The sequence below is a fragment of the Synechococcus sp. WH 7805 genome (assembly GCF_000153285.1).
Lineage (GTDB): Bacteria > Cyanobacteriota > Cyanobacteriia > PCC-6307 > Cyanobiaceae > Synechococcus_C.
The window spans coordinates 755,752-810,958 of sequence record NZ_CH724168.1 but is presented as its reverse complement, the minus strand read 5'-3'; the positions used below and the strand labels follow the sequence as shown (position 1 = coordinate 810,958).

The following is a 55,207-nucleotide window of genomic DNA, read 5'->3' as shown; positions in this document are numbered from 1 at the left end:
GATGCTCTCCTGCAAACGCAGGGCGATGCCGGGCCACGAAAATGTCACTTCAATCAGCAGCGCACCGCCGATCAACGAAGCCACGGTGATGCCGGCGATGGTCAAAACTGGGAGCAGCGCATTGGGTAGTGCATGCCTGAGCACCACTTGCGTTTCATTCAGCCCGCGACTGCGTGCGGCTTCTACGTAATCGGAGCGAAGGGTTCGATTGAGATTCAGGCGAAGTGCATTCGTAAACACTCCACTCAGGAGCAGCCCCAATGTGCAGGCTGGGAGTACAAGGTGTCGCAGGCTGCCCTGAAGGGCTTGCCAATTTCCGCTGAACAAGCTGTCGGCAATCAGAAAGCCGCTTCCCTCTGGAGGGAGCATTCCAGGGGGAAAACGACCCCCTACGGGTAACCAGCCGAGCATCACCGCGAAGAGAAGCTGGGCCAGCATGGCCACCCAGAATGGCGGCAGTGCGTAGGTGCCGATTCCATAAAAACGTCCGGCAAGATCCAGGCGTCCTTCGGATCGGGCGATGGCTGTAAATCCCACGGAGAGTCCGACCACTGCAGCCACCACCAGAGCGGTGACACTCAGCTCCAGACTGGCGGGAAGGGCCCTGCTGATGATCTCGGTCACAGGCTTTTCATCGATCAACGCCATGCCCAGATCGCCATGCACAAGGCCCCAGAGAAAATCGAAATACTGCTTGCCCAGGGACTGATCAAGGCCGAGCTGGGCGCGTAGCTCAGCCTTGACGGCCTCAGGTGCGCGGCTTCCCAGAACGGCATCCACCGGATCGCCAGGAGCGACCCTCAGAAGCAGGAACACCAAGGAGGAAATCAACCAAAGCATGACCGGCGCCAGGGCAAGGCGCGTGCTGACGTAGCGCAGCAGTTCGCGTCCGCGACTCATCAACGCACCTCCTTGAGTTGGGCCAACCTGACCTGTCCGTTGCCGTCGAATTCCGGCGTGGCGAGTGTGGTCTGGCTCCAGGCTCGGGCTGTGACCAGCCAGACGGGGATGTAGGCAGCTCCTTCTGCAGCGACAGCTTCGATGGCTTCGAGATCATCCAGACGCTTGCGGCCGCGGCTGCGATCGGATCGCTTCAAGGCTTCATCAAGGCCTGGAGCGGTCCAGAAACTTCCACTGATGGCCGCTTCACCGCGTTCACAGATGAACCCCTTGGAGACCTTGCAGCTCAACAGCGGAGCTAGGTAAGCCTCTGGATCCGGATAGGGCCCCCGCCAATCGAGCATCACGGCAGGAAATGTTCCATCTCCGAGCTGGCGGTACACGGTGGTCGATTCCATGCCATTCAGGTTCAGGGCCAGGCAGTCGGGGAGGTCGCGCTGCAGCTGCGTTTGCCAGGTCAGGGCCATCAGGCGATCGGCTGGCACATTCGACCGATAAGTGAAGGGCACAGTGAGCACCCGCCCATTGCAATATCCCGCGTCCAGCAGCAGGGTTCGCGCCTTCGCGATGTTGAAGCTGGGCCAGGAAACACCATCAGCCCCCGGCAAGGCCGGCGGAACGAGGGAGCGAAGCGGGGGGCGCAGCCCGTGGCTGACCCTCCGGCTGATCAGTTCCCGGTTGAGGCTAAGGGCCATGGCCCTGCGCACCCGTGGGTCTTGGAACGGTGGGGTATTGCTCAGCAAGGTGACGTAGCCGATCACGAGGGCCGGACCTTGGGCCTCCCGCAGCTGATCGTTCTCGGCCATGCGATTGAGGGCCAGGCGCTGATCTTCGTCGATGGCATCAGAGAGCAGCACATCAACTTCGCCGCTGCGCATGGCGCCAAAGAGAGCCGTTGAATTGCTCAGGTAGATCAGGTCCAGCCCTGCATTGCGTGGTGGTTCTCCCCAGTACTCCTCGAAGGGCTCCAGTCGCTGCTGAACGGCTCTGAAATTGGTCAGTCGGTAAGGACCAGTGCCGACAAAGCGGTCGTTGAGAGCACGATTCTCATAATCGCTGTAGGCGGTGGGTGAGACCGGCGTGAGATTCGTGGCTGTAAGCAGATTCACCAAAGAGGTTGACGGTCGGCTGAGCCGTAGTCGCAGCAGAAACGGCTTCGGGGTCTCCACGGCGGTGATGCGACCGCCCACGATGTAATTCAGACGTCCGATGCGCAGAAACCGGCGCAGACTGAAGGCCATCGCTTCGGCATCGAAGCGTGTGCCGTCATGGAAAACAACGTCGTCTCGCAACGGAATTGTGACGGTGCGTCCGTCTTCGCTGATCTCAGGCAGGGCTGAGGCCAGGGACGGTTGCAGTTCCCCGTTGGCTGAACGCCTGTAGAGCGTGTCCCCGATGGCACTCAGGAGCTGCAGGGCCCCGAAGGTATTGGCGCGGGCCGGATCGAGGGAACTAATGCGTCCTGCGCTGGCCACGATGAGGCGGTCGCTGGTGCGGCTGGGCTGACAGGCCATCTGGCCAACACAAAGAGCCAGGGTCCCGACCAGGCTCAGGGAACCCCTGAGCCAAGGAAACGCGGATTGGCCGCGGCCTGTCGTGCTGGATTCGCTCACGCCTGGGGGTTCAGACCTGGCTATTCAAAAGCCCTGAGGCCTTAATCGGCACGTGCTTCGCTGTGAATCTGATGGAGAGGCACTTCAAACACGGGCGATCCTTTGGGTTCCAAAGGCCACTGACGCACCCAGCAACGATCGTGATCACCATCGATTCCAATCACTTGGAACAACCCGTTATTGCTGCGAAGCCGGATGCAGTCGCCTTGATGCAGGCTCATGACGGATGGTGATTCGAGCTGCATGCAGCGTTGCCCGATCAGGACGGAGGTTTCGTTCGGCATGAACGGTATTCAGCACAGATCTGCGAATGCAGACCTGCTCTGTGATGGTTCTTACGACTCTGCCCCATGGCTGGGGGTGTCCGCCAGGGGTCAGAGGCAGCCGAGGTGTGAGGCCAGGAGGCGAACCTCCGGAAGAGACGTGATCGCACGCAAGGCTTTCTGCATGGCCCCATCACTCACTTCGTGCGTGATCACAACGATCTCAGCGCCTTCGTCGCAGGCGTCAAACTGCACGATCGACTGGATGGAGACCCCCTGGTCTCCAAAACAACTGCCGATTCGGCCGATCACCCCGGGCGCGTCATCCGTGTTGAAACGCACATAATTGCGCTGGCGGATTTCACCTCCCTGAACGAGGCGGCACGCGCGCCAGCTGCTTGCCGCCAGCAGTGGGTCGAGGCCGCCAGCGGCGGCGTTGAGTTGGCGGATTCCAGCGATATTGAGGATGTCGGCCACCACCGCCGAGGCGGTGGGCCCTGACCCGGCACCGGGCCCATAGAACATCACCCGGCCCACCGGGTCTCCCTCGACGAGAATGGCGTTGTTGACCCCATGAACCCCGGCTAGGGGGTGGTCTTTCGGGACCATGGTGGGTTGCACGCGTACGGCCAGGGGCAGAGCCGGTGAAGCGTCGCTGGTGCTTTCAATCCGCTCGGCGATGGCCAGCAGTTTGACGCCATATCCGAGCTGCGTGGCGTAGTCCACATCCTTGCTCTGCAGATTGCTGATCCCACTGGTTGGAATGGCGTCGCGATCGATCGGTCCGCCAAAGGCCAGGCCGGAGAGAATGGCGATCTTGTCTGCGGCGTCGTGACCTTCGACGTCTGCGGCGGGATCGGCTTCGGCGTAACCGAGATCCTGTGCGTCCTTGAGAACGGCGTAGTAGTCAGCCCCCTCATCAGCCATGCGGCTGAGGATGTAGTTGGTTGTGCCGTTAATAATCCCGCTCACCCGGTTGATCCTGTTGCTGCCCAGGGACTGCTTCAGCGGTTCGATGATCGGTATGCCACCGCCAACAGCGGCTTCGATCAGCACATACACCCCTGCTGCAGCGGCGGCGGATGCGATCTCCTCGCCATGGCGGGCGATCACGGCTTTATTCGCAGTCACCACCGACTTGCCCGCAGCGATCGCGCGCATGATCAGGGTGCGGGCAGGCTCAATGCCGCCCATCACCTCCACCACCACCTGAACCTCGGGGTCGTCCACCACGGATTCAGGATTGGTGGTCAGCCTCTCTTGGGGGATGGCGACTGGGCGGGAACGATTGAGGTCGCGTACGGCGACCCGCACGAGGTCCAGCTCGGCAATGAGTGGGTGACGACCTTCAGGACTCGAGAGAATAGAGGCCACACCGGCGCCGACGGTTCCGAGGCCAAGCAGGCCGATGCCGATCCTTGTCGCCATGGGGCGGGTCCATTGATTGCAATGAACCTCAAACTTTAGGCAGCGGTCGACCCTGACCCAGTCGTCAGGGCTTCGGCCTGGGCCTGCATCGTGCGCAGGATGTTGAGAAAACCGTTGGCGCGTGAGGGGGTCAGGCTGGCCTGCAGTCCGGTGGCGGCGATCACTCCTGGGTCCACCGCCATCACCTCTGCTGGGGTCAGATCCGTCAACCCCTTGATCAGAAGCGCCAGAAGTCCCTTGGTGATCAGGGCATCCGAATCACCCTGCCAGCGCAGGCGTCCGTCAATCAGGTCGGAGGCGATGAACACCTGAGAGACGCATCCCTTCACCTTGCGCTCCTCCGTCTGAAGCTCGGCGGGCATGGTCGGAAGTTTTTTGGCCAACCAAAGCACGTATTCGTAACGTTTGCGTGGATCTGGCGTGCCACTAAGGCGTTCGGTGAGCTGATCTAAGGCTGCGCTGCCATAGCGGGTCGACGCGTTGCCTTGGTCTGCCATGGCCGAGTCAGTGATCGCGATCGTGGCCTCGAACCTTAGCCATCGTGCGTACCAGGCCAAGCAAAGCCGGTGCGGACAGCCAGGCGATCCAGGGAAGAGGCTTTGGGGTCTCAACCACTTCGTCGAGATTCACGACGCCCTGTTGAAGCGGAAGGGTGAGGTAATCGCGGTGACCGGGTCCCCCGTCCACCTGAAGGTCCACCAATCCATCCTCCAGCGCCGAGAGTTGAAGCTGTAGGCGTCCGTCGGCGTCGATCGTGCCCAGTTCTTCGCCAGCGCTGCCGTCAGCCTGAAGCAATCTCACAACAGCCCCTTCCACGGGCTCTCCCGTCGAGAAACTGCTCGTTAACTCGAGCTGTCCATCGAGGTAGCGCAAGCTGCTTTCCACGCCGTGGGCATCAGCTGATGGCTGGTGGAGCACTCCGGAGATCACGGCGACGGCAGAGAGTGCAAAAAGGCGTGGCCACAGGGGCATGGGCTTCCAGGACTCGGGACCCCATCCTGCAGCTGATACGGGCCTGAGGCCAGAGGGGGGCTCAGGATTGGTGCGCAACAGCGCGGAACATGTGCCCCATGGAATCCAGCATCAACCCCACCGCCTGATGCTGATCGGTGCCTCGCTCGCTGAGTTCACGGGCAATCACCCTCTGGGCCAGTGTCAGATGTTGCGGGTCTGATGAATCCTGCTGGCGCCGCGCCGGGCTGATGGGAGTGTTTGGATTCACCAGCTTGCCTTGGGATCTCAACCTCCGACCCTACAAACGCCCTGTTCACTCGCCCATCCATCGAAGGGGCGATCCCAGGGATCCCGGGGCAAAGCGTCTCGGCTGATGCAGGCTCCTGGAAGCACCACCATGGCCGGCACCTCGCACCAAAGTGGCTGGGCCCTGAGGCGGTCGTAGTAGCCCCCGCCGTAGCCAAGGCGAATGCCGTCTCGGTCAACGGCCAGGGCTGGAACCAGCAGCAGATCCAGCTGATCAGCCGTGAGTGGGGGGTGGTTGAGAGGGGCAGGAATACCGCAGCCGTCAGGGATTAAGGGTTGAGGGCCCCAGAGGTGATAGTTGAGATGACCCTGGCCATCGGCAGCCGGCAGGGCCAGCTTCAACGTCAGTTCCTCCTCAAGACGGGGCCGAAGCACCGTGAGGTTCACTTCCCCCGGGAGGGGCCAGTACAGACCGAGATGTCCCTGGAACGGGCTTTGGGCATGCCGCTCGCGGATCTCGTCGAGAACCTGTTGGGCGATCACGGCTTGAAGATTCCGGTGATCAACCAGAGCTTGTAGCCGCCGCTGCCGATACACGCGGCGCAGCTCCCGCTTGCGGTTGTTCATCGGGATTAAACCTGTCAGCGTTGAAACCAACCCGTCAGAGCCACGGCAAGGGCGTCAGCCGCATCATCTGGTCTTGGTGGCTTGTCGAGAGACAGCTCGCGCATCACGGCTTCGAGTACTTCATCTTTGTCCGCATGCCCATGGCCTGTGAGGGCTTGTTTGATCTGCATCGGCGGAAATTCCACGATCGGCAGTCCGAATCGGGCGAGGGTCATGATCACCACTCCACGCGCCTGCACGACGGCGATCGTGTTGCTGGATCGGTAGAAAAAGAATTTCTCGACGGCCGCAAGCTCCGGATTCCAGGCTCGGATGAGCTGGCGCAGATCCCGGGCAATCTCGACCATGCGTTCACCCTCAGGACGCCCTGAATCGGTTTGGATGATGCCGCAATCGAGCATGGTCTGCTCTCCTCCCGCGGTCTCGATCACGCCGTAGCCCACCCGAGCGAGGCCGGGGTCGATGCCGAGAATGCGCACTGGGAAGGAGGGCGGTGTTCAGGCTGCCAGAGCCAACTCGAACTCGGTTCGATCGCCGCTGTCGTTGCGTTCGAACACCTTGCAGAACACCTTCACCACCCGATCGCCGGAATCGATCTGCTCGAGCGGATCTTTGCGCAGACGGTGACGCAGACAACAGGAGGCCACGCGGGCCACATCATCCTCGGTCACTTCCGTACGACCCTCAAAGGCTGCGAGGGCTCGAGCGGCTCGGTTGGTGACGATGTCTCCTCGCAATCCGTCCACATCCAGCTCTCCGCACACGGCAGAGATGCGCAGACGCAGGTCATCGTCGATCTCAACCTGATCCAGACGCTGTTGCGCCTCAACGACCCGCTGCTGCAGGGCTTGCTGTCCCTCTTCCATGGCGCTGGAAAAGCCGTCAGGGTCCGTATCGAAGGCTGTCCGTTGGTCCACTACCTGAACACGCAGCTCAGGATCGCGAACGGTGCGAACCTCCACGCTCATGCCGAAACGGTCGAGCAGCTGTGGTCGCAGTTCGCCTTCCTCGGGGTTGCCGGATCCGATCAGAACAAAGCGTGCCGGGTGACGCACCGAAACCCCTTCCCGTTCCACCGTGTTCCAGCCCGAGGCTGCTGAATCGAGAAGTACGTCCACCAGGTGATCATCGAGGAGATTCACCTCATCCACATACAGAAGCCCTCGGTTGGCTTTGGCCAGCAGGCCAGGTTCAAAGGCGCGCACTCCCTCGCTGAGGGCTTTTTCAATGTCGATCGTGCCGCAGAGCCTGTCTTCGGTGGCACCGAGAGGGAGATCCACCATGGGGACCTGACGCTCTTCGGTGGCCAGAGTTTCGCCATGGTCAAGGCGCTGGCGTACATCGCTGCTCTGAAGGTCGGGATCGCTGGGAGAGCTGTTGTAAGGATCGCCGGCGACCACCTCGATTCCGGGCAAAAGATCGGCCAGCGCACGGATCGTGGTGGATTTTCCCGTGCCTCGGTCACCCATGATCATCACGCCGCCAATGCGGGGATCAATCACATTCAGAAGCAGGGCAAGCTTCATCTCCTCCTGGCCGATCACGGCGGTGAAAGGGAAGACTCTGCGCTTGCGCGGTGAACTCACGGACGACGGTTTGATGCTGTTGTGGATTGTTTCACAGGCAGGATTGACAAAACTTGTGGTGGGGTCGCATCCGCTGGGTAGATCAGCCGGATTCGCACCTGGCGACGCTCGCCCGGCGCCAGGGTCACCCGACCGAGTTGTGGCCCCTGCTGGCCGCGGCGCAACACCAGGTGAAATCGCCTCCGGCCTTGCGCCTGCCCCTGTTCATCATCCAGGCCTCGGACTTCAATGGGTCCGCGGAACATCACTGGGCTGCTGTCCCCACCGCTGAATCGCAGTCGCTTTGCGTTGCTTCCGTTCTTATCGGGTGATTCCAAGGCAAGCGCCACTGTGCGATGTGTGGGGCCGGGGTTTCTGAGGGGAAGGGAGAGGTCATATTCCACGCCGTAGTTGCCGTGGGCGGCCCAGGCGGTGCCCTTCTCGAACACTTTGAGTTCGGCTGTCTGCACCTGGCCCGTCTGCAGGTCTCCGCGTTCGAGGCTGCTGATCGGCCAGGACACCGCCTGACCGGTCAGGGCCAAATCACGGGAGCCTGGGTCGGTCAGAGTGGCTGTCCAGGTGGAGCCGATTTGAACACCGCTCACCCTGGAATAAATGATCTTTCCTTGGCTGCCGCGCGGTGTGGGGGTGTGTTCTTTCGGGCTCTGCTGGCCTGATGCCAGCAGGCTCTGCAAACGACTGAGCGATGGTGCCCTGTCGCCTTCGCCGTAGGCGGCCACCGTGGCCAGATGCACAGGCCCTGAACTGTGCAGACGCATCTGCAGATTGCGCCCGTTCAGGAGGGGATCGAGACCTTCGACCGGAATGGGTAAGACCACAAGGGCACTGGCGGATCCTGGGGCGATCCGCCAGCTGTCTGGCAGTTCCGGTGCGCTCTCGTCCCGCAGGATGTCTCCGGCAACACGGCTTCCGGGACCGGCGGCGATGGGGGTGCCGGACTCGCTCATCAGCGCGGGCAGGGGCAGGAAGGGGGCTGCTGTTTGCCCCTTTCGGGTGGCCTGAGACAGGGAGGTGCTGCCTCCCAGCAGCTTCATGGTCACCGCCGCATCTCCGGTCGGTTGCGCCAGCACCGCAAGCCAAAGGGTGGATTTTGATTCGTCTTCTTTGCCTGCAAACACGTGATGGCTGAAGAGGTCGAAGCGACCGCTCAGAGCCAGATCGAGGCCAGGTGGTTGGCGGAACGTGGACACCAGGATGCCTTCACCGGTGATCAGCTCAGGATTGTTGTCGTTCACGACCAGCACCTCATCCAGCTGTCCCGGAAGGACGCGCACCTGCTGACTGCGAATCACTGCCTGTGGCGCCTTGGCCACCTCCATCGGGAGATGGTCTCCCCGGGCCATGGAGGGTGAGACGATCCAAGGAGACACCAGCAGGGCGAAGGCCGTCAGAGGGTGCCAGGAGCGAGAACAGGTCATGGGTTGATGCTGGCGGCGTCGGGTGTTTTGCGGGCCACGGCGGGTTTGGGTTTGAGAACCGGCGCCATCGCGGCAGCCAGCTTGCGGATCAGTTCCGTTGAACGGGGATCATTGAAAGGGCCTTTCACCAAGAAAGCGGCAACGGCTCTGCTGCCATCTGGAAGTTCAATCAGCCCCGCGTCGGCGTAGGCAATCCCGATATCTCCAGTTTTGTTAAGCACCCTGTAGCCCTTGATCATCAGGCTGTCGTCAGGTTCACCCTGCTGACCGCCAAGCCCTCTTAACAGCCCTCTGGGGAGCAACGTGTTGGTCACTGAAGTGCCCATCACCTCTCGGAACAGATCCCGGCTGCGAATCGACAGGGCTTTGCCGGTGTCGACAAGGGCGATGGAACGGGCGAGGTCCCTTGCGCTCGTGGTGTTCGTTCCTTCGAGGTCTGGCAACCAGTTGTTGACCACAGTCGCACTCATGCCAAGGGCGATGAAGCGGGCGTTGAGCGCGTCTTTTCCGCCAAGCCGATCAATCAGCAGGTTGGTGGCTGTGTTGTCGCTCACCCGGATCATTTCGGTGGCGACTTCATGGGTGGGGAAGCGTGAGCCCAGGGGCTTGGAGGCCATCCATCCCGCACCGCCGCCCACCACTTCTTTGGTGAGTGTGAGCGGTTCATTCCAGCTGAGCTTGTCGTCGTCAATCTCCTCAAGGGTGACCAGCAGAATCGGTGTCTTGATCGAGCTGGCAGCGGGAAGAGCGGTGTCGGGTGCGAGTTGCGCATAACGTCCGTCGTCCAGCACAAGCATGAAGGCACTGACCGTGAGATCAGGCTCGCTAGCAGCCAGCTGATTCCAGCGATCACTCAGCGCGGTGAGTTCGTTCTTCGTTTGGAAAAGTCCAAGCGATGGATCACGTCTCGTGGGCTTGGGCGTTGTTGTGGGCTTCGCGGCCTCCGCTTCAGTCGCGCGAGTCGTTCCTGGCAACGTCAGCCATGGAGGCAGGGTGAGGCTCTCTCTCTGGAAAGCCGGGCCCGCCAGTTTGAGTAGGGATCCAGTGATCACGCCGAGCCCTACACCCATCAGGATGAGTCTCAGGAGCAACCGCATCGGGCGACCCCAGCCTGAGGACTGGCGACTGGATCGACTGGAGGACAAGGGGCTGTTTTGGAAAACCAGAGATTACGGGCGGTGGCAACGGATCGCCCAGCGCAGTTGACGCACCATGCCGCGCAGCATGGCCAACTCCTGTGGGCGGATGCGGGCCCTTTGCAGCAGGCTGCGAATCTTTGCCATGCGGGCTTTTGCCGTGTGAGGCAGCAGAAATCCTGCTTCCAACAGAAGCTCCTGTGCATCCTGCATGCAGTCATCAAGCTGCGGCTGTGCGGCCGCCTCGGGTTCCAGTTGCGGGCAAGGATGATCTGATCGAATCAGAAGCTTGCAGCGCTGGAGATCATGCAGCACGACCGCCACTGCATGGGACAGGTTCAGTGATGGATATTGATCGTCTGTCTGAAGCCGCACCACGCGTTGGCTGAGCAGCAACTCCTCATTACTCAGTCCTCGATCTTCGCGGCCAAACACCAATGCCACCTGAGCGCCAGACCTCAGGCCTTCTTCGACCCAAGGCATGGCCTGGTCAGATGTCTGCAAGGGAATGTGACCATGGTCGATGCGTCCGCAGCTGGCCACGACGCGCTGGCAGTCGCCAATGGCCTCGAGAAGAGTCTCGAAGGTCTTTGCTTTTCGAAGCACCGTTTGACCGTGCACGGCCATACGCACGGCTTCTTCATCTGAAATCCTGCAGCGCGGGGCGACAAGCCGTAGATCGTCGATTCCGAAATTGGCGCATAACCGGGCCACACTGCCCACGTTGAGAGGGCCAGCGGGCTCAACCAAGACAACGGCAAGACCCAAGATCTCTAAGTGACTGTCTTGAGGTAGCTGAGCAGATCGGCCATGCCCTGGGGTTCGATCTCGAAGCGAGGCATCGGTGGGGTCTCTCCACTGACAATCTGATGAATGATCGAACGATCCGATCGCTTCCCGGCGACCCCTTGAAGACTGGGTCCCACTAAGCCCTGGCCTGCGATGCCATGACAGCCAGCGCAGTTGATGCGGAACAGTTGGCCTCCATGTTGAACATCTCCGCTTAGTGACAGTGTCGCTCTGCTGTAAGGGTCAAGTCGATTCACCCCGAACAGCCAGATCAGCATGACGAGAGCAGTGGCGCCTGCAACAGCGATGAGTGCTGAAACAAGACCACGTTTGCGGTCAGGTGATGCAGCAGTTGATGACGGAGCCGTCACAGAGGCAAGAGTTGCATGGAACAATTGTGCTTAATCAATCAACCGGGCGCGACCAGATGATCGAACCCCTTCTCTGCGGCATTGTTTTGGGGCTGATTCCGGTCACCCTTCTGGGTCTGTTTGTGGCGGCTTGGAACCAGTACCGCCGCGGCAGTGCTCTCGGGGGCTGAGAAACAGAAGCGAACTCGTTCCATAGCGTCGACGGTCCATTTCGGCCCAATTCGATGGCGATTCGAGTCCGAGTTCACTGGCGTACTCGCAGATCACCAGCCCATCGGCTGTTATCCAGTTCCTCTTCAACAAACGTTCGAGGGTCTTTTTGTAGTGGTCTCCTGATGCATAGGGTGGATCGACATAAACGAGGGTGAACGGTTTCACAGCTTCGGGACGACCAGCGTCGAGCCATGCAATCAGATCTTTTCGAATAACACGGATCTCGACTGGTTCATCCGTTGACGCAGCTACGAGTTCGAGGTTCTGTCGGCATATGGCTGCTACCCGAGCATTATTTTCGACGGCCCATACCCTTGCTGCTCCCCGCTGAATCGCCTCGCAGCCCATGACTCCGCTGCCGCTGAAGAGATCCAGCCAGTGCGCATCATCCATCACGCCGGCGAGAACATTCATAAGTGCTTCTCTCACCCTCGCGGTGGTTGGTCGAGTTCCTTGTCCTTGTGGACTGCGAAGACGACGGCCGCCGATCATTCGTAACTGGGCGCTGCTCACGCGGGCAATGGTGCCCCTGCATGGAGCCATGAGAGCCAGTGCGTCAACAGAACAGCTCCTGCTTGTCCTGATTTCTCAGGGTGAAACTGACAGGCTCCGACGCGTCCATGCCAGACCATGGCCGTGGCAACGTCGTTGCCGAAACCGACATTGGCAGCGAGGTCTGTCTCATCGACTGGATGGGCTGCGAATGAATGCACGAAGTACACCCAGGGCGATTGTTCGCCTGCAGGCAAAAGGGGGTTGGGATTGCAGCGTTCTAATTTCGCCCAGCCCATGTGGGGGATGCGTTCACCCTGACCGCTTGGTAAGCGTCTGACGCTGCCCTTGAACAGACCAAGACCTCGAGAGTCTCCCTCTTCACTGCTTTCGAAAAGAAGCTGAAGGCCGAGGCAAATACCAAGGAGTGGACGATCAAGACGGCCCCACTCGGCTAAGTGGGGAACCAATCCTGTGTGGCGGAGTCGTTCCATCGCCGGATCAAACGCGCCGACTCCTGGAAGGATCAAGGCATCGCAACGCTGAAGATCCTTCGGTGAACTAACGGGGGTGATCGCTTGTCCCAGGCGCGCGAAGCAAGTTTTCACGGAATGGAGGTTCCCCATCCCGTAATCGATCAAACCGACTGTTGTTAAAGCCAGTGGGGGACTCAGAGATATTTTGCAATCGTGCCAGACAGGGTTGCCTTGGGAACGGCTCCCACAACCGTGTCCACTTTTTGGCCCCCTTTGAACACCATCAGGGTTGGAATGCTTCGAATCCCGAATTGACTGGCCACGTTGGGATTTTCGTCGGTGTTCAGCTTGAACACCTTGATCTTGCCTTCGAATTCTTTGGAGATTTCGTCAACGATGGGAGCCACCATCCGGCAAGGGCCACACCAGGGAGCCCAGAAATCCACCAGCACGGGAACGTCGCTTTGCAGGACGTCCTGTTCAAATGAGGCGTCGGTAACAGCGGCAGCGCTGGACATTCCGTGGCAATCGAGATGGGCGAAATTTAGCAACCGTTTTCTTGGTTGCCGTTCATTGTCATCACTCAGCTCTTGAACTGTGATGGATGACTGAACAAGACAGAAAGCCCGAACGCGTCGGGCCGGGGGGTGTGAGGAGTGTGTGGGCATACGCCCGCACACCATGAGAGTACCGCGTGTCTCGCGTGCTCGTCTTGCGACTCGTTTGGAGACTTGTGACTATTTGCCCATGCCGAGTTGCTGGGCTTTTTGGTAAACCTTGCCTTCCGTCAGGAGGGAGGGGGCAATGACCACCTCCACTTGTTGCATGTCGCGGATGGTTTGAGCTCCGAGCGTTCCCATCGAGGTTTTGAGGCACCCCAGCAAGTTGTGAGTGCCATCGTCAAGTTTTGCAGGACCCCGCAGGATCCGCTCCAGGCTGCCGGTACTGCCCACGTTGATGCGGGTACCGCGGGGAAGGACTGGGCTCGGAGTCGCCATGCCCCAGTGGAAACCTCTCCCGGGTGCTTCCTCAGCACGAGCGATCGGTGAGCCAATCATCACGGCATCGGCGCCACAGGCGATGCATTTGCAGATGTCGCCGCCGGTGACGATGCCGCCATCGGCAATGATCGGAACGTACCGACCACTTTCCCGTTCGTAGTCGGCTCGGGCGGCGGCGCAGTCGGCCACAGCGGTCGCCTGGGGGATGCCGACACCAAGAACCCCGCGCGATGTGCAGGCTGCGCCAGGGCCAATTCCCACCATCACGCCGGCGGCGCCTGCGCGCATCAGTTGCAGGGCCACGTCATAAGTGACGCAGTTGCCGATCACGACGGGGACTCCCATGTCCCGGCAGAGGACCTCAAGGTCGAGGGTGTCTTGTCCTTGTGGGCCGATGTGCTGGGTCGATACGACGGTGGCTTGAACAAAAAACAGGTCGGCCCCTGCTTCAGCGATGGCCTTGCCGAAGCGCATGGCGGCAACAGGAGTGCCGCTGACGGCGGCGATGCCACCGTTGGCCTTGATGTCTTGGATGCGTTTGCGGATTAGATGCTCTTGTACAGGTTTGCTGTACAGCTCCTGCATGAGAGGCACGAAGGACTCTTTCCCAACGGACGCGATGCGGTCGAGCGCATCGTTGGGATCCTCATAACGGGTCTGAACACCCTCGAGATTGAGGACGCCGAGGGCACCCAATTTGGATAACTGGACAGCCATCTCCACATCAACCACGCCGTCCATTGCGCTGGCGATGATCGGGATCTCCCGTTCGATGCCGCCAAGGATCCATCGGGTATCGGTCACCTCGGGATCTACGGTCCGACCGCCCGGAACCAGGGCGATTTCGTCGATGCCATAGGCCCGACGTACAGCCTTGGAGCGTCCGAGCTGAATGTCCACCACGGTCATCACAGAGTGTGAACAAGCTACCAATCGACCGTGCAAGCGCTAAGAGCTTTGTTCGGGCTTGCCGCCGCGGACGGTCCTCCACAGATCGCCGAGCCCTGCGCTGATTTTGCGCCTCTCCTCGCTGAGGACTAAGCGTGTTGTCGCGAACCAAGTGGCGTAAATGACGCCGATCAGTTCGAAAATCCTGGGCGCAAGTGGCACGGTGGCAATGGCTGCCAAGATCCCACCATAAATTCTTAAAACGAGAATGAATAGAACCAGTCCAGCCGCAATCAGTAGTGGCTGACGCAGGCGCTGTAGTTGATCAGCAAGGTCGCGATCTTCGATCCATTCCTTGACTTTGGTGCTGAGGACTTCCCATTCACCACCTTCATCGTCGGCGTCGCTGAGGGAAGGCGTTTCAGGAACGCTCACTCTCTCGACGATCGAGGGAGTGAGCGGCTCCGGTGCTCGCTTTGTTTCTTCAGGCTGCTCCGTCACCGCAGCTTCTGATGCTGCAGTTTGCACGGGCTCAGAGGCTTGTGGTGCAGTCTCGTTCTGCACCTCGCTCTCTGCTGCGGTGATGTCGATCTGAGGGGTCTTCGATTCGGAGGATGAGTCAGACGACATCGACTGCAAAACCTGAAGGCGCATCATTTTACGGCCGGATCTCAGATCGATTCCCACCCTCGAAGAAACGAAAACAGGCTTTGTTGTTGTAAGCCTCGTGCGCGATAAGCTGGTTAACGGCGTTTAGGTCTTCTATGGCGGATCCATTGGGGCCCAGTGGTGGTGGTCCCGGAGATTCGGACGATCGGATCATCCAGACGGATCTGCGCAACGAGATGTCGCGCTCGTACCTCGAGTACGCGATGAGCGTGATCGTGGGCAGGGCTTTGCCCGATGCTCGCGATGGTCTCAAACCCGTGCATCGGCGCATTCTCTATGCGATGTACGAGCTTGGCCTCACCAGTGATCGGCCCTATCGAAAGTGTGCGCGTGTGGTGGGTGAGGTGCTCGGTAAGTACCACCCCCACGGCGACACCGCCGTCTACGACGCCCTGGTGCGGATGGCCCAGGACTTCTCCATGTCGATGCCCCTGATCGACGGCCATGGCAATTTCGGGTCGGTGGACAACGATCCGCCGGCGGCCATGCGTTACACGGAATCGCGGCTGAAGGCACTCACCACCGACAGCCTGCTGGAAGACATCGAGGCGGAGACGGTCGATTACGTCGACAACTTCGATGGCTCTCAGCAAGAGCCCACGGTGTTGCCGTCGCGGATACCTCAGCTGTTGCTGAATGGGTCTGCCGGCATCGCTGTGGGGATGGCCACCAACATCCCTCCTCACAACCTGGGGGAGTTAATCGCCGGCTTGCTCGCACTGATCGAGAACCCCGAACTCAGTGATCAGGAGTTGATGGCTCTGATCCCCGGGCCGGACTTTCCGACGGGGGGGCAGATCCTTGGACGTACAGGCATCAAGGAGACCTATCTGAGCGGGCGGGGGTCCGTGACGATGCGCGGTGTGGCAGCGATCGAGACCCTTGAGGTTCCTGGTCGCCCCGACCGTGATGCTGTGATCATCACAGCGCTGCCTTACCAGACCAACAAGGCGGCGATGATTGAGCGCATCGCCGAGATGGTGAACGATAAAAAGCTTGAGGGAATCTCGGATATCCGCGATGAGAGCGACCGCGATGGCATGCGCATCGTTGTGGAGCTGCGCAGGGATGCCTATCCCCAGGTGGTGCTGAACAACCTCTACAAACTCACCCCACTGCAGAGCAATTTCAGCGCGCACATGCTGGCGCTGGTGAACGGCGAACCAATCCTGCTCACCTTGCGCAAGATGCTCGAGGTGTTCCTCGACTTCCGGGTCGAGACCATCGAACGGCGCACCCGTTATCTCCTGCGCAAGGCCGAGGAGCGCGACCACATCCTGCTGGGCTTGCTGCTGGCCCTTGATCAGCTCGACCCGATCATTGCCTTGATCCGGGCTGCTCCCGATACGGCCACGGCACGCGTTCAATTACAGGAGCGCCATGGCTTGTCTGAGGTGCAGGCGGACGCGATTCTGCAGATGCAGCTGCGGCGCCTTACCGCCTTGGAGGCGGACAAGATCCGGCTGGAGCATGAGGACCTAGTTACCAAGATTGCTGATTACAAGGACATCCTTGGCCGGCGCGAGCGGGTGTTCGGAATCATTCAGGACGAGCTGGCTCAGTTGCGCGACCGCCATGCCATTCCCCGGCGTACTGAAATTCTCGATCTCGGGGGCGGTCTGGATGACATCGACCTGATCGCCAATGAGCGCTCCGTGGTGCTGCTCACCGAAACCGGTTACCTCAAGCGCATGCCGGTGAGCGAGTTCGAAGCCACCAGTCGTGGCACCCGCGGCAAGGCCGGCACGCGTAGCCAGGGAGAGGAGGCCGTGAAGTTGTTCATCGGCTGCAACGACCACGACACCCTGCTGCTGTTCAGTGATCGGGGAGTGTCCTACGCCCTGCCGGCGTATCGGGTGCCTCAATGCAGCCGCACCGCCAAGGGGACGCCGGTTGTGCAGTTGCTGCCCATTCCGCGCGAGGAGATGATCACCTCGCTGCTGGCGGTGTCTGAGTTCAACGACGACACGGATCTGCTGATGCTCACCCAGGGAGGCTTCATCAAGCGCACGCGCCTGTCGGCCTTCAGCAATATCCGCTCCAACGGTTTGATCGCGATCGGACTGGAGGAGGGAGATGCCCTCACTTGGGTGCGTCTTGCGGTGTCAGGCGACAGCGTGCTGATCGGTTCGCGGGCCGGCATGACCATTCACTTCCGCCTCAGTGATGATGAGCTCCGGCCTCTCGGACGCACGGCTCGTGGTGTGCGGTCCATGAATCTGCGCGACGGTGATGCCTTGGTGAGCATGGATGTGTTGCCCGTGGAGCTGGCCGATCGGGTGGCCCAGAGCGGCGATGACGACTCAGACGATGACGAGGCCGGCGCGGCTAGCGATGGCCCCTGGGTGCTGGTGGCCTCAGCCTCCGGTCTGGGTAAGCGCGTGCCGGTCACCCAGTTCCGTCTGCAGAAGCGGGCGGGCATGGGCCTGCGGGCGATGAAGTTCCGCACCGACGCTGATGCCCTAGTGGGTCTGCGCGTGCTCGGCGCCGGCGAAGAAGTGTTGCTGGTCAGCGAAAAGGGCGTGATTGTGCGCACCAGCGCAGATGCCATTCCTCAGCAGTCACGGGCGGCCACGGGTGTGCGCCTGCAGCGTTTGGATAAGGGCGATCGCCTTTCAGAGGTGGTGATGGTGCCGCCTGAAGCTGAGTCAGATGATGCGACTGAAGGTGAAGGCGAGGAGGTGACTGCTGAGACGGCCGTCAGCGCAGAACCCCAGGACAGCTGACCTTGGCCGATCGGGTGGATGTTTTGGTGTTGGGGGGCGGTCCTGCCGCTCTCTGCATCTCCTCGGAACTGAACCAACGGGGCGTGACTGTTGCTGGTGTCGCCCCTGATCCCGTCGATGCGCCCTGGCCGAATACCTACGGCATCTGGGCTAATGAATTGAAAGCGGTCGGGCTCGATCACCTGCTGGAGCATCGCTGGAGCGACACGGTCAGCTACTTCGGTGCAGGCGGATCAACGGCGCAAGATCACAGCCAAGTCCATGGAATCGACTACGGCCTGTTTGATCGGGCCGCTTTGCAGCGCTACTGGTTGGGTCGGGCTGAGGGGGTGCGCTGGCATCAGGGCCGCGCGGAAAGGGTGCAGGCTGGGTCTGCGATCACCACAGTGACCTGTGCATCCGGCGAAACCTTGCGGGCGCGCCTGGTGATCGATGCCTCTGGCTCGCGCACACCGCACATCCGGCGGCCCGATCAGGGGCCAGTGGCCGGACAAGCCGCCTACGGCGTGGTGGGCCGTTTCTCCAAGGCACCGATCGAGGCGGGCCGGTTTGTGCTGATGGATTACCGCTGCGATCACCTCAGCGCGGCGCAGCGCCAGGAACCGCCAACCTTTCTCTATGCCATGGATCTCGGCGATGGGCTGTTCTTCGTGGAGGAGACCTCGCTGGCGTTCGCACCGGGGGTTCCCTACGACGTGCTCAAGCAACGGCTGCAGCAACGGCTTGCTCTGCGCGGCGTTCAGATCACCGAGGTGATCCATGAAGAGTTCTGCTTGTTTCCGATGAACCTGCCCCTGCCCGATCGAAGCCAGTCGGTGTTGGCTTTCGGTGGTGCGGCGAGCATGGTGCATCCTGCTTCGGGCTACATGGTGGGGGCGTTGCTGCGGCGTGGGCCGGATCTGGCCCAGGCGCTGGCGGTGGCGCTGGCGAATCCAGCCCTGGGATCAGAGGCATTGGCCCGGCGTGGCTGGCAAGCGCTTTGGCCCACCGAACTGGTGTTGCGCCATCAGCTCTATCAGTTCGGGCTTGGGCGGTTGATGGGGTTCAACGAAGCCTTGCTGCGCACCCATTTCGCCACCTTCTTTTCGCTTCCTCAGGAGGAGTGGTTTGGCTTCCTCACCAACACCCTGCCCTTGCCGAGGCTGATGGCGGTGATGCTCCGCTTGTTTGCCCTTTCCCCGTGGGAGCTGCGGCGAGGCTTGGTGTTGGGCTTCCCTTCTGCTCAGTCGCCGATGTTCACCCAGTCGGCCGGCTGAATCAGAGGGAAGAGGGCATCTTCAGCTTCAACATCATCCAGCCATTGCTCAGGCAGGTCCTCACGTCGGTCAATCGCGGCCATCAACCGCCAGAAGCGCTCGAGGTGGCGCTCGATCCTTTCTTTGGCGAGTTCGGTGGTGGTGCCGGCCCGCAGGATGAAGCTCCAGTCGGATGACTGCGCCAGCAGCAGCTCGCGGCCCGCCTGGTGGAGCAGGCGCAGATCGGCCTCACTGCCCACGCCGCGGCTGCAACGCTCAACCATGGCCCGCCCGGCACGGCTCCACTCAGGGATGATCCAGGCATTGGTTTCATTGAGCCAGTAGTCGTGAAACCCTCCTCGGCCCCAGCTGGATGGGCACGGTGCACACAGCTGTAGGTTCGGGCTGGTCGCCAGGATCCCGCGCAGGCTTGTGAAGCGCACACCCTCTGCAGGCCCCTGGCGGAAGAGCTCCTGCAGAAAGTCAGGACCTTCAAACCACCAGTGTCCGAATAGCTCGGCATCAAAAGGTGCCACCAGGAGAGGCTCGGTGGTCATGCCCGCCTGCAACCGGTCGAGCTGTTCGCGCCGACCCTGCAGAAAGTGCTTGGCATGCTCACGCGTTCGGTTGCGTGCTTTCTCCGGCTCATAGGGGCATTTGCCGTCGAGCCCTCTGCTTTGACTGCTGACCCGATGCAACTTGAGCCCCAGTGGACGTCCTGAAGGAAGGCCATGAGCCTCGATCTGTTCTGCCGGCAGATCCCATCCCAGATCCCGGTGGAATTCCCGATACAGGGGATCTCCGGGGTAGCCGTCCCTGGCGGACCACACCGGCAGGGTGGCATCGCTGTCGCGTCCGAAAAATGCCACGCCCCGTTGACTCACAATCGGGGCATAGACCCCGTAGCGCGGACGGGGCTCAGCATGGAGCAATCCATGGCCATCAAGTACCGCGTAGCGCAGGCCGGCATCCCGCATCCACCGATCCAGGCCTTCGTAGTACGCGCATTCCGGCAGCCAGATTCCCAGCGGTCGCTCGCCGATCAGGCGGTGGTGTTCGCGTACAGCCGTGCGCAGCTGGGCCCGTACGGTTTCCGGGTGTTCCCGCAGCAGCGGCAGATAGCCGTGGGTGGCCCCGCAGGTGAGGAGATCGAGAACGCCCTGCCGCTGCAGAGCCGCGAAGCGTCCGATCAGATCGCCTTCGCAGCCTTTCCAGGACTTCAGGTGTTTCTCAAACGAAAGGCGGAGGTCTTCAGCAGCCTCCTGACGATCGTCGGGTGCCTCCTTCAGAAGATTCAGCCTTGCTTCAACCCAGGCAGGAAAGCGGTTCCGCAACGTGCTGTCGGCCAGAAGCGACAGCAAGGTGGGTGAGAGCCCCATGGTGAGCTGGGCCTGTTGCTGCGGATCCGCAGCAGCCGATTCCAGGGTGCTGAGAAGCGGCAGATAGCACTCGATCAGTGCCTGAAAGAACCAGTCCTCTTCCAGGGACTGCGGTGCAGCTCCGCGCACGTAAGGCAGGTGGGCGTGGAGAACGAGCGCGAGAGCTCCGTTGGCCACCATCCCCCTGTGCAGTGGAATGAATGTACCCGGCATCAGTGCCATTTCCATGGGTTTTCCCAGGACCACTCCCCTAAAGTGGTCTAACTCATAGTCACTCCGACTACATCGCGTCGAGGCTGTTGCCATGGCCCATGATCCAGGCCGCGTTCTGATCTTCGACACCACCCTCAGGGATGGTGAGCAGTCGCCGGGAGCCAGCCTCAACCTCGAGGAAAAGCTGGCCATTGCCCAACAACTGGCACGTCTCGGCGTTGATGTCATCGAAGCGGGCTTCCCATTTGCCAGCCCCGGGGATTTCGCCGCCGTGCAGCGGATTGCCCAGCAGGTGGGTGGTGAGCAGGGCCCGATTATCTGCGGTCTTGCCCGGGCGTCCCGCGGGGACATTAAGGCTTGCGCTGATGCGGTGGCCCCAGCCCCCCGCCGCCGCATTCACACGTTCATCGCCACAAGCGACATTCACCTTGAGCACAAATTGCGCAAGAGCCGCCAGGAGGTGTTGGCGATCGTGCCCGAGATGGTGGCCTATGCCCGCTCGCTCGTCGACGACGTGGAATTCTCCTGTGAGGATGCTGGCCGAAGTGATCCCGAATTCCTCTACGAGGTGATCGAAGCTGCCATCGCTGCCGGCGCTAGCACTATCAACATCCCTGACACCGTTGGCTACACGACGCCGGCCGAGTTCGGCGCCTTGATCGCGGGCATCGACCAGCACGTGCCCAACATCGCTGATGCCGTGCTCTCCGTCCATGGCCACAACGATCTCGGTTTGGCTGTGGCCAACTTTCTTGAGGCCGTGAAAAACGGTGCCCGCCAGTTGGAGTGCACCATCAATGGCATCGGCGAGAGAGCTGGTAACGCGGCCCTTGAAGAGCTGGTGATGGCGTTGCACGTACGCCGCCGGTACTTCAATCCCTTCTTTGGCCGAGAGGACGATTCACCCACTCCCCTGACTGGTGTGAGGACCGAGGAGATCACGAAAACGTCGCGTTTGGTCTCCAATCTCACCGGCATGGTGGTGCAGCCCAACAAGGCGATCGTGGGTGCCAATGCCTTTGCCCATGAATCGGGCATTCACCAAGACGGTGTTCTCAAAAACCGTCTCACCTACGAGATCGTCGATGCCCGCACGGTCGGTCTCACGGACAACAGGATTTCCCTCGGCAAGCTGAGCGGCCGCAGTGCGGTGCGTGCCCGTCTCGAGGAGCTCGGCTACGACCTCAGCCGTGAAGACCTTGACGATGCGTTCGCCCGGTTCAAGGAGTTGGCGGATCGCAAGCGCGATATCACCGATCGCGATCTCGAAGCCATCGTGAGCGAGCAGGTTCAGCAACCCGACGCCCGCTATCAGCTCACGTCTGTGCAGGTGAGCTGCGGCAGCAACCTGCAGCCCACGGCCACCGTGACCCTGCTGGATGAAGAGGGTCAAGAACAGAGTGAGGCGGCGATTGGTACAGGCCCTGTGGATGCCGTGTGCCGTGCCCTCAATGCACTGGCCGGGGAACCGAACGAGCTGGTGGAGTTTTCGGTGAAGTCCGTCACAGAGGGCATTGATGCCATGGGTGAGGTCACGATCCGGTTGCGACGCGACGGGCAGCTCTTTTCCGGCCATGCTGCCGACACTGATGTGGTGGTGGCTGCCGCTCAGGCCTTCGTGAATGCCCTGAATCGCTTGGTGGCCGGTTCCTTGAACCCGGCCCTTCATCCCCAGCGGGATGCCACGCCTTTGGATGCCAGCCCCACCCTCTGAACCGATGGCCCGTCACCAGATCCGAGCGGCACCGGCGAAGGACCGCATCACGCTTCGCTCACTGCTTCAGCTTCTGATGCTGATCCTGCTGGCTTTGGTTGTGCTGGTTCCGCTGCTTTGGCTCGTGAGCACGTCGCTGAAAGGACCCGCAGAGGACATCTTCACCAGCCCCCCGGCGTTGCTTCCGGCACAACCGAGCCTCGACGCCTATGGCCGATTGTTCCAGGACAATCCTTTGGGGCAATACCTGCTGAATAGCACCATCGTGAGCCTGGTGGCCGTCGTGGCCAATCTTCTGTTTTGTTCGCTGGCGGCCTATCCCCTGGCGCGCATGCAATTTGCAGGACGAGGTCTGGTTCTGGCTCTGGTTGTTGCCACCATCCTCATTCCTTTTCAGGTGGTGATGATTCCTCTTTATCTCCTGATGGTGCAGCTGGGCCTTAGAAACACCCTTCTTGCTCTGGTGATTCCCCAGGCTGCAACGGCTTTTGGCCTTTATCTATTGCGCCAAAGTTTTCTCGGCGTGCCGGTGGAGTTGGAGGAGGCTGCTCGCATCGATGGCTGCAGCAAGTTGGGGGAATGGTGGAACGTGATGATTCCAGCGGCCCGGGCCGACCTCATCACATTGGCCATGTTTGTGTTCATCGGAACATGGAGTGACTTCCTCTGGCCCCTGGTCATCCTTGATGATCCCAAGCTATTCACTCTGCCCCTCGGACTCCAGCAGCTCGCCAGCAGCTTTTCCCTTGACTGGCGGATCGTCGCTGCTGGTTCGGTGGTGTCAATCCTTCCTGTCCTGATCCTATTTGTGTTGCTTCAGCGTTTCATTTTGCCCACCGCCAGTGGGGATGCGGTCAAGGGCTAAGGGCTGATGGATCTGTTGTGAGGGGATTGGGAATCGCTTGTTCATCAGGCGAAATCTCCTCGGGTATCGATTCCAGCGGAATGCGTTGCTTGAGGGACTCAAGCAGGCGTGCTTCTCGCTTTGCGTTTTCGCTTTGAAAGGTCTGCAGGCTTTGGATATCTGTTTGCAGCTTCTGTTGACGGGTCTTCAAGACACCAAGCTGTTGCTCCAAGAGCTGCCGGCTGTTCACTTCCTCGCGTTGTTCGAGTTCTTTCAAGCGATTTGTGAGGCTTTGCAAGCTGTTGTTTTGGTGTTGCAAGGCTTGCCAAAGCACTATGAACAACACCAGCAAACAGGTGAAGCCAGCAACTGGAATCAGCAGCAGGAGTCGCTCACGCATCCTTGTTGAGGAGTCTCTAGTTGCAGCCTTGAACGGAAATCCTGTAACTGAACCCTGTGGAGTTCGGGTCGCTGCCCGCGCCGATCTTGAAATTCACCTGCTTCAGTTGTTTGCCTTGGGGAACAGTGAACGGTCCAAACATGCGACCTTCGCCGATCGGAGGAGTCAGTGATTCCTTCACCACGCGGAGATTGCTCCCGTCCGTGAACTTCAGAAAGGCTTCAACCGGATAGGTCCCCGTCGCTGTCGAATCGGCAGTGAAGAAGAGCTTGTAACTCCCGTAAGGCCTGTTCACGGCGAAATCGGTGTTCCAGTTTGTTTTTCCGAGAAGTTTTCCCTTGCCAACGCGCTTCTTGACGATGTTGCTACTCCCGTCGCCTCCTACTGGAGGCAGAAACGCGCAGGAAGCCTTCGCCATCGAGCCTGAATCCAGAATCAACAGAGAGCCAGCCGCTCCGAGAAGAACCGAGGGCAGGCGTTTGATCGACATGCTTCTGAACCGCATTGACGGAGTCTTAGCAAGGTGCAGTGATGGAATGGTGAACTTCGACATCAGGACCGAATGTCGCTTCAGGATCTCGATGCCTTCCTACGTCAACGCCAAACCGATGCGGCTTTGGCGGCAAGCCTGGCCGAACCCCTGTCGGTCGAGGCACTCATTGAGCTCGCTCGTGGGCACGGATTCAAGATCACTGCCGAGGATGTTCTTTCAGCACAGGCCCGGGAAGAAGCTGACGCCCCTTCGGCTGAGCTGCAACGCAGAATGGCAGAAGACTCAAGGCGACTCCGGCATTTCATCCAGGGTTGACACTGTGCCCCCGTGCACCTTCTGAGGTAGCCCTGGACACTGATGTTTTGCTACAAAGACTCAATGCTGGTCTCAAGATCAAAGCTTGAGATGTCGTTCTGGAAAGAGTGGTCAGGTGTCTATCGCCCGGATCAGAGTGTTGAGTGCTTCGACGAGGACGTGTTGACTTCAAACGATCAGCAGAGTTCATCCAACGATCAAGTGGATCGTTGTCAGTTCCTCACCTGGGAAGATCTTGTCGGTCAGCGTTGAGCGTTGATTCGTCAGGGATCACGCACGCAGTGATGCTGCCTCTGCCATTGATCACTACGAAGGAGCTGATCGAATGAAATCCCATGGCATCCTTCACCATCACCCTTGAAGGGGGGAAAAGTTTCTCTTGCGCAGACGATCAGTACATCCTTGATGCTGCTGAAGAGCAGGGTGTGGACCTTCCATACTCTTGCCGTGCTGGTGCCTGCAGCACCTGCGCCGGCAAAGTACTGAGCGGAAGCGTTGATCAGTCGGACCAAAGCTTCCTGGATGATGAGCAGATGGGTAATGGCTATGCCCTGCTCTGCGTGAGCTATCCCATGGCTGACTGCACGATCAAGGCTGAGGTCGAAGACGAGCTCTGAGTCTGTCGGCTCTTCAGCGCATCTTCACCACATCAGGGGTCTGTCCATGCACTTCGCCAATCCAGAGGGCGTGGGTGATGGCTCCTTCATGACTGTGGAAATTCCAAGCGGATTCGGGGCTTTCGATCGCCTCGATCTGCTGGTTTTGGTCATTGACACGCAGGTACTGGCCGCTGCCCCTGTGGCGCAGGACGTAGCGTTCTGGGAGATGTGTTCTCATCTTTGATCCACTGAGACTTGATTCCGGCATAGCTAGGAGCCCATGGTCATTCCTGGGCTTTCAGCTTTTTATGGGTTTTCATTGTTCAAAGATTGTTCGACGTCCTGGTAACGCGCTTCCCGGATCCAGATGAGAGCTTTGGGAAGTGTCAGCCGTTGCTGGTGACCGCTATCTCGGAACCAAGGGGCTTCGCAGGGAGCAAGTGGGCTATCGCTTAGGTCCCAGGTGTCGCGCAGGTAGCGCTCCACAGCGTTGTGCTCAGCGGGTTCAGGGCGTTGCCAGTGGACCAAAGCCAGTTCATCGGTCATGGCTTCGAGGCGGGCAATGCGTCCATGGGGTGGTGCATCTGGATCTGGGGTGATGGTCTCGTTCAGGCTTTCGCTGGCCACAAACAGGCGTAAGGGGCTATCACTTTTTCGGCCATCAAGGGCGTATTTCTTGAGGTAAAGGTCTCTGGCCTTGCGGAAGAGGGGGGCTGGGGCACAGCTCAGTAGGGCCTCGTAGGCATTGGTGAGGCGGTGGCTCGTCATGGCGATGGGTTAAATGGATTCGGCTTCCGGGATGGCGCACCCTTACGAAGCATGGAACACTGGTGACAGTTGCGGAAGTGGAATAGTGTCAAATGCCAAGCACACCCTCTATCGATTGGTGTCACTGGATGGGAGCCCCCATCCAGTGCTTGATGCGCCTTATGAATCGATTGCAGCTGCGGAGGCGGCCGCCAGTCGTTGGTGTGAAGGGCAAGGACGCTCCCGTTCAGCTTTCGAGCAGGGAATTGGCCTCGAAGTTCAGACAGGCTGTGGCGAGTGGCGAACTCTTGGCTACCCCAGTGCCTGTCTTCTCGGGCATGGTGATCTGAAGAAAAAAACAGGAGCCCCCTAAGGAGCTCCTCGGTACTGGGGTTCTCGCCGGCCATGCCGCCCCAGCTTGTTCAAGTTTCGCTGGATGGATGGACTTGCGTCTGTCTGAGCTCCTGACTAACCATGACAGGACATGACTGGACCGATGGATGCGCGTCAGTGTTGACCTCTGCCTCGTGCCGCTGGGCGTAGGCGTATCCCTTGCGCCCTATGTCTGGGCTTGCCAGGAGGTGATTAAGGCCTCGGGGCTTGAGCATCAGCTTGGGCCCGATGGAACAGCGATTGAGGGCGAATGGGACGCTGTCTTTGCCTGTGTCAAGGCTTGTCATGAGCGGTTGCACGAGGACGGGGTTCCAAGGATTCATGCCACGTTGCGGGTGAATACGCGTATTGATCGCGAGCAGTCCTTTCGGGACAAGGTTGACAGCGTTCAGCGGCTGAATCAGTAGAAGAACCGCACCTTCGGCTGGTCAGCGTCTCTTCTGTCTCTAATGAGAGGAGGTGTGGGACTGGGGAATGGCGTTCGGGTTTGTTCGGTCTGTTGTGGTGATGCTGGCGGTGTCGTCACTGTCTTCTCTGGTGTCCGGGCCAGTGCGCGCTGAGAGCTGGGATCGCATCGGTCGCTATGCCTCTTTGATCCGGCGTTCCGGCACCGACACAATGGTGGCCAAAGATTGTCCGCCTTCTCTCCTGGGAGCGTTTCACGCTGAGCGCAACGCCCTTCTTCTCTGTTCCAACAATCTCGAAAACGACCCCAAGCAGATCTGGGTGGTGCTCGCCCATGAGTCAGCGCACGTGATGCAGCACTGCCAAGGCGGTGCCCTTTTGGCTGACCATCAGATCAACGACGCGCTGGAGGCCATCGAGGCCCGTTCCAGAACAACGTTTCAGGAACTTCGTCTCTATCACCAGTCGCAGCAGCGTGAAGAGATCGAGGCGCGTTTGGTGCAAGTCCTACCTCCACAGGAGGTTGAAGCACTGTTTCGCAATTTCTGCGCCGATCGTCTGCCCCGGGGCTCCGTGTCGGCTCCCCCAGCGATTTCCCCTGAAACTCCTTGAGGCTGAAGCAACCATGGACGATTCCTCAGTCACTCCCATCACCGCACCAAAACTGGATGAAGCGGGTCACCTGACTTATCTCGGAGAGGACGGTCAGTGTTATCGGGTGCTGGACCATCTAGAGATTGATCATGAGGCGTCCCAGCGCGTGAGTGCTGCGTTGCAGGCCACAGGGCCTTTGTTTGATCAGATCGAAGCGCTCTGTCACGACTGGATCAAACGTGTTGCCATGGAGGCCATGGATCGTGATGAAGCCGTTGCGATGCTGCTCAGCAACCTGGAATCCGTCTTGCACGCCGACGATGAAGAGAGCGGCGGCCCCGGCCCCTTACGGTGAGCAAGTTTGCACGCTGACTCCATGGGGCCAAGGCTGCGCGGGTACTGGTTGATGACCTGGATTGGGTTGCTGGCCAATCTCCTGGCCTTACCCGTGATCGGTTGGGGGGCCTTTCAGCCTGATCAATCCACAGGCCTTGAAATCACCAACATCACCATGGCCTTTTCGCTGGCGTGGCCTGCGGCGATCGTGGGCATCGTGGCATCGGCCGGACTGCTGGCACAGCGGCGCTGGGGAGTGATCCTCACCATCGTTGCTCTGTCGCTGGCCCTTGGTGGTGCCTTGCCTTACGGGATCGTGCGAGTGGTGCTTGGCCCTGGGGCCCGACCCCTTGGTCTCGCGTCGGTGTTGCTTGGGCTTGTGAACGTGTTGGCCCTTATCTACTGGTGTCGTCCAGCCCATCGGCGCGGTGGTCGCTTGTAGGCCAGTGCTCGCGGCAGACCGCCAGGTGGCTGGGCTGCCCCTCGTTCTTGATCATCCACGTTTGATGGTGGTGGACAAACCGGCAGGACTGCTTTGCCAGCCTGGTTTGGGTAGTCATCAGCAGGATTCCCTGATCAGCCGCCTTCAGCTTGCGTGTCCCGCGCTACGCCTGGTTCATCGCCTTGATCGCGACACTTCAGGACTTGTGCTTCTGGCGAAGGATCCGGACATGCTTCGGTTGTTGGGGATGTTCTTTGCATCTCGAAGGGTCAGAAAGCTATACGTCGCTGATGTTCAGGGCCAGATGAAAAATGTCAGCGGACTGATTGGTCTCCCTCTGGCGCGTCTGAAGCGTCAGCCGCCCACTTACGGCGTTCATCCAGGTGGAAAAGCGTGCGTCACGCTCTGGCGTCGTTTGAAGTTGATGGAGAGCAGCACACGACTCTGGCTCTGCCCGAGGACGGGCCGTTCCCATCAGCTGCGCGCCCATCTGGCAGCCCTGCACCATCCCATCATTGGGGACCCGATTTACAACCCAGGATGCGCCGTGGGGCTGCGGCTCAGGGCGATGGCCTTGCGTTTCCCTGATCCTGATGATCCCAGTGGCCAGGTGCGAGTGCGCGCTCCTTGGCCTGCATGGTTCAACGCTTAAGCACTGAATCTGCGCTTGGCCGGGATGGGATAAGGGATACGCCGATGGCGCATTCGCCGCCACACTTTTACAAAGGCCTTCATCACGAGCTCAAGCTCTGCGCGGCTGAGGCTGCTCTGATTCAACTGTCCATCGCTGAGGCGAGCTTCAACGATGCGTTTCACCGTGGCTCGGGCTTCCTTCTCACTTGTGTCGGGGGGCAAGGAGCGAAGCGCTGCCTCACAGCCATCGGCGACCATCATGATTCCCGTTTCCTTGGAGCGAGGGGTAGGGCCGTGATAGCGGAAGCGATCTTCTGAAATCAGGGGATCTTTCAGCCGTGCCTGGTGCAGGAAATACCCCATCCGCAAGGTTCCTTGATGCTCTGGAATGAAGTCGGCAATCGGTCTGGGCAAGCGGTGGCGTCTGGCCAGTTTCAGGCCCTCATCCACATGGGCCTGCAATACGCCAGCGCTCGCAAGCGGATCATTCAATTCAGTGTGAGGGTTGTGATCGGTGGTTTGGTTCTCGATAAACCAATTCGGAGCATGGAGTTTGCCAACGTCGTGATACAGCGACCCTGTTCTGATCAGATCCACATCGGCACCGATCGCACGCGCTCCCTCTTCGGCCAGGCTGCAGATCATCAGGGTGTGCTCGAAAGTGCCCGGGGCCTCTGAGGAGAGCCTGCGAAGCAGTGGACGTTCCTGGTCTGCCAGCTCCATCAGCCTCGCTCGGGTCAGAAGACCAAAGGAACTTTCGAGCAGGGGGATGACCAGGATTGCCAGCATCATCAGGAGTCCCAGCAACAAGGCTTCGGATGTCAGATCTCCCGAGTTGGGAAGCAATCGGGTCCAGTCCTGATCCACCGAGGATTCGGCACTCCTGTTGAGGAGAAGCAGCTCAAGAACCAGCGCCCCGAGCGGCAAGAGCACCGCTAGTTGCAGAAGCTGGGCACGACTTCTGAGCCTGCCCGCTTGAAGGGCGACCACGGTGGCTGTGGCCGCAGCGATCAGCAGGCGCCCCTCACCAAGGCCTGTCACCGGTGTTGGCCAGAGCAGGCTGGCGACTGCCATCCATGCCAGGGCGCTGCTGGTTCCGAGGCCCTGCGCTAGCAGCAGTGTGGGTGGAACGATCACAGCCAGAGGGCTCACGGCTGCACCAAACCAAACTTTGCAGGCCTGGGAGATCAGCAGCAACCCCAGGGCCAGCAGTCCATGGGGTGCTTCAAGGCAAGGCCTCTCTCGGCGCATCACAAGGAGGAGAATTCCACATCCGGCCAAAGATTCTGTAAACCGGATCACCCAGATTCCGAGTTTGGGTCTCCGGTTCACAAGGCCGAAGAAATCGAGAACGTCGTAAGCCTGGGAACTAATGGGTTCTCCCTTCTGTGTGATCAGGTCACCTCGGCTCACCTCGATGACTGGGATGCCCTGCTGAGTGATCAGTTTCTCGATCAGTCTTTGGCTGCGCTGCGGGTCGGTTTTGAGATTGCTGGCACCCTGCAAGGTGGTGGTGAGGACCTTGGCGCCGAGGGTTCTTGATGGAGTATTGGCGGTCCCCAGTTCATACAGCTGCAGGGATGAGGCCTGACGCAGCTGCTCTTCGGCCAGGTTGTTGACCAATCCTTGGCTGAGCATGCGTTCCAGCGCCCGGCGCAGATCCATGTCCCAGCTCAGGCGTTCCTCTGGTGAACGCTCCTCGAGCCAGTCCTGTTCTTCGCCGCTGAGATTCACTGGACCGATTCGATCTGCATCGTCACTACTGGCGACCCGTTCCAGCTCTCCAAGATGGCGCTCGAGGCGCATCCGCAGCTGCTGATCCTGCTGAACGTCGATGACCTGAACCAGGGTGCTGGGCACCAGGCTGGATCTCCGTTGCTTCAGCGCTTCACTGTCGACCACCCGTGCATCCTTCGGTGCCACCGCGTCGAATGGCGCTGTCAGACCTGGTCGAATGTCCGGCTCTACCAGCCATGGCCAGCTCGATGCAAGGGCTACGAGCAGGCATAGCGCCAGAAGCACACTGCGTTGCAGCCGATTCCAACGCAGCACCGGCCGCCTTGGAGATTCACTCCTAAGCCAGGATCTCCAGAACCTTGCTAGGGGATGCGAACGCAAGATGGCTGGATGCTTTCAATGGAAACGCTAGCTCTGATAGAGCGGCATGCTGGTTTCACGTGCATCGGTCGGCGATGGCCCTCAGACTGGATGGAAAAGCTCTGGCCAAGGAGCTAGAAGAGCGACTGGCCAATCAGATTCGTCGCGGTAGCGCTCAGGCAGGACGCCCGCCGGGTCTCGCGGTCCTGCGGGTGGGTGATGATCCGGCTAGCGCGGTGTATGTCGCCAACAAGGAGAAAGCCTGCGCCAGGGTGGGGGTTGAGAGCTTTGGAGCCCACCTGCCTGCATCTTCAGAACCGGATACCGTTCTGGATGCCATCAGCGAGCTCAATGCTGATGAGCGGGTGGATGGAATTTTGTTGCAGCTGCCCCTTCCGGCAGGGCTTGATGAAACTCCTCTCCTGGCAGCGATCGATCCTGAAAAGGATGCTGACGGCCTGCACACACTCAACCTTGGACGGCTGTTGAAAGGGGAACCAGGCCCCCGCAGTTGCACGCCAGCAGGCGTGATGGCCATGTTGCGCAGCCAGGGAATTGATCCCTCCGGTAAACGGGCTGTTGTGGTGGGACGCAGCATCCTTGTAGGCCAGCCGATGGCCCTGATGCTTCAGGCTGCCAACGCAACGGTCACGGTGGCGCACTCCCGCACCAGCGATCTTCCTGCTCTGACCCGTCAGGCCGACATTCTGGTCGTCGCAGCGGGACGTCCGGAAATGATCGGGGCTGAGCATGTCGCTCCCGGTGCCGTGGTTGTGGATGTGGGCATTCACCGAAGGCCCGAGGGTGGGTTGTGCGGTGATGTGAACGCTGCCGCGCTGGAGCCCTTGGTCGCAGCCCTTTCCCCCGTGCCAGGCGGCGTCGGTCCGATGACCGTCACCATGCTTCTTGTGAATACAGTGCTGGCCTGGAGCCGGCGTCACCAGATCGGTCATGATCTCGACGACCTGATTCCGTGATCGTGCTCAGGGGCCTGCGGCCTGACAGAATCTCGCCAGCATCATGTTTTTCATGACCGCCACGGCGAGAAGTCCTGAAGGTCTCATGCCGTCGGGTGAAAATCAGGCTGATTTTGACTTCAGTGCCTATTTGGCCAAGACGCGCAACCTCGTGGAGGGAGCCCTTGATGCAGCTTTAGGTCCTGAGCGACCTGAGTCCCTTCGCGAGTCGATGCGCTACTCCCTCCTGGCCGGAGGCAAGCGGCTCAGACCGATTCTTTGCCTCGCAGCCTGTGAGCTTGTGGGCGGTGATGCCTCCCTGGCAATGCCGACGGCAGTGGCCTTGGAAATGATCCACACCATGTCGCTGATCCATGACGATCTACCGGCAATGGACAACGATGATTTGCGTCGTGGCCGCCCCACCAATCACAAGGTCTATGGCGATGCCATGGCCATTCTCGCCGGTGATGCTTTGCTCAGCAGAGCCTTCGAAATGGTGTCACTTCGTAGTCCAGGGGTTCCCCCCGAGAGGTTGCTGAAAGTGGTGGCTGAGCTCGCACTCGTGTCTGGAGCTCCGGGGTTGGTGGGAGGCCAGGTGGTCGATCTGGAAAGTGAGGGTCGCGAGGTTGATCTGGAAACACTTGAATACATTCATCTCCACAAGACCGCAGCTCTGCTCCGGGCCTGTGTCGTTACAGGCGCTCTGATCGGAGGTGCCGATGCGAATCAGGTCGAAGCGATGCGTACTTACGCCAACGGCATCGGTCTCGCTTTCCAGATCGTGGACGACATCCTTGATGTCACGGCCAGCAGTGAAGTCCTCGGTAAAACAGCAGGAAAAGATCTGATTGCCGATAAAACCACTTATCCGAAACTTCTTGGTCTGGAGCCTTCGCGGGCTCGCGCTCTTGAGTTGGTTGCTCAGGCCAAGTCGGCTCTCGAGCCGTGGACATCCAAAGCTCAGCCGCTTCTGGCTCTCGCTGACTACGTCGCGAGCCGAGACCGTTGACCATGCTGTTTGCCTCGTTGAGCGCGCCGCTTCAGCTTCTTGACAACGGCCCCCTGGCCTGGGGCCTCGCTGCCTGCGGATTGGCACAGCTTTCCAAGTTATTCATCGAATTGGTCATCCAACGCCGCTGGCGGCCTGAGGTGCTGATTGAAACGGGCGGCATGCCTTCGAGCCATTCGGCTCTGGTGACCGGTACGGCGGCTGCGGTCGGTTGGCTCAATGGATTTGACTCCCCCGTTTTTGCTTTGGCGTCCACGGTGGCCTTTGTGGTGATGTATGACGCCAGTGGTGTCCGTCGGGCAGCGGGGTTCACTGCCGAGAGAGTGAATGCTTTGCCAAACGGTCTTTGGGATCCAGAACCTGAGCAAGCGCTCAAGGAAAGCCTGGGTCATTCCAGGCTTGAAGTGCTGGTCGGAAGCCTTCTTGGCCCAGCGATCGCCCTGCCAGGTCTGGTGTTTGTGGGCTCGCCACTTCATCTCATCCAGGTTCTCTCCCACGCATTCGGGTGAGCACGTCCGCCCATTCCGCTCTGGTTCTCACCAGTGATCAGCAGCAGGCCGCTGATGCCTTCGCTGACTGGATGCATCAAGCCGATGCAACGGTGCCTTTCGTGTTGAGCGGCTTTGCCGGCAGCGGCAAGACGTTTCTTTCGATGCGCCTCCTCCAGCAGGTGGAGGCCAGTGGGCTTTGCTGGACCGTCGTGGCTCCAACCCATAAGGCCGTGGGCGTTCTAAGGCAAGCTCTGGCGCTTGAGGGTCTGCACCCCACTTGGTATCCATCCACAATCCACCGCCTGTTGCGTCTCAAGCTCAAGCGACAGGGAGACCGCGAGTTGTGTGAATCCACAGAGCAGACGGCAGCAGCTCTTGAGCATCTCGGTCTGGTGCTGATTGATGAAGCCTCCATGGTGGATAGCTCGTTGTTGTCCATCGCGCTGCAGTGCGCGCACACCTTCAGCACCAGGCTGGTGTTCGTTGGGGATCCGGCACAGCTGCCGCCGGTGGGAGAGCGCGAAAGCCCTGTGTTTGCGATGACGCGGGCCGTGAATGCCTGCCTACGGCAAGTGGTTCGTCATCAGGGACCTGTGCTGCAGTTGGCCAGTTGTCTGCGTGATGGCCGACTGCCCTGTGAAGTGCCACCGCTTTTGGCTCCGGTGTGCACGGATCTGGGGCAGGTGGGGGTGATGAACCGCTCCGATTGGCTAAGTCGCGCTCAGGAGTCTTTACGACAGGCCGCAGCCTGCGATAACCCCGACGCGGCAAGAATTCTTTGCTACACCAACCGCAGGCTTGAGGTGCTGGTCCCCCACGCCCGCCGGGCGATTCATGGCGACATGGCCGATCAGATGGCTGTTTTGCCTGGCGAGGTGCTGATCACGCGCACGGCGGTGATGGCCCCGGCTTCACGCGATGGTGGCGAGACCGGTGAAGAGCCCGATCTGGTGCTGGGCTCTAATCGTGAACTCGTGGTGGAGGATGTCGCTCCTGAACGCTGTGACCTGGCGGAGTTCGGCCTGTCCGACGACGCTCAGCTTTCGCTTGCTGGCCTTGGTGCACCTGTGATTGAGACCCTTACTGCACGGGTGCGTAGCGGGGAGCTCGAGCTCAACCTGCGCTTGCAACCGCCTGTCGGCACTCCGGCAAGGCAGCAGTTGGATGCCCTTCTTCAGCACTTGCGAATACAGGCCCGAGAGGCTGGAAAACAGGGGGGACGTCCGCTCTGGCGCCGGTACTTCCTGGTGCGTGATGCGTTCGCATCGCTTGGACCTGCGGCTGTGCTCACTGTCCATCGCAGCCAGGGCAGCAGTTTCGGGGAGGTGTTCGTCGCCGACGATGTGTTCTGGCCCCAGGATCTTGATCTGCGCAGGCAGCTTGTCTACGTGGCAGTCAGCCGTGCCCGACAGGGCGTCTGGCTGGCAGGCCGGAATGGCTCGCCAGCGTCAACGCAACATTGGACCCGAGCCCTGGCGAATTCATGAGTTAAAAATAGACGTCTCAGAAAGCTAGTGATTTCAATGCTTTCGGTTGACTGTACTGATCAACCTTGGATTCAAGGTCGAGTATTGGTGAAAAGTCCTTTCAGAGCATCTTTTGATCATACGGTTGATACCAACACCAGATGTCAATGGCAAGGGCAAGCATCCCTAGCCGGTTCCATCGATCTAAGCGATGTATGATTGGCTCGTGAAAATAATTCTTCTGGTTGAGGAGAACACTCTTTCTTGACTATTTGGATTAATGGCTAGATTGTCATTGGAAATAGATAGATTCAGGCCCATAAATCATCTAGGCCAGAACCAGGTCCGTAAGCACCAAAATCTGCACCATTGACTGATAAGTCTTCTTTGATTGAGAAGTTTCCATCGTGATTGACTCTGATGACTCCTAAAACATCAAAGTCATGTGCTCCATTCCCACGTTCGCCGTCGGCGCCTTGATCACTGTAAACACCAATCAAAGCAGAATTGTCACTGCTTGAGAGTAGGAGTGCTTGTACCGTGTGTCCCTGGATGAGGATGTGATCATTCTCACCACCATTTCCGCTGAAGTCGGTGATTGTGTCAATTCCAATGCCGTCAACCCAATGGTCGTGATACTTATCGTTTTCGCCTGCGACCCCATTCATTCCCCAATTGATCACACCCGTCGAAGTATTTGTGTTTCTGTCGACGATCTCTTTCGATGCATTGATTAATAAACGCCATTCAAAAGTATCTGCTCCCTCTCCACCTGTCAGAACATCATTAGCAGAAATCCCCACAGGATTTAAATATTCATTTGCGAAAACTAACTTATCGATGTCGCTGCCGTCATTCACACCTGCTGGTAGCGACTTGTTGTCATTAGGAACACTGCTATCACTTAAACTGACAAGTCGATCATTTCCAGCGTCTCCGCTGTAGCGATCCGCCCCATACTGGTCGACAAGCAAGTCATCTTCTGAGCCTCCAATGAGTTTGTCGTCATAAGACATTTGCTTGTCAGCAATAAAGTAACCTTTTTCATGAAAATCACTTTGCCTGGATTCTCTATCGCCAAGGAGGTGATCCGCTCCGGAGCTTCCAAAAAGTTTGTCGTTTCCGTCGTATCCAACAATCTTGTCGTCGCCGGAAAGACCGTCGATGCGATTCTCACCCGAATCGCCTGCTAAATCATTGTCACTAGCGTTTCCGGTAATTCTTGCAGTTGTGCTCGCCAGCAAGACGTCGTCATTGGATTCAATTTCTGCAGCGATGTTGCTATCAACGCCATAGGCTCCATAGTCTTTTTGCTGGATGTCGACGTCGGAATCAAAATTAAAACTTCCTTTGTAAAAGACTTTAATGGTTCCAAGTACATCCAAATCATGAGCGCCATTCCCGCGCCTACCGTCTGCACCTTGGTCGCTATAAACCCCGACTAAAGCTTCGTTGAGGGTTTCGTTGTTTTCCAGCAAAATTGCCTGGACTGTATGGCCGGATACAAGAATTTTGTCCCCTTCTTTTGAATTGAAATCTAGGATTATGTCATTTCCGATTCCTTCGACCCAATGGTCATGGTAGTTGTCGTTCTCACCCGCAACCCCGTTCATTCCCCAGTTGATAATTCCTGTCTCAACATCAGTGTATTTGTCGACAATTTCTTTGCGTGCATTAATGAGTAGATGAAATTCAAAGCGATCAGCGTCCTTTCCTCCGATGAGGGTGTCATCTGCTGCCAGGCCATTGGGATTGATATTATTGGTTGAGAAATCTAGTTGTGAAAGTTGATTCTCTGTTGAATCATTGTCTAGAATTGGAATATTGTTTCCTGTTGGAATGCCTGAGTCGCTCAGGCTGATGATCCGATCGTTTCCTTTGTCTCCCGAGAAGTAGTCAGATCCAAACTGATTGATCAGAATATCTTCGCCCTTTCCTGCGATCAAGATATCTGATTCATCCTTGTTGAATGAGAGTGATGCGAAGATTGATCCATCTGCGTTGTAATCATTTTGATTGGGTAGTCTGTCCCCCACGAGGACATCGTCTCCTCCACGTCCGTCGACAAAATCTATTCCTTTGCCTGCGATCAGCTGGTCATTTCTTCCTCCGCCACGAATATAATTGTCTGAATCATCGGCAAGGATGCTATTTCCCCTCGATTTTATGCCAAAGAATGAAATTTTTTGATCCATCCAGTGTTCAAATTCGCTGGGATTGAAAGCTGCTTGCCAGTACTTGAGCAAGTTCATTCGTTTAATCATGCTGATTTTGTTATGGCATCAATTTGGGGTTGGATCAATGGCAAATTCCTTTGTTTTTGCTTAGAGTTGGATGAAATAAGAATTCTTAAGTTATTTTAGTTTTGCGGTGACTTTTGGTTATTGATGTGTTTTGTTCACTACTGTTTTTTCTCGGCGGCAAGATGTCGGTTGGTGGTTGTCTCGAAGCGTCCTTGCTGATCTCCTGATCGGTTTCGCCCTTTGAATGAACTCTTCGGTCAGATTGTCTTTGTAGTGAGCACTTGTCTCAAGGGTTATGGCCCTTCTTTTTTGATTCGTGGCATCAAGAGCCGCCTGCTGTCATTAACGACTCGGTTGGCAAGGTTTGACTGGGTTTCCGCAGCGATCAGACTGTTGTCTTGTGAAATGGCGGACACCTTCATGAGACCCTCAGAATTTAAAAAACCAAGGAGTCAATCAAGAATTCAGTGACTCCTTTCAACTGAACTTGAAGTTCCGCGCCTAGATCATCATCAGTGTTCACGCTAAGGATTCCATTGATAAATTTGGCTTGCCCGGCAGCTGAGGATTTGCCTCAACCGATGAAGGTGAAGGCTTGATCACCTAATACATCCACATTGGCATCAATCTGTGACAGGTCAATTGTGTCGCCGGTCTGGAAATCAGTGATCTTGTCGCGGGTTCTTTTGTCTGCTCCAGAGTCGTTGGTGGATCGATAGATGAAGGTGTCATCTCCAGTGCCATCAGATAGGATGTCGCGACCGAGATTGCCGATCAGGGTGTCGTTGCCGGCCTTGCCTTTAAGTTGATTGTTGCCGGAATTACCTTCAAGAATGTTGTTTTGGTCATTTCCAGAACCCATTAGTGCAGCGCTGCCTGTCAGCAGGAGAGTCTCGATGTTGGCTCTGATTTTTGTGCTAACACTGGATTCAATGGTGTCATTGCCCTGTCCAAAGCGCTCGATAACTTTGTCTTTTTTGTTGTCAACCATAGAGATAGTGATTGCTGAAGCCGTCTTGTGAGAGCACTTCTGCTCCATTGGACATGGATGACAGGAGGTCTGTAGGCCACTCGCTGCAATGTGCTGGGCTAATTAAGGTATCGAAAGCGTTTGTAGGCACATGGTTCTGACCATTGTGGGCAGCGGCTACGTCGGCACTGCGTTGGCCCGACAGCTGCAGTTACAACGCCAAGCTGTCCCCCTTGTGTTGACAACGACGAGCGAGCTTCGACTCTGCGAACTGAATCAACTCGCCGATCGCGTTCAGATCTGCGATGCGACGAACCCCGATCATCTGAGGAAAGCCCTGAACAAGAGCAGAGTCGCGGTGTTCACCCTTGGTCCGAAAGGAAATCGACAGGGTGATGTTGATCTCTACCGAAGCACGTTTGAGGAGTGCTTCCACTGCCTGAGTTCTGTCATTGCGGAGTTGCCGGCGTTGCAACACATTGTTTACACGAGTAGCTGTTCGGTGTATGGCCATGCTTCAGATGCTTGGGTGAACGAAAACACACCAGCCAGGCCACGCACAGCTCGTGGAGAGGTGCTCCTAGAGAGCGAACGACTTGTCATGCAGTTGATGGGGGAGAACCGCAAGGTTTGCGTGTTGCGTTTGGCTGCCCTCTATGGACCGGGGCGCGAGATCAAGGATCGTCTACGAGGTCTTGCTGGGAAGCAACTCCCTGGAGATGGTGGATCGTTCAGCAACTGGGTCCATGTGGATGATGCTGCGGGAGCAGCGCTTGCGGCGATCAACGGTTGCTGGACCGGCTTGGTGAATGTGGTCAACGATGAACCCCTACGGGATAGAGATCTTGTGGATCGCACCTTGATCCAAGAAGGTCTTGAAAGGGTTCAATGGACAGGTGCTCCCGGACCTGCCCCTCCATTCAGCCGCTGTATTAGCAATCATCGACTCAAGGAACTCGGCTATCGATTGCAGCATCCAACGCTGTTCTCCTAAATCAGTCTGTTTCGTTGATTATGTTCAGTGGTTTGCTGAAAGCCTTGCGGTCAACGTCACCAATTCAATAGGGACCACGATCAACATTGCCGCACCGACAGGAATGATCAGGAACGACGCCCTGACATGCACTAATGCCATCGATACCATCACGGCTAGCGACCGGATTGATTTAATTGAAGTGCCTGATGGCTTTCGACATTCTGAAAGCCGGAAGCGGCTTTAGATCACATCGCTTTTGATTGAGAGAATGTGCTGCATCAAAACCGTGGCTTCCAGAGGAGGAGCTTCGTGGAAGGCTTTTGTTTCGATGATCAGTTGATCTGCACTGTCCATCACCACGACCACTCTCTCTCTGTCACCACGTGCCTATCCGTCGATTGAGCCCGATGCAGCAACCCGGAAAGCTTTAGCGCATGGGCTGTTGCTTGTCCCATCCTGATTAACCATCAGACTTGGGTGGGAGCAATCAGAAATCAGGCTCCAATCTTTTGGATCCGATTTGCATTTGTCGACTGATTGCTGTCAGAGAATTCCACGCGCTGGCTGACCCTTGTCTCCCTTAGTGAACGTTGAAACCGAAACCAACATTCACGCGTGTTCCCTGCACGTAGGGATTCAAGATCAGGGGCCGTGGCGCTCTCCACGGTGCCGGTGCGACCACAACCGGCCGTTGATAGTAGGTGCGCTGAGGAACGTAATAGGGCCGGTAAGCATCTTTCACGACTCGTCTGAAGTTCCGGTTGTAAACCCTCTGGGGAACGTAATAAGGCTGGCGAACCTGTTTGATGGCCTTGTTGTAACCCTTTTGGAACCCACGGTTGTAGACCTTCTGCTTCTCATTGCCATGGCGCTGCTTCTGTGGATGAGCACTGGCCGGTGATGACAGGAGAGACGCCGCTGCGACGACAGTGAGTGCAGAAAGACTGAACTGATGCAGTGAAAGCATGACCAGAAGGTGGCTGCTGCAAGCGTATGCAGTGCTCTACCACAAAACGTTTCTGAACCAGTTGTTAAGTGCAACTGAATGTGTGGCTGATCCCCTAAAGCAAGCTGAGACCATTGATTCCTTGCCAACCCAGATAGCCACCCAGGCCCAGGCTGACACCTCCCACCACCAGTCCACCTCGTGCAAACAACACCTGCTTGCCTTTCTCGAGGATTGGAATCACTTTGTCCCGTCCGATGATCACGGCCACAAGCGGGGTCAACAGAAAAATGCTTGCACCGATTGTGAAGGCAACCAATCCGATCCACTCCTGCCAGGTGGGCAACTGGGCTGCGAGAACAACGCCTGCCGACTTTGCAAAGAGCACGAGATCATCAGGACTGATGACCTCACCGGCTGCGCCAAGGAGAAGCAGCAGCGGCAATGGCATCGCCACAAAGCGATCGATGCTGGTGGTCCATGCCGGTGGTTCGGCTCCATCGGCGAAGGAACGCAGGAGCTCCCTGCCGCCGATGGCTATGAGCGCGCCTCCTGCCAGTAGATCGAGTCCTGTGCGGTGATGAGAGCCGTGGCTCATGTCGAGAACAAGGGTGTGGCCAACAGTCACCAGCAGCGTTGCGGTGAGCAGTGTGGTGACCACCCAGCCCGCAACAAACCAGCCGCCGCGGCGTAGGGGCTGGGGGCCCAGCAACAGGAGCAGCAACACCGCAATGTGAATCGGCGAGAGACCGATGCCCGTGCCGTAGGCCAGAAGTTCCGCCCAAAGGGTGGTGTCGCTCATCAGAACCGTCCGTCGGCCGGAGCATTCCAGCGAACGATCGCACGCTGTTCTCGCTCAAATCCCAGCACGCAGATGCTTCCTGTACCGAGCTTCAACAAGTTGCCACCTACAGCACCCAGACCAAGCCAGGTTCCCGCCAGCGCTCGCAGAAGGTGTCCGTGAGCGAACAGAGCCACATCTCCTGCTTCGGAGACTTCCAGAGCGCGAAGGATGGCGATTTCGCAGCGCTTCTGCACGGCATCGGCATCCTCCCCGTTGGGGCACCCATGGCTCCAGACCGTCCAACCAGGAACCGTTTTACGGATTTCCACTGTGGTGATCCCTTCGTAGTCGCCGTAATTCCACTCCATCAGTTCCGGCATCACCGTCAGTCGGTCTCCAAGGCCACCGAGCTCGCAGGTTCGACGGGCTCGCTGCAGAGGGGAGCTGAAGACGGCGGCGAAGGTCTGGCTTGTCAGCGTGGGAGCCAGACGTCGGGCTTCATCTTCGCCTTCCGGCAACAGGGGAAGGTCGGTGCTGCCTGTGTGGCGTCCGTTTTTGGCCCATTCCGTTGCTCCGTGGCGCAAGAGCCAGAGCTGACGATTGTCGGCCATATCTTGATCGTGTCCTTCTCAAAGGATTTTGACCAGCTGAGCAACCAATGGTGGTGTCGCCGGTGTCATCCCAGCGCCTGATCAGCTGCGGATTTCGAACCAGTCAGCTCCTGTAATGGGTAGCTGTGAAGGTCTCACCAGGCTCACCCGGGCGCCTGTGGGACCGCGTTCGCACCACAGGCGCAATTCACTGAGAGCCAATGGAGATCCTTCTGCTTGCACCTCCACGACACCATCGGGGAGGTTCCGAACCCAACCGCTCAGGTTGAGGTCCATGGCTCTGCGGCAACACCCCTGTCTGAATCCCACGCCTTGAACCTTGCCCTCCACGAGAAATCGCCAGCGTTCCTTCTGGATTGTGGGCTTGTGTTTGCCTCGATTCAGGAACCGTCCGCGTTCCGCGTCGCCGCGGTTTCGAGAGCGGCGCGCCATCGGCATGAGATCGTCGAGGAGCCGGCCCAGTGGAGGTGCACCCAGCTGGCGTGCAGGGTCGGAAGGCTCCATCCCTCGTGTCTCCGCGAGATTTTCCATCCTTCAACCTGCCATAGGGGTCTCGCTTTTCCCAAGAAATCTCCGGATTCTTTGCTCAATTGCCACCGGTGGAATTCATGGCCTCTCAAGCTTTCCCCTGCGCGCAGCAGCATCCCGTTGTGGGTTGTAGAGAGCGACCTGTAGCCCACCTGCAACGCTCCTCGTTCTGCGCGGAAGGGCAGCAAGCCAGCCATGGGGTGATGCTTTCCCTCCCCGTCACTGAGTGACTCACCCAGCAACAGCATGCCGCCGCATTCGGCATAGAGGGGTTTCTGGGCGATCCACTGCTGCAAGGCCGAGAGGCTGCGGCCGCATTGGCTGAGCGCCTCTGCATGCAGTTCTGGGAATCCACCCGGCAGCACCAGCCCCTGGGCCTGGGGTGGTGGCGGCTCATCCGCCAGTGGGCTCCAAGGGATCACAGGCATGGCCATGGTTTCGAGGCATTCCTGCATTTCCGGGTAGCGAAAGTGAAAAGCCTCGTCCTGGGCGACGGCCACTGGTATGGGAGTGCGAACGGGCTGCTGGTCCAGCACCGGCGCCAGAATGGTTCGTATTGGATTGGCGCCTGCTGCAGGTGCCTTCAGTAACGGGCCGAATCTCTGCAGATCCAGATGGGAGGACGCCAGCGCCGCCCAGCGACTGATCCGGTCCTGTATTGGTCCGAGCTCATGGGCTGGGGCTAGGCCGAGGTGTCGACTGGGAAGACACAGACTCACGTCCTTCGGCAGGCTTCCCAGGCAGGGAACGTTGATCTCGTCCAGCACGCTCTGCAGAAGCTCACGATGGCGCTGACTGGATACCCGGTTGAGGACGACCCCCGCCAAGTGCACGCGTGGCTCCAGACTCTGGAATCCGAGCACCACTGCCGCCAGGGATCGGGCCTGCCGGCCGGCATCCACGACCAGCACCACGGGCAGGTTCAGATGCCGTGCCACAGCAGCCGTGCTCCCCTCGGAGCTGGCCCCGATGCCGTCGTACAGGCCCATGACCCCTTCGACGACGGCCATGTCGCACAATCCGCCAAACCCCCGGAAACTGAGATCCACCCACTCCTGGCCGCAGAGTGAAAGGTCGAGATTTCGGCAAACTCTGCCTGCGCTGAGGCTGAGGAGCTGGGGATCGAGATAGTCCGGCCCCACTTTGAAGGGCTGGATGCTCCTCCCCTGACGACGCGCCCAGGCAATCAGGCAGAGAGTGAGCAGGGTTTTGCCACTGCCGCTGGCCGGAGCAGCGATCACACAGGCCATGAACTGAGCGGAACAGTGGAACGTTGGCCCCGCTCAGCGGGACATCATTTGATCAGCTTGGCAGCCAGGGGGGCAGCGGCTTCCAGCAGTGGATTGGTGGAGTCATGACCACCTTCAAGCAGCTTGGCCACATCGGCCTCGACAGGCATGGACTGAACTGACACCACTTCCTCGATCAGTTCCATGCTGGCCATTCCACCGGCTTCAAGGCGCATGCAGCCACCCGATTCTGCACAGAGGATCACGCAGATCGCAGGCTTGTCGTCGGGTTTGCAGATCAGGCGCAGTCCCACGATCTGGCCTGGATGAATACTGGGCTGTCCCATGGGAACAGGTGAGACGCGCATTTGTACTCCCACGCCATCAGCTCTCACAAATTCAGCACTGATGCTGTGGTCGTCGTGATGCTGGGTGCGCTGCAGGTGCCATCCCAGACGATCAGCGATCCATGCAGCCAGCAGAAGACCCTGAACCGGATGGTCTCCTTCCACGTCGATGTCCAGCTGCACCACGTGGCTGAGGGCATTTCTGCGAGTCGGAGGATCAAACACCATGGCCAGCGTTTGATGCCAGCTCCCGAGCCTCAGCCAATTGAGGTCGTTGACGGCCTGTCCGCTTTCGATCCTTGTGGCCAGAAGATTCAGGCAGAACCCAGGCTCGCCGAGTGCCGAGTCAATGATCAGGCGCCGCGGAGAGCAAGTGAGCTGCATCAGCAGTTCGGGCGCCTCATCAAGGGATCCGTTCCACCACACCCATGAGGGCAGATCCTCAGGCATCAGCGGCTGCAGGATGGAGAGGCCGTCCTGCAAGGCTGTGTTCCCCCCACGCAGAACGACGACATCACCGCAAGCAACCGTTCCACCCCCTTCTTCAGGGAGAGGGCAGTAAGCGGCGACGAGGGTTTCCAACGCCTGCTGGTCATCCAGGCTTGGGGCCAGAGTGATCAGTCGCCGCGGTCTCAAGGCGCTGAGGGCCGCATCAATGTGCTGCCCACGCAAATCATCGGCCTTCTGGGATCCATCCAGACTGCTCAGGCATGCGGCCACCGGATCGGTGAGCGGGGATGTACTTAACGGCAGATCTCCATCCACGATGGCCTGGCGACCGGCCTGAATCAATGCAGCGCGCTGCACCCCAGTGATCGGTCCCTCGAGGCGACCGGTTCGGACCAGTTGCTGTTCCACCCAGGAGGGTTGCCAGATCAGGAGACAGAACGTGTGGGATCCGACGCCTGCCGGTTGGTCGCGCGACCAGAGCTGTTCCAGGTAGCTGGGGACCTCTGCGGGGGGGAGTTCCAGGGGGGTCTGAAGCGTGAGCTGGGGTGACATGGTTCAGCTGATTAGCAAGGTTTCAGTGTTTGTCAAAAACAATCAGGGACGGCGCCAGAGCAAGCCATCACGGGCCATGAGCGCGTCCGAAGCAGCGGGTCCCCAGGTTCGTGACTCGTAGGGATGAATCGGCAGCTGCCAGGGGCTGTCTTCGATGAGCTCAAGCAGGGGCGTGTAGAGGCGCCAGGCCGCTTCCACTTCATCGCTGCGTGTAAAGAGGGTCGGGTCGCCGAGCATCGCATCAGCCAGAAGACGGACGTAACCCTCGTCTGATGGTTCACCGAAGGATTCGTCGTAAGAGAATTCCATCTCAACAGGGCGGCTGCGCATCCCGGATCCGGGGGACTTGACCTCGAAACGGAATTCAGCGCCCTCGTCGGGTTGGATGCGCAAAATCAGCTGGTTCGCGGTGGGACCGCCGCCTGCTGCATCGAATAAGTGAACCGGGGCCTCTCGGAAGGTGAGGACCACTTCACTGAGACGTTTCGGCAGCCGCTTGCCCGTGCGGACATAAAAGGGCACCCCTTGCCAGCGCCAGTTGTCGATGAACAACTTCATGGCCACGTAGGTCTCCGTGGTGCTGTTGGGATCCACCCCGGGTTCCTGTCGGTATCCGGCAAGGGGGTTGTCCAGGGTTCCACCGGGGCCGTACTGACCGCGGATACAGCAGTTCCAGGGCTCCTTTTCATCTGCAAGACGGGCTGCCTGAAGCACCTTGGCTTTTTCGCTGCGAATGGCCTCGGGGTCGAACCGCCCGGGTGTCTCCATGGCGGTGATCGCCAGCATTTGCGTCAGGTGGTTCTGCACCATGTCGCGCAGTGCACCGGAGGTTTCGTAATAACCGGCTCGCTCTTCAACACCAACGGTTTCAGCGGCGGTGATCTGAACGCTGGAAATGTAATTCCGGTTCCAGATCGGTTCGAAAATGGTGTTGGCGAAACGCAGAACCATGATGTTCTGGACTGTTTCCTTGCCCAGATAGTGGTCGATGCGGAAGATCTGGTTCTCCTGACCACAGCTTTGAACGATGCGGTTCAGAGCCTGGGCGCTGCCGTAGTCCCGTCCAAAGGGCTTTTCAATCACCACCCGGCTGCGCTGGGGATCCTTCAGCAGGCCGGCATCGGACAGCGCACGGCATCCACTGCCGTAGAACTTCGGTGAGACCGATAAATAGAACGTGCGGTTGCTGCGTGTTGCCCTGAGGCGGTCGATGCTGTCGAGTCGGTGCCCCAGCTTCACGAGATCCTCAGGCTGCTGCAGATCCACCGGCTCGTAGAACATTCCAGCTGAGAATTGGTCCCATGCCACGCGGTTCTCGTTCACCGTCTTCTCCATGGCCTCGGCCATCTTTTGACGGAACTCTTCATCGCTCCAGGGCCGACGGGCGCATCCCAGAAGAGCGAATTCGCTTGGCAATCGTCTCTGCAGGAACAGTTCGAATAAGGCTGGGACAAGCTTCCGGTGCGTGAGGTCACCGCTTGCTCCGAAGATCACAAGGCACTGAGGCGCGATCACTCGCTCTTGACGCAGGCCAACCCTCAGTGGGTTCGTCATCGTTGCGCTCATGGCACAGGTCGCTCTGACGCAGGTTTAACCAGGAATTTCCGTCCTGACAGTGCTTTAGAACAACCTGCCCTGTTTTGGTGCTGGCTGTCCCGGCGTCATTTCATGAAAAAAGCCCGCTGTGAAGCGGGCTCCCAACATTTCGAGTCCCAGTGGATGGACTCAGTAAGTTTCCACATGCCAACGTTCGGCTTTCTTGAGTTGGGGACGCAGCTCGGACCAGTCCAGCCCCTTCGCCGCCGCCGCCGCGCTCATCGCCTCATCGATGCCCGGTTCCATCCCCCGCAGACCGCACATGTAAACGTGTGTTTTGGGGTTTTCGATCATTGCGAAGATTTCATCGGCGTATTCGAGGACACGGTCCTGGATATACATTCGTCCACCCTTGCTGTTCTGCTGTTCGCGGCTGATGGCCTTCGTGTAGCGGAAATTGTCGGGATACTCGCGCTCGTAATGCTCGAAGTCCTCGTCGTAGAGAAGGTTCGGGGTCTTCGGAGCACCCATGAACAGCCAGGCCTTACCTCGGAAGGTCCAACCGTTCTTTTCCCGTTCTGAAGGCTCGAACATGCGGCGGAGATAGGTACGCATCGGTGCAATGCCAGTACCTGTGGCGAGCATGATCACATTGGCTTCCTCATCGTCGGGAAGGAGCATTTCCTTGCCCACTGGACCCGTGATCTTCACTTTGGTTCCAGGTTCGATATCGCAGAGGTAGGTCGAGCAGACCCCCTTGATCTCTTCACCGGCATCGTTCTTGTATTCCAGCTGGCGGACACAGAGGGACACTGTGTTGTCAGCCAAGTTGTCCCCATGGCGGGTGCTGGCGATGGAATACAGACGCAGCTTGTGGGGTTTTCCCTTGGCATCCTCACCTTCAGGAATGATGCCGATGGACTGACCCTCGACATACGCGAGATGGGGATCTCCACCGCTGAGATCAAAGGTGATGTGCTGCACCCGGCCGATGGCCCCCTCTTTCAGCAGGCTGTAGTTCTCCGTGACGGTGCCAATGAAGGGTGACTTGGGCTTGTAAAGGTTCACAGGCACAGCCTTGTGTGCCGGCTTGCTTGGGGTTTCGGTCACGGTGGAGGTGGCGGAGGCTGTTGAGACAGAAGTGTGAGCAGTGGTCCTGGAGGAGCCAGCTGTCACTGAAAGAATTCTTCCACCACAAGAGTTAATGCGCTGAACGGTGGACTGCAGTTGGTCATAAGACACTTTGAAGGTTTGTTCAGACCGCCGCTGCTTTGAAGCCTGCAGGCCGACAACAACCAACGTGAACACCCGTTCGTTGTAGGTGTTGCTGGCTGCAGAGCTGACGCGCATGAGATCTCGCTTCTCTTGAAGAAGGCGTGATCATAGGCGTGACCTTGAATTTTCATGCGCTTTGTCATGGGTCGGCTCAATGCACTGGTCGGTTGGCTGACTTTCATTAAGATTCTGCTGTTATCTTTCTCAGGTTGACCATCGAAGTCTCCTTGAAGACTCTCCAGCGAGCATCCCGGGGTGTGCACCACCCAATCGAACAGACCATGGAGCGCTTGCCTCAGGGAGTGCGCAGGCTTGCTGTTCAATTGCGGTCATCTCTTTCGGTGGATGAGGTCTGGCCGGTCCTGACCGATTACGAGGGTCTGAGTGATTTCATTCCCAATCTCTCAAGCAGCACCCTGCTTTCCAGGAAGGGCAACTTGGTGACTCTGTCCCAAGTGGGAAGTCAACAGTTTTTAGGACTCAAATTTTCTGCTGAAGTCCAGCTGGAGTTAATTGAACATCGACCGGAAGGTTTGCTTCGGTTTCGAATGCTGAGAGGAGATTTCCGCCGTTTTGAGGGCTGTTGGAGGCTTCAAGCTGTACCAGATGCCACTCTGATTCTGTACGACTTGACCGTTCAAGGATGTATGGGTATGCCGGTGGCTCTGATCGAACAGCGCTTGAAGCAAGACCTGAGTGACAACCTTCTAGCTGTTGAAAAAGAAGCTTTACGCCGCAAATAACAAGCGAATACTTCTTTTTTGATTGATAATTTAGATTTTTATTAATACCCCCAAGGGGATTCGAACCCCTGTCGCCTCCGTGAAAGGGAGGTGTCCTAGGCCTCTAGACGATGGGGGCGAGGCCGTGATTGCGGGTGTGCTCCCGATCACCAAAAGAAATTACGGGGCCGACAGACCCTCCGTCAAGACAGTTGAATCTTTTTCCTGACCCTGTCCTTGCCAGACCGGAACGTTGAAGGTGAAGCAAGCTCCCTTGCCTGGTTCGGAGACGACCCAGATCCGGCCGCCATGCACTTCCACAATGCGTCGACAGACCGACAGGCCAACTCCGAACCCAGATGTTCCCCCAGAGGTTTGCGGAAGACGGACCCGATCGAGAAAAATGCGTTGCTGTTCCTGTTCAGGGATTCCTGGACCGCTGTCGCTAACGCTGACCTGGACCCATTGGCTTGTGCGGTGCAACATTGCAACGGAAATTGTTCCGCCGTCCTGGGTGTATTTCAGAGCGTTCTCGAGAAGATTCAGAAGCACCTGGCGCATGCGCCGCTGATCGGCGTAAACCAGAGGTAGGTCGGCTGGAATGTCGGTATGGATGGTGACGTCTCTTCCTAGCCAGAGTTTCTCGAGCTCCAGGATCGCCTCAGCAGCCACGCTGGCTAGATCAAGCCTCTGCGGATTGAACAGAGCTTCCCAACGGGTGCTTCCAACTTCCAGAAGGTCCTTCGACAGCAGGGCAATTTCGTCGAGGCGTCGCTTCAAGACATCCCTGAAGCGATTGAGGTCGATTTGTCCCAGTTGTTGGCTCTGCAAGGCGAGGGTGGCCGCGGTCAGAGGTGTTCGCAGTTCGTGAGCCACCATTCGCAGCAACCGTTCCTGGGACTGCAAACGATCAATCAGTGTTTCGTTCTCCTGACGCAGCACAAGGAGTTGATCTTCCAGCTGGAGCTCCCGCTGCGTCCTGCTGCCATCCAGCTCTGTCGGCTTGAGGCTGAGTCCGAGCCCGCTGACAACTTCGTCCTGCTGCCAGCGGGGCACCCACCCTCTGAACTGCTGGAAAATGCTTGTACCGGCAAAGACCTGCTTCGGAAGAGGCTGAAGCTTGACGAGCGCTGGTGTTACAACAAGGCGATGAAGTTCCAGCAACTCGGGTTGCTGCATCGGATCAGCGACCTGAAGTGTCACGTCAAAGCCACAATCCTCATGTTCCAAAAACTGGATGAGGGAACGCAGATCACCGCTTGAGAGGTGATGACGGCCTGCAACAAGAAGAAGGCCTAGTTGCTGACGTGGTGTGGGATCCAACCCGACCACCAGGCGATGCTCGCAAAGATGAGCCTCACCTTATGGGTTTTTGCAAAAAGCGGCAGATCCGCTAAGACACATTTGAACAGACTGTTGTCACCCAGGACACAGCATGCCCCTTCTGCCTGTCGAACGTCGCGGCGCGCAGCCGCCAGACGGGGAATCCCCCGCTTCCCCGAGGGTTCCTCTCGATGGCAATTTGCGACGCTGGTTTGCGCGAAATCTGGGTCTCTGGCGTTCTCGCCGTCAGTACGTCTTCAAAAACGAGGAAGTTTTGTTCCTCGACATGATGATTCGAGTGGAAATTTTTGCGGAATCCCGCGTCGGCAAGCCTCGCTATCGCATGAGTTGGTGGCCAGAGCATGACACCGACTTTTTCGACAAAAAACCCCGGTATCAGCAGGAAGGGGTTATGGAGGCCACCTTGCTGGGCCATCAGCTGCAGCGAAGCCGTGCCTATCTCGAGGAGGTGGAATCAAAAACGCGCATCCGTCAGGTTGATGAGCACGAGGTTGTTTTCGAGTCCCATTACCTCGACTGGGATGTGCAGGAATACACTCGCCTGATCGATCAAGACCGTTTTCGTTCAAGAGCGATCTACAGCTGGCAGAAAGGAGATCTGGAAATCGTCGAGCACCACCACGAAACCCGCGTTGAAGATGCTTCCGCACCCATTCCCGGCTGAATCAGGGGGACGGTTGCCGTTCATTCCTGTCCGAGTGTTGAGAATGGTTTGAAATGGTGCAACATGATCGCGTTTACTGGTCAGGATTCTTGGCTTCACTCCGTCGATTTCGTCCCGTGATGGCCGCACCACTGGCCATTCTGTCTTTTATGTTGGCCGGTCCCGCCGTGATGGCTCAGGGCGCAGCCAAGCCTCAGACCAAGCCAGCGTCAGATGCTGACATCTTCCTTTATCGGGGCATGGGTTCCTCCTATGTCTGTAACGCCAGGACAGCGGGTGTTGAGTTCCCGAAGGCTGTCGGAATTGCTGCAGCGACGTATGTCCAGCTGCTGAACGGTCGCCACGGTGGCCTTGTGGCGTCCACGGGCAACAAGAAGCTCACCAATGAGCAGTTGTTCTCGGGTGCTGAGTTTCAGATCATCACTGGAGCACTTCAGTTCTGTCCAGACAAGGTGCCAGCCGATGTGAAAACCAAGGTGGAGGAAGCTCTGAAGAAGCAAAGGGCTGCAGGCCAGTGATCGATTGACTTGGGGGTGAGGCTTTCACCCCCGTCACCTTCGACACTGGGGCGTCAGGATCTGACCAGAGTGAGTTGTTCATGGTCACTACGCCTTCCCCTCAACCCAGCGTCCGTCTAGAGGATTACCGACCGTTTCCTTTCAAGATTCCGAACACCGAGTTGAATGTCGTCATTCAGCAGCACGACGTTCTTGTGACGGCTGATCTTCACCTAGAGCCAGTTCTGCAATCCTCCGAACCTCTACTTCTTCAGGGTGTTGATCTTGAGCTGATCTCAGTGAGCCTTGATGGCCATGCTCTCCCGGCTGATGCCTACAGCTTGGGCGTCGACACGCTCCAGATTCACGTCACGCCGAATCAGCCCTTCACCGTGACGACGGTGTGCAAGCTCGATCCGGCAGCCAACGGTTCGCTCGAGGGGCTCTACGTCAGTGGTGGCATGCTCACCACCCAATGCGAAGCCGAGGGTTTCCGGCGCATCACCTTCCATCCCGATCGTCCGGATGTGCTCAGTTGCTTCCGAGTTCGCATTGAGGCGGATCGTGAGCGTTATCCGGTGCTTCTCTCTAACGGCAACGCTATCGATGCCGGGCCAATTCCCCAGGCACCTGGCCGTCACGCCGTGGTTTGGGAAGACCCATTCCCAAAACCGTCCTATCTCTTTGCGTTGGTTGCCGGTGATCTGAGCGAGATCAGAGATCACTTCACCACTTCATCGGGCCGTCGCGTGACGTTGCGGCTGCATGTGGAGGCGGGAGATGAGCCCTACACCGCCCATGCCATGGAATCCCTGAAACGTTCAATGGCGTGGGATGAACAGGTCTATGGACTTGAGTACGACCTCGATGAGTTCAACACGGTTGCGGTGCGCCACTTCAACATGGGGGCCATGGAGAACAAGAGTCTTAATATCTTCAATTCAAAGCTGGTACTCGCTGACGCAGAAACGGCCACTGATGGTGAACTTGAACGCATCGAGAGCGTTGTCGCCCACGAATATTTTCACAATTGGTCGGGGAATCGAATCACCTGTCGCGACTGGTTTCAACTGTCGCTCAAGGAAGGTCTCACCGTGTTTCGCGACCAGTGCTTCACGGCCGATCTGCATTCCGCAGCGCTCAAGCGGATTGAGGATGCGGCGATGCTGCGCAACACCCAGTTTCGAGAGGATGCCGGGCCCACAGCCCACCCGGTGAAGCCTGATGCCTACCAGGCCATCGATAATTTCTACACGACGACGATCTACGAGAAAGGTGCTGAGCTGATTCGCATGTTGCGAACCCTTCTGGGGAGCGAGCGCTTCATGCGGGGGATGCGTCTGTATTTCCAACGTCATGACGGAGAAGCTGCCACAACGGAGGATTTTGTGGCGGCGATTGTTGAGGGCGCGACTGAAGATGGAACACCTCTCAATTTTCAGCCCGAGCAATTCAAACGTTGGTATCTCCAGGCCGGAACTCCCCATGTGTCGGTGGATCGGCAATGGGATGCAACGTCAGGACGTTTGACGCTGACGTTTCGCCAGTCCACGGCGCCCACCCCTGGGCAGCCTGACAAGTTTCCAGTCGTGATCCCAGTTCTCTGGGCAATTCTGAATTCTGATGGTCGTGCTGGCGATGAGCGCTTGCTTGTTCTTGATCAAGATCAGCAGACTGTCGTTCTTGAGGGATTGGCCAGCACGCCCCATCCTCCCGCGCTGTCCCTGTTTCGGCAGTTTTCAGCTCCGGTGACCTGGACGGCTGATCAGGACGACGATGACCTGTTTGCTCTGTTTGCTGGAGACTCCGATGCTTTTGCCCGCTGGGATGCGGGGCAGCAGATCTGGAAGCGTCTCCTCCTGGCCCGGGCATCAGGTGGTGACGATTCACATCTGGAGAGGCGGATGCTGGATGCGCTCAGCCAGCTGCTGTCGCCTTCTGGGGAGAAGGACCCGGCCGTTCTCGCCACACTGCTGGCTTTCCCTGGGCGAGCCGAGCTGGAGGCCCTGCAGAATGAGGCCGATCCACCGGCGCTGTTTCAGGCAGCCTGTGATCTGCGCGCAACGTTGGGTTCACAGCTTGCTGAAGCGCTTCAGCGACGTCTTGCATCCAGTGCAGAGTCCCTCCATGCGGCATGGCCTGCCGGTCAGGGAGATCGGCAGCTCACCGCTTTGATCTGGAGCTGGCTGTCGGCGTCCGGCGAAGAAGGGGTGCGCGATGCTGCGCTGGCGGCTGTGAGTGGTCCATCGATGACCCTCGCCCGTGCAGCCCTGCGAGCCCTTCAGCCGATCGACTGTGCTCAGCGTCTGCAAGCGCTCCAGGTGTTTCATGACCGCTGGCAGGACCGCCCGGTGATCTTCGATACCTGGTTTGCGTTGGAAGCATCCACTCCTCGACCGGATGCACTCGCGCGCGTCGAGGCTCTTCTGCAGCACCCCCGATTTGATCCGATGGCTCCCAACTCCGTGCGGGCCGTGCTGGGTGGGCTTGTTGCTAACCCCAGCGTGTTTCATGCGCTGGATGGCAGCGGCTACCGGTTCATGGCCCACCAGATCATCGCGGTCGACGGCAGGAATCCGATTACAGCTTCAAGGCTGGCCAAGGTCTTCAGCCGTTGGCATACCTACGGACAAGAGCGCAAAGCGGCAGTCCAACACGCCTTGGCTGTGCTGGCGGCAGCTGATCTCTCGACCAACACCCGTGAAGTGGTCACACTGATGCAGGCCTGAGAAGGCCAAAGCCTTGGCGTTCAATCTTGAGCACCGAGGCTTTGAAAGGCATCAAAGCGGAAAGCAGACCCTTCTTTTCCGCTGTATTTTCCCCATAAACCCTCCCAGTAGAAGTAGATCACTCCGTAGCCCTGTTCGTTGCTGAGCCGTTTTTTTTCAGCCAGCACAGGGATTGGTGTGGTGCGTTTCCCGAATCCTGCAAGGACTCCGATTTGAACAGGAAGTCCCCACTGACGTGCCTTGCGGAGGGCCGGCTGATTGAGGTCTTTGGCGAAACCTTTCAGCGAGTATGCGTAATTCTGAACCACAAGATCATCGATCAATTCGCCAACCGCCCAGAGCTCCCAGTCCTGCAGCCAATGGTTGTAAGCAAACCGGAAGGGGCCCGGAGAAAGGCTGATTCTTTGTGGGAGTGATTCGTCATCCAATCGCTGGCGTAGCTCGCGAAGGAGTCCTGTCAGCTGACGCCTTCGCCATGTCATCCAATAGCGATTGGTGTGGTCTTTGGGTGGTTGAACGCCGGTGTCTTGTTGGTAGAGCGCTGTTGTGTAGGGGTCATAGCCCAGTTCCACAGGCCAGGCGAAATGATCATCGAGTTGCAGTCCATCCATCTTGCAGCGCTTCATCACTTCCACGACGAGACCGATGAACCGTTCACGCACTCCAGGGTGGGCAGGGTTGAGCCAGACCATCTCTTTCCCGTGCATGGTCATGACGGGGTTGCCGTCCCGCCGTGTCAACACCCACTCGGGATGCTGTTTCACTACGGCTGCATCAGCGGGCTCCATCAGGCCATACTCAAACCAAGGGATCACCTTCATCCCGCGTTTGCGGCCTTCTTGGCTGATGGCGCAGATCGGGTCAAGATTGAGCCCTGCCTTGAGGAGGGGCGGTTCGACGGGCGCGAACTGACTGCGATGAAAGGTGGTTCCTCGGCTCCAGACATTCGGATACAACGCTGTGAACCCTGCCTGCTGCAGTTCGTCCATCGCCTTTAGGAGCGTTGTTTTGTCGTAGTAAAGAGGGCTTGGGCTGTTGGTGAGCCAGACCCCCAGGGTTCGTTTGGGCTGAACAGATGGAAGCCCGGCTTGGGCCACTGATGTGGTGAGGATCATGGCCATTGCTGCCGTGCCCACGGCCTTAGCCGTGCAAAAAGCCCGTAATGAGGTCATCACGCCATGACTTCAGCGGAACATCGAGCTGACAGAACTTTCCTCATGAATCCGCCAAATCGCTTCTCCGAGCATGTTGGCGACAGACAGAATCTGGAGTTGAGGGAACATGCGATCGGATGGAATCGGAACGCTGTTGGTCACGACCACCTGCTCAAACAGTCCATCCGTTGAGAGACGCTCGGACGCGGGAGGAGAGAACACAGCATGGGTCGCGCAAGCGATTACGCGGCTGGCCCCTTGTTGCCGCAGCAATTTGGCTCCGGCGCAGATCGTGCCACCCGTATCGATCATGTCATCAATGAGGATTGCGGTGCGCTGGTGCACATCCCCGATCACCGTGAGACTCTCGGCCATGTTGTGACCCGTGCGTCGTTTGTCGATGATGGCCAGGGGCGCATCATTCATCTGCTTGGCAAAGGCTCTCGCCCGTGCCACTCCACCCACATCGGGTGAGACCACCACCACTTCCCCAAGCTCCTGGGCGGAGAGGTAATCCACAAGCACTGGGGATCCGTAAATGTGATCGCAGGGAATGTCGAAGTAACCCTGTATCTGCGCGGAATGAAGGTCCATGGCGAGCACCCTGTCAACCCCTGACTTCACCAGGAGATTGGCTGTGAGCTTGGCCGTGATGGATTCTCGGCCTGCGGTCTTCCGATCCGCCCGTGCGTATCCGTAATAAGGGACCACTGCCGTGATCTGCCTTGCTGAAGCGCGACGGCAGGCATCGACCATGATCAGCAGCTCCATGAGGTGATCATTCACCGGAGCACAGGTGGGCTGGATCAGGAAGACATCGCAGCCTCGGATGGATTCCTGGATCTGCACATAAAGCTCACCGTCTGCAAATCGTTTGCAGACCCTCGGACCGTCTGGGACTCCCAAATACGCTGCAATTTCCCGTGCTAAGGCAGGATTTGACGTACCGCTGAACAGGCGAAGCCGCCTGGTGTCGTGCTGGATCTTCTCTTGTTCGGCGCGGGCTGCAGTCAGGAATCCGGTCACGATGCCCGCGAACGAGAGACTTGGTATCCCGATGGTAGTGGTGCATGGGACATCCAAACCACAC

The 55,207-nt window shown here is 58.5% G+C and carries 59 protein-coding genes, 1 tRNA gene and 1 pseudogene (1 of these 61 cut by a window edge); 23 read left to right on the top strand and 38 right to left on the bottom strand.

The window, feature by feature from the left end:
* From WH7805_RS04400 to WH7805_RS04375, 6 genes are all read right to left on the bottom strand, one after another.
* On the bottom strand, window positions 1–900 hold the 5' portion of the coding sequence (locus tag WH7805_RS04400; protein ID WP_006041784.1) for an ABC transporter permease. The gene continues 120 nt to the left of window position 1, outside the view; only the first 900 of its 1,020 coding nucleotides appear in the window; it begins with the start codon at window positions 898–900; its stop codon lies off the left edge, out of view.
* Window positions 900–2,414: an ABC transporter substrate-binding protein gene (locus WH7805_RS04395; RefSeq protein ID WP_198005765.1), complete on the bottom strand. Its 1,515-nt coding sequence runs from the start codon at window positions 2,412–2,414 to the stop codon at window positions 900–902. The genes WH7805_RS04400 and WH7805_RS04395 overlap by 1 nt, the downstream gene beginning before the upstream one ends.
* Window positions 2,415–2,554: 140 nt before the next feature.
* Window positions 2,555–2,797, bottom strand: a complete 243-nt coding sequence (locus WH7805_RS04390; protein WP_006041782.1) for a hypothetical protein — start codon at window positions 2,795–2,797, stop codon at window positions 2,555–2,557.
* A 90-nt stretch (window positions 2,798–2,887) separates the two neighbouring features.
* Complete coding sequence (locus WH7805_RS04385; protein WP_006041781.1) at window positions 2,888–4,204, bottom strand: homoserine dehydrogenase; 1,317 nt, start codon at window positions 4,202–4,204, stop codon at window positions 2,888–2,890.
* A 35-nt stretch (window positions 4,205–4,239) separates the two neighbouring features.
* Window positions 4,240–4,701 (bottom strand): SufE family protein, encoded by a 462-nt coding sequence (locus WH7805_RS04380; protein WP_006041780.1) that lies wholly within the window; start codon window positions 4,699–4,701, stop codon window positions 4,240–4,242.
* Window positions 4,702–4,708: 7 nt separating this feature from the next.
* Window positions 4,709–5,176 (bottom strand): hypothetical protein, encoded by a 468-nt coding sequence (locus WH7805_RS04375; RefSeq protein ID WP_050752013.1) that lies wholly within the window; start codon window positions 5,174–5,176, stop codon window positions 4,709–4,711.
* Between WH7805_RS04375 and WH7805_RS14675 the strand changes: the two genes are divergently transcribed.
* Window positions 5,175–5,378 (top strand): hypothetical protein, encoded by a 204-nt coding sequence (locus tag WH7805_RS14675; protein ID WP_198005730.1) that lies wholly within the window; start codon window positions 5,175–5,177, stop codon window positions 5,376–5,378. The two genes, WH7805_RS04375 and WH7805_RS14675, sit on opposite strands and share 2 nt — an antisense overlap.
* A gap of 65 nt (window positions 5,379–5,443) precedes the next feature.
* On the opposite strand, the gene WH7805_RS04365 is transcribed toward WH7805_RS14675, so the two are convergent.
* The 7 genes from WH7805_RS04365 to WH7805_RS04335 are packed head-to-tail and all read right to left on the bottom strand — an operon-like array spanning window position 5,444 to window position 11,355.
* Window positions 5,444–6,031 (bottom strand): 5-formyltetrahydrofolate cyclo-ligase, encoded by a 588-nt coding sequence (locus WH7805_RS04365; RefSeq protein ID WP_006041777.1) that lies wholly within the window; start codon window positions 6,029–6,031, stop codon window positions 5,444–5,446.
* Between the two features lie 14 nt (window positions 6,032–6,045).
* A complete protein-coding gene (gene ruvC, locus WH7805_RS04360; protein WP_006041776.1) occupies window positions 6,046–6,510 on the bottom strand; it encodes a crossover junction endodeoxyribonuclease RuvC in 465 nt (154 codons plus the stop codon).
* Window positions 6,511–6,528: 18 nt separating this feature from the next.
* Complete coding sequence (gene bchI / locus WH7805_RS04355; protein WP_006041775.1) at window positions 6,529–7,617, bottom strand: magnesium chelatase ATPase subunit I; 1,089 nt, start codon at window positions 7,615–7,617, stop codon at window positions 6,529–6,531.
* Window positions 7,614–9,035, bottom strand: coding sequence for a DUF3370 domain-containing protein (locus WH7805_RS04350; protein ID WP_006041774.1), 1,422 nt, complete (start codon window positions 9,033–9,035; stop codon window positions 7,614–7,616). Before WH7805_RS04350 ends, bchI begins: the two co-directional genes overlap by 4 nt.
* On the bottom strand, window positions 9,032–10,180 hold the full coding sequence (locus WH7805_RS04345) for a serine hydrolase (protein ID WP_038004401.1): 1,149 nt from the start codon (window positions 10,178–10,180) through the stop codon (window positions 9,032–9,034). Before WH7805_RS04345 ends, WH7805_RS04350 begins: the two co-directional genes overlap by 4 nt.
* Before the next feature lie 24 nt (window positions 10,181–10,204).
* Complete coding sequence (locus WH7805_RS04340; protein ID WP_006041772.1) at window positions 10,205–10,939, bottom strand: RNA methyltransferase; 735 nt, start codon at window positions 10,937–10,939, stop codon at window positions 10,205–10,207.
* Between the two features lie 5 nt (window positions 10,940–10,944).
* A complete protein-coding gene (locus WH7805_RS04335) occupies window positions 10,945–11,355 on the bottom strand; it encodes a c-type cytochrome (protein ID WP_006041771.1) in 411 nt (136 codons plus the stop codon).
* A gap of 32 nt (window positions 11,356–11,387) precedes the next feature.
* On the opposite strand from WH7805_RS04335, the gene petG reads away from it, so the two are divergent.
* Window positions 11,388–11,501, top strand: coding sequence for a cytochrome b6-f complex subunit V (gene petG, locus WH7805_RS14915; RefSeq protein WP_006041770.1), 114 nt, complete (start codon window positions 11,388–11,390; stop codon window positions 11,499–11,501).
* A 10-nt stretch (window positions 11,502–11,511) separates the two neighbouring features.
* On the opposite strand, the pseudogene rsmD reads toward petG, so the two are convergent.
* From rsmD to WH7805_RS04310, 5 genes and pseudogenes are all read right to left on the bottom strand, one after another.
* Window positions 11,512–12,036 (bottom strand): annotated as a pseudogene (rsmD, locus tag WH7805_RS04330) (16S rRNA (guanine(966)-N(2))-methyltransferase RsmD); the annotation flags it as partial.
* Between the two features lie 17 nt (window positions 12,037–12,053).
* Entirely contained in the window at window positions 12,054–12,698 is a 645-nt protein-coding gene (gene hisH, locus WH7805_RS04325) for an imidazole glycerol phosphate synthase subunit HisH (protein ID WP_038004399.1), read from the bottom strand.
* An 8-nt stretch (window positions 12,699–12,706) separates the two neighbouring features.
* Complete coding sequence (gene trxA, locus WH7805_RS04320) at window positions 12,707–13,030, bottom strand: thioredoxin (RefSeq protein WP_006041767.1); 324 nt, start codon at window positions 13,028–13,030, stop codon at window positions 12,707–12,709.
* A gap of 219 nt (window positions 13,031–13,249) precedes the next feature.
* A complete protein-coding gene (locus tag WH7805_RS04315; RefSeq protein WP_006041766.1) occupies window positions 13,250–14,413 on the bottom strand; it encodes a GuaB3 family IMP dehydrogenase-related protein in 1,164 nt (387 codons plus the stop codon).
* Between the two features lie 48 nt (window positions 14,414–14,461).
* Window positions 14,462–15,058, bottom strand: a complete 597-nt coding sequence (locus tag WH7805_RS04310) for a CAAD domain-containing protein (RefSeq protein ID WP_006041765.1) — start codon at window positions 15,056–15,058, stop codon at window positions 14,462–14,464.
* Window positions 15,059–15,165: 107 nt separating this feature from the next.
* Between WH7805_RS04310 and gyrA the strand changes: the two genes are divergently transcribed.
* Both gyrA and crtL read left to right on the top strand, forming a co-directional pair.
* On the top strand, window positions 15,166–17,796 hold the full coding sequence (gene gyrA, locus WH7805_RS04305) for a DNA gyrase subunit A (RefSeq protein ID WP_006041764.1): 2,631 nt from the start codon (window positions 15,166–15,168) through the stop codon (window positions 17,794–17,796).
* A 2-nt stretch (window positions 17,797–17,798) separates the two neighbouring features.
* Window positions 17,799–19,052: a lycopene beta cyclase gene (gene crtL / locus WH7805_RS04300; RefSeq protein WP_006041763.1), complete on the top strand. Its 1,254-nt coding sequence runs from the start codon at window positions 17,799–17,801 to the stop codon at window positions 19,050–19,052.
* Here crtL and WH7805_RS04295 read toward each other — a convergent pair.
* A complete protein-coding gene (locus WH7805_RS04295; protein ID WP_006041762.1) occupies window positions 19,019–20,590 on the bottom strand; it encodes a glycoside hydrolase family 57 protein in 1,572 nt (523 codons plus the stop codon). The two genes, crtL and WH7805_RS04295, sit on opposite strands and share 34 nt — an antisense overlap.
* A gap of 124 nt (window positions 20,591–20,714) precedes the next feature.
* Between WH7805_RS04295 and WH7805_RS04290 the strand changes: the two genes are divergently transcribed.
* Complete coding sequence (locus tag WH7805_RS04290) at window positions 20,715–22,337, top strand: 2-isopropylmalate synthase (RefSeq protein ID WP_006041761.1); 1,623 nt, start codon at window positions 20,715–20,717, stop codon at window positions 22,335–22,337.
* Between the two features lie 4 nt (window positions 22,338–22,341).
* Window positions 22,342–23,202, top strand: coding sequence for a carbohydrate ABC transporter permease (locus WH7805_RS04285; protein WP_050752011.1), 861 nt, complete (start codon window positions 22,342–22,344; stop codon window positions 23,200–23,202).
* Here WH7805_RS04285 and WH7805_RS04280 read toward each other — a convergent pair.
* Both WH7805_RS04280 and WH7805_RS04275 read right to left on the bottom strand, forming a co-directional pair.
* Complete coding sequence (locus WH7805_RS04280; RefSeq protein WP_006041759.1) at window positions 23,192–23,581, bottom strand: hypothetical protein; 390 nt, start codon at window positions 23,579–23,581, stop codon at window positions 23,192–23,194. The two genes, WH7805_RS04285 and WH7805_RS04280, sit on opposite strands and share 11 nt — an antisense overlap.
* Window positions 23,582–23,597: 16 nt before the next feature.
* Window positions 23,598–24,071, bottom strand: a complete 474-nt coding sequence (locus WH7805_RS04275) for a hypothetical protein (protein ID WP_038005015.1) — start codon at window positions 24,069–24,071, stop codon at window positions 23,598–23,600.
* A 72-nt stretch (window positions 24,072–24,143) separates the two neighbouring features.
* Between WH7805_RS04275 and WH7805_RS04270 the strand changes: the two genes are divergently transcribed.
* Both WH7805_RS04270 and WH7805_RS04260 read left to right on the top strand, forming a co-directional pair.
* Complete coding sequence (locus WH7805_RS04270) at window positions 24,144–24,389, top strand: Nif11-like leader peptide family natural product precursor (protein ID WP_006041757.1); 246 nt, start codon at window positions 24,144–24,146, stop codon at window positions 24,387–24,389.
* A 335-nt stretch (window positions 24,390–24,724) separates the two neighbouring features.
* Window positions 24,725–25,006 carry a 2Fe-2S iron-sulfur cluster-binding protein gene (locus tag WH7805_RS04260; RefSeq protein WP_006041755.1) on the top strand — a complete coding sequence of 94 codons (282 nt, stop codon included), beginning with the start codon at window positions 24,725–24,727 and terminating at the stop codon, window positions 25,004–25,006.
* Between the two features lie 13 nt (window positions 25,007–25,019).
* On the opposite strand, the gene WH7805_RS04255 is transcribed toward WH7805_RS04260, so the two are convergent.
* Window positions 25,020–25,226, bottom strand: coding sequence for a hypothetical protein (locus tag WH7805_RS04255; protein ID WP_038005013.1), 207 nt, complete (start codon window positions 25,224–25,226; stop codon window positions 25,020–25,022).
* A gap of 68 nt (window positions 25,227–25,294) precedes the next feature.
* Entirely contained in the window at window positions 25,295–25,756 is a 462-nt protein-coding gene (locus WH7805_RS04250; RefSeq protein ID WP_006041753.1) for a hypothetical protein, read from the bottom strand.
* Between the two features lie 13 nt (window positions 25,757–25,769).
* On the opposite strand from WH7805_RS04250, the gene WH7805_RS04245 reads away from it, so the two are divergent.
* The 6 genes from WH7805_RS04245 (at window position 25,770) to WH7805_RS04220 (ending at window position 28,557) form a co-directional block, all read left to right on the top strand.
* The gene (locus tag WH7805_RS04245) at window positions 25,770–26,108 is read left to right on the top strand and encodes a hypothetical protein (RefSeq protein ID WP_369775998.1); all 339 of its coding nucleotides are present in this window, start codon (window positions 25,770–25,772) and stop codon (window positions 26,106–26,108) included.
* Window positions 26,109–26,235: 127 nt separating this feature from the next.
* Complete coding sequence (locus WH7805_RS04240; RefSeq protein WP_006041751.1) at window positions 26,236–26,535, top strand: MTH1187 family thiamine-binding protein; 300 nt, start codon at window positions 26,236–26,238, stop codon at window positions 26,533–26,535.
* Window positions 26,536–26,602: 67 nt separating this feature from the next.
* Window positions 26,603–27,145: a hypothetical protein gene (locus WH7805_RS04235; RefSeq protein WP_006041750.1), complete on the top strand. Its 543-nt coding sequence runs from the start codon at window positions 26,603–26,605 to the stop codon at window positions 27,143–27,145.
* A gap of 13 nt (window positions 27,146–27,158) precedes the next feature.
* On the top strand, window positions 27,159–27,482 hold the full coding sequence (locus tag WH7805_RS04230; RefSeq protein ID WP_006041749.1) for a hypothetical protein: 324 nt from the start codon (window positions 27,159–27,161) through the stop codon (window positions 27,480–27,482).
* A 21-nt stretch (window positions 27,483–27,503) separates the two neighbouring features.
* Complete coding sequence (locus tag WH7805_RS04225; protein ID WP_038004396.1) at window positions 27,504–27,905, top strand: hypothetical protein; 402 nt, start codon at window positions 27,504–27,506, stop codon at window positions 27,903–27,905.
* Window positions 27,906–27,969: 64 nt separating this feature from the next.
* The gene (locus tag WH7805_RS04220) at window positions 27,970–28,557 is read left to right on the top strand and encodes an RluA family pseudouridine synthase (RefSeq protein WP_198005764.1); all 588 of its coding nucleotides are present in this window, start codon (window positions 27,970–27,972) and stop codon (window positions 28,555–28,557) included.
* Here WH7805_RS04220 and WH7805_RS04215 read toward each other — a convergent pair.
* Window positions 28,554–30,659, bottom strand: a complete 2,106-nt coding sequence (locus WH7805_RS04215) for an HDIG domain-containing metalloprotein (RefSeq protein ID WP_038004394.1) — start codon at window positions 30,657–30,659, stop codon at window positions 28,554–28,556. The genes WH7805_RS04220 and WH7805_RS04215 overlap by 4 nt on opposite strands.
* 71 nt (window positions 30,660–30,730) lie before the next feature.
* Between WH7805_RS04215 and folD the strand changes: the two genes are divergently transcribed.
* Genes folD through WH7805_RS04195 form a run of 4 tightly spaced genes read left to right on the top strand, consistent with a single transcriptional unit; the run spans window position 30,731 to window position 34,581 of the window.
* Entirely contained in the window at window positions 30,731–31,612 is an 882-nt protein-coding gene (gene folD, locus WH7805_RS04210) for a bifunctional methylenetetrahydrofolate dehydrogenase/methenyltetrahydrofolate cyclohydrolase FolD (RefSeq protein WP_006041745.1), read from the top strand.
* Between the two features lie 52 nt (window positions 31,613–31,664).
* Window positions 31,665–32,603, top strand: coding sequence for a geranylgeranyl diphosphate synthase CrtE (gene crtE / locus WH7805_RS04205; protein ID WP_050752010.1), 939 nt, complete (start codon window positions 31,665–31,667; stop codon window positions 32,601–32,603).
* A 2-nt stretch (window positions 32,604–32,605) separates the two neighbouring features.
* Window positions 32,606–33,112, top strand: a complete 507-nt coding sequence (locus WH7805_RS04200; RefSeq protein ID WP_038004392.1) for a divergent PAP2 family protein — start codon at window positions 32,606–32,608, stop codon at window positions 33,110–33,112.
* Window positions 33,109–34,581: an AAA family ATPase gene (locus WH7805_RS04195; protein ID WP_006041742.1), complete on the top strand. Its 1,473-nt coding sequence runs from the start codon at window positions 33,109–33,111 to the stop codon at window positions 34,579–34,581. The genes WH7805_RS04200 and WH7805_RS04195 overlap by 4 nt, the downstream gene beginning before the upstream one ends.
* Before the next feature lie 290 nt (window positions 34,582–34,871).
* Here the strand turns inward: WH7805_RS04195 and WH7805_RS04190 are convergent, their stop codons facing one another.
* A complete protein-coding gene (locus WH7805_RS04190) occupies window positions 34,872–36,812 on the bottom strand; it encodes a calcium-binding protein (RefSeq protein WP_198005729.1) in 1,941 nt (646 codons plus the stop codon).
* A gap of 565 nt (window positions 36,813–37,377) precedes the next feature.
* Window positions 37,378–37,842, bottom strand: a complete 465-nt coding sequence (locus WH7805_RS04185; RefSeq protein WP_232198946.1) for a hypothetical protein — start codon at window positions 37,840–37,842, stop codon at window positions 37,378–37,380.
* Between the two features lie 82 nt (window positions 37,843–37,924).
* Here WH7805_RS04185 and WH7805_RS04180 point away from each other — a divergent pair, with 82 nt between their 5' ends.
* Window positions 37,925–38,767: an NAD-dependent epimerase/dehydratase family protein gene (locus WH7805_RS04180; protein ID WP_006041738.1), complete on the top strand. Its 843-nt coding sequence runs from the start codon at window positions 37,925–37,927 to the stop codon at window positions 38,765–38,767.
* A gap of 562 nt (window positions 38,768–39,329) precedes the next feature.
* On the opposite strand, the gene WH7805_RS04175 is transcribed toward WH7805_RS04180, so the two are convergent.
* The 8 genes from WH7805_RS04175 to WH7805_RS04140 form a co-directional block, all read right to left on the bottom strand.
* Window positions 39,330–39,716, bottom strand: a complete 387-nt coding sequence (locus WH7805_RS04175) for a hypothetical protein (RefSeq protein WP_006041736.1) — start codon at window positions 39,714–39,716, stop codon at window positions 39,330–39,332.
* 94 nt (window positions 39,717–39,810) lie between these two features.
* Entirely contained in the window at window positions 39,811–40,497 is a 687-nt protein-coding gene (locus tag WH7805_RS04170; RefSeq protein ID WP_006041735.1) for a GAP family protein, read from the bottom strand.
* Window positions 40,497–41,090 (bottom strand): histidine phosphatase family protein, encoded by a 594-nt coding sequence (locus WH7805_RS04165; protein WP_006041734.1) that lies wholly within the window; start codon window positions 41,088–41,090, stop codon window positions 40,497–40,499. The genes WH7805_RS04170 and WH7805_RS04165 overlap by 1 nt, the downstream gene beginning before the upstream one ends.
* Window positions 41,091–41,171: 81 nt before the next feature.
* Window positions 41,172–41,522 carry an acylphosphatase gene (locus WH7805_RS04160; protein ID WP_006041733.1) on the bottom strand — a complete coding sequence of 117 codons (351 nt, stop codon included), beginning with the start codon at window positions 41,520–41,522 and terminating at the stop codon, window positions 41,172–41,174.
* On the bottom strand, window positions 41,471–42,868 hold the full coding sequence (locus WH7805_RS04155; RefSeq protein ID WP_006041732.1) for a cobyrinate a,c-diamide synthase: 1,398 nt from the start codon (window positions 42,866–42,868) through the stop codon (window positions 41,471–41,473). The genes WH7805_RS04160 and WH7805_RS04155 overlap by 52 nt, the downstream gene beginning before the upstream one ends.
* A gap of 44 nt (window positions 42,869–42,912) precedes the next feature.
* Window positions 42,913–44,196, bottom strand: a complete 1,284-nt coding sequence (locus WH7805_RS04150; RefSeq protein ID WP_006041731.1) for a glucose-6-phosphate dehydrogenase assembly protein OpcA — start codon at window positions 44,194–44,196, stop codon at window positions 42,913–42,915.
* A gap of 42 nt (window positions 44,197–44,238) precedes the next feature.
* Entirely contained in the window at window positions 44,239–45,762 is a 1,524-nt protein-coding gene (gene zwf, locus WH7805_RS04145; RefSeq protein WP_006041730.1) for a glucose-6-phosphate dehydrogenase, read from the bottom strand.
* 159 nt (window positions 45,763–45,921) lie between these two features.
* A complete protein-coding gene (locus WH7805_RS04140) occupies window positions 45,922–47,082 on the bottom strand; it encodes a phycobilisome linker polypeptide (protein WP_006041729.1) in 1,161 nt (386 codons plus the stop codon).
* 134 nt (window positions 47,083–47,216) lie between these two features.
* Here WH7805_RS04140 and WH7805_RS04135 point away from each other — a divergent pair, with 134 nt between their 5' ends.
* On the top strand, window positions 47,217–47,750 hold the full coding sequence (locus WH7805_RS04135) for an SRPBCC family protein (RefSeq protein WP_006041728.1): 534 nt from the start codon (window positions 47,217–47,219) through the stop codon (window positions 47,748–47,750).
* A 45-nt stretch (window positions 47,751–47,795) separates the two neighbouring features.
* Here WH7805_RS04135 and WH7805_RS04130 read toward each other — a convergent pair.
* Together WH7805_RS04130 and WH7805_RS04125 are read right to left on the bottom strand one after the other, a co-directional pair.
* A tRNA-Glu gene (locus WH7805_RS04130) sits at window positions 47,796–47,868 on the bottom strand.
* A 41-nt stretch (window positions 47,869–47,909) separates the two neighbouring features.
* Entirely contained in the window at window positions 47,910–49,061 is a 1,152-nt protein-coding gene (locus WH7805_RS04125) for a histidine kinase (RefSeq protein ID WP_006041727.1), read from the bottom strand.
* 103 nt (window positions 49,062–49,164) lie between these two features.
* On the opposite strand from WH7805_RS04125, the gene WH7805_RS04120 reads away from it, so the two are divergent.
* The 3 genes from WH7805_RS04120 (at window position 49,165) to pepN (ending at window position 52,963) form a co-directional block, all read left to right on the top strand.
* The gene (locus tag WH7805_RS04120; RefSeq protein WP_006041726.1) at window positions 49,165–49,737 is read left to right on the top strand and encodes a hypothetical protein; all 573 of its coding nucleotides are present in this window, start codon (window positions 49,165–49,167) and stop codon (window positions 49,735–49,737) included.
* Between the two features lie 119 nt (window positions 49,738–49,856).
* A complete protein-coding gene (locus WH7805_RS04115) occupies window positions 49,857–50,255 on the top strand; it encodes a hypothetical protein (protein WP_038005005.1) in 399 nt (132 codons plus the stop codon).
* Window positions 50,256–50,335: 80 nt separating this feature from the next.
* On the top strand, window positions 50,336–52,963 hold the full coding sequence (gene pepN / locus WH7805_RS04110) for an aminopeptidase N (protein WP_038004390.1): 2,628 nt from the start codon (window positions 50,336–50,338) through the stop codon (window positions 52,961–52,963).
* A gap of 20 nt (window positions 52,964–52,983) precedes the next feature.
* Here pepN and WH7805_RS04105 read toward each other — a convergent pair whose 3' ends face one another.
* Entirely contained in the window at window positions 52,984–54,084 is a 1,101-nt protein-coding gene (locus tag WH7805_RS04105; RefSeq protein ID WP_006041723.1) for a glycoside hydrolase family 10 protein, read from the bottom strand.
* Between the two features lie 63 nt (window positions 54,085–54,147).
* Window positions 54,148–55,143 carry a ribose-phosphate pyrophosphokinase gene (locus tag WH7805_RS04100; protein WP_006041722.1) on the bottom strand — a complete coding sequence of 332 codons (996 nt, stop codon included), beginning with the start codon at window positions 55,141–55,143 and terminating at the stop codon, window positions 54,148–54,150.
* Window positions 55,144–55,207: the final 64 nt, after the last annotated feature.

What these genes read in the sequence shown, in the direction of transcription:
- WH7805_RS04165 (WP_006041734.1), bottom strand. Translation starts at nt 41,090, where the DNA reads ATGGCCGACAATCGTCAGCTCTGGCTCTTGCGCCACGGAGCAACGGAA.
- gyrA (WP_006041764.1), top strand. Translation starts at nt 15,166, where the DNA reads ATGGCGGATCCATTGGGGCCCAGTGGTGGTGGTCCCGGAGATTCGGAC.
- WH7805_RS04190 (WP_198005729.1), bottom strand. Translation starts at nt 36,812, where the DNA reads ATGAACTTGCTCAAGTACTGGCAAGCAGCTTTCAATCCCAGCGAATTT.
- WH7805_RS04255 (WP_038005013.1), bottom strand. Translation starts at nt 25,226, where the DNA reads ATGAGAACACATCTCCCAGAACGCTACGTCCTGCGCCACAGGGGCAGC.
- WH7805_RS04105 (WP_006041723.1), bottom strand. Translation starts at nt 54,084, where the DNA reads ATGGCCATGATCCTCACCACATCAGTGGCCCAAGCCGGGCTTCCATCT.
- WH7805_RS04350 (WP_006041774.1), bottom strand. Translation starts at nt 9,035, where the DNA reads ATGACCTGTTCTCGCTCCTGGCACCCTCTGACGGCCTTCGCCCTGCTG.
- WH7805_RS04170 (WP_006041735.1), bottom strand. Translation starts at nt 40,497, where the DNA reads ATGAGCGACACCACCCTTTGGGCGGAACTTCTGGCCTACGGCACGGGC.
- WH7805_RS04225 (WP_038004396.1), top strand. Translation starts at nt 27,504, where the DNA reads ATGGGGCCAAGGCTGCGCGGGTACTGGTTGATGACCTGGATTGGGTTG.
- WH7805_RS04120 (WP_006041726.1), top strand. Translation starts at nt 49,165, where the DNA reads ATGCCCCTTCTGCCTGTCGAACGTCGCGGCGCGCAGCCGCCAGACGGG.
- WH7805_RS04295 (WP_006041762.1), bottom strand. Translation starts at nt 20,590, where the DNA reads ATGGTGGCCAACGGAGCTCTCGCGCTCGTTCTCCACGCCCACCTGCCT.
- zwf (WP_006041730.1), bottom strand. Translation starts at nt 45,762, where the DNA reads ATGAGCGCAACGATGACGAACCCACTGAGGGTTGGCCTGCGTCAAGAG.
- WH7805_RS04150 (WP_006041731.1), bottom strand. Translation starts at nt 44,196, where the DNA reads ATGTCACCCCAGCTCACGCTTCAGACCCCCCTGGAACTCCCCCCCGCA.
- WH7805_RS04175 (WP_006041736.1), bottom strand. Translation starts at nt 39,716, where the DNA reads ATGCTTTCACTGCATCAGTTCAGTCTTTCTGCACTCACTGTCGTCGCA.
- WH7805_RS04115 (WP_038005005.1), top strand. Translation starts at nt 49,857, where the DNA reads ATGGCCGCACCACTGGCCATTCTGTCTTTTATGTTGGCCGGTCCCGCC.
- petG (WP_006041770.1), top strand. Translation starts at nt 11,388, where the DNA reads ATGATCGAACCCCTTCTCTGCGGCATTGTTTTGGGGCTGATTCCGGTC.
- WH7805_RS04395 (WP_198005765.1), bottom strand. Translation starts at nt 2,414, where the DNA reads ATGGCCTGTCAGCCCAGCCGCACCAGCGACCGCCTCATCGTGGCCAGC.
- WH7805_RS04310 (WP_006041765.1), bottom strand. Translation starts at nt 15,058, where the DNA reads ATGATGCGCCTTCAGGTTTTGCAGTCGATGTCGTCTGACTCATCCTCC.
- pepN (WP_038004390.1), top strand. Translation starts at nt 50,336, where the DNA reads ATGGTCACTACGCCTTCCCCTCAACCCAGCGTCCGTCTAGAGGATTAC.
- WH7805_RS04380 (WP_006041780.1), bottom strand. Translation starts at nt 4,701, where the DNA reads ATGGCAGACCAAGGCAACGCGTCGACCCGCTATGGCAGCGCAGCCTTA.
- WH7805_RS04250 (WP_006041753.1), bottom strand. Translation starts at nt 25,756, where the DNA reads ATGACGAGCCACCGCCTCACCAATGCCTACGAGGCCCTACTGAGCTGT.
- folD (WP_006041745.1), top strand. Translation starts at nt 30,731, where the DNA reads ATGGCCCTCAGACTGGATGGAAAAGCTCTGGCCAAGGAGCTAGAAGAG.
- WH7805_RS04385 (WP_006041781.1), bottom strand. Translation starts at nt 4,204, where the DNA reads ATGGCGACAAGGATCGGCATCGGCCTGCTTGGCCTCGGAACCGTCGGC.
- WH7805_RS04365 (WP_006041777.1), bottom strand. Translation starts at nt 6,031, where the DNA reads ATGAACAACCGCAAGCGGGAGCTGCGCCGCGTGTATCGGCAGCGGCGG.
- WH7805_RS04285 (WP_050752011.1), top strand. Translation starts at nt 22,342, where the DNA reads ATGGCCCGTCACCAGATCCGAGCGGCACCGGCGAAGGACCGCATCACG.
- WH7805_RS04245 (WP_369775998.1), top strand. Translation starts at nt 25,770, where the DNA reads ATGGATTCGGCTTCCGGGATGGCGCACCCTTACGAAGCATGGAACACT.
- WH7805_RS04240 (WP_006041751.1), top strand. Translation starts at nt 26,236, where the DNA reads ATGCGCGTCAGTGTTGACCTCTGCCTCGTGCCGCTGGGCGTAGGCGTA.
- WH7805_RS04230 (WP_006041749.1), top strand. Translation starts at nt 27,159, where the DNA reads ATGGACGATTCCTCAGTCACTCCCATCACCGCACCAAAACTGGATGAA.
- WH7805_RS04200 (WP_038004392.1), top strand. Translation starts at nt 32,606, where the DNA reads ATGCTGTTTGCCTCGTTGAGCGCGCCGCTTCAGCTTCTTGACAACGGC.
- WH7805_RS04220 (WP_198005764.1), top strand. Translation starts at nt 27,970, where the DNA reads ATGGTGGTGGACAAACCGGCAGGACTGCTTTGCCAGCCTGGTTTGGGT.
- WH7805_RS04180 (WP_006041738.1), top strand. Translation starts at nt 37,925, where the DNA reads ATGGTTCTGACCATTGTGGGCAGCGGCTACGTCGGCACTGCGTTGGCC.
- crtE (WP_050752010.1), top strand. Translation starts at nt 31,665, where the DNA reads ATGACCGCCACGGCGAGAAGTCCTGAAGGTCTCATGCCGTCGGGTGAA.
- WH7805_RS04140 (WP_006041729.1), bottom strand. Translation starts at nt 47,082, where the DNA reads ATGCGCGTCAGCTCTGCAGCCAGCAACACCTACAACGAACGGGTGTTC.
- WH7805_RS04185 (WP_232198946.1), bottom strand. Translation starts at nt 37,842, where the DNA reads ATGGAGCAGAAGTGCTCTCACAAGACGGCTTCAGCAATCACTATCTCT.
- WH7805_RS04235 (WP_006041750.1), top strand. Translation starts at nt 26,603, where the DNA reads ATGGCGTTCGGGTTTGTTCGGTCTGTTGTGGTGATGCTGGCGGTGTCG.
- WH7805_RS14675 (WP_198005730.1), top strand. Translation starts at nt 5,175, where the DNA reads ATGGGCTTCCAGGACTCGGGACCCCATCCTGCAGCTGATACGGGCCTG.
- WH7805_RS04275 (WP_038005015.1), bottom strand. Translation starts at nt 24,071, where the DNA reads ATGTCGATCAAACGCCTGCCCTCGGTTCTTCTCGGAGCGGCTGGCTCT.
- WH7805_RS04270 (WP_006041757.1), top strand. Translation starts at nt 24,144, where the DNA reads ATGTCGCTTCAGGATCTCGATGCCTTCCTACGTCAACGCCAAACCGAT.
- WH7805_RS04260 (WP_006041755.1), top strand. Translation starts at nt 24,725, where the DNA reads ATGGCATCCTTCACCATCACCCTTGAAGGGGGGAAAAGTTTCTCTTGC.
- WH7805_RS04375 (WP_050752013.1), bottom strand. Translation starts at nt 5,176, where the DNA reads ATGCCCCTGTGGCCACGCCTTTTTGCACTCTCTGCCGTCGCCGTGATC.
- WH7805_RS04155 (WP_006041732.1), bottom strand. Translation starts at nt 42,868, where the DNA reads ATGGCCTGTGTGATCGCTGCTCCGGCCAGCGGCAGTGGCAAAACCCTG.
- WH7805_RS04280 (WP_006041759.1), bottom strand. Translation starts at nt 23,581, where the DNA reads ATGCGTGAGCGACTCCTGCTGCTGATTCCAGTTGCTGGCTTCACCTGT.
- WH7805_RS04160 (WP_006041733.1), bottom strand. Translation starts at nt 41,522, where the DNA reads ATGGCGCGCCGCTCTCGAAACCGCGGCGACGCGGAACGCGGACGGTTC.
- WH7805_RS04390 (WP_006041782.1), bottom strand. Translation starts at nt 2,797, where the DNA reads ATGCCGAACGAAACCTCCGTCCTGATCGGGCAACGCTGCATGCAGCTC.
- trxA (WP_006041767.1), bottom strand. Translation starts at nt 13,030, where the DNA reads ATGTCCAGCGCTGCCGCTGTTACCGACGCCTCATTTGAACAGGACGTC.
- WH7805_RS04290 (WP_006041761.1), top strand. Translation starts at nt 20,715, where the DNA reads ATGGCCCATGATCCAGGCCGCGTTCTGATCTTCGACACCACCCTCAGG.